Genomic DNA, 57,671 nt, shown 5'->3' with positions numbered 1-57,671 from the left:
GCGGCAACGCCGGTCGCGCGCCTCCCTGCCGTACTGCAACGCAGCGTCCGCCCGGCGGTCGCGCACGCATTGCGAAACCCGTCACGTTCAGGAGGGTGCCATGCCCCGCGCCATGGGGCGGCCTTGAAGCGGGCGCGGAAAGTGCGATATAGATACGCTTTCGTAGCGGCCCCCGCCAGAGATCGGGCCGTGCGCTTGGGGATAGGCAATGACTGAAAACACGACTGCGGGCGGGGAACTCGCAGGACTCCGGGTGATGGTCATCGATGATTCGAAGACCATCCGCAGGACTGCGGAAACGCTGCTCAAGCGCGAAGGTTGCGAGGTGGTCACCGCCACCGACGGCTTCGAAGCGCTTGCGAAGATCGCAGACCAGCAACCGCAGATCATCTTCGTCGACATCATGATGCCGCGCCTGGACGGCTACCAGACCTGTGCGCTGATCAAGGGCAACCAGCTGTTCAAGGCGACCCCGGTCATCATGCTGTCGTCCAAGGATGGCCTGTTCGACAAGGCGCGGGGACGCATCGTCGGCTCGGAGCAGTACCTGACGAAGCCTTTCACGCGTGAAGAACTGCTGGGTGCCATCCGCACATACGTCAACGCCTGACCAGGGGGGAAAGGCACAATGGCTCGTATCGTTCTGATCGAGGATTCACCGACCGACCGCGCGGTGTTCACCCAGTGGCTGCGCCGTGCCGGCCATGAGGTGCTGGAAGCGGACAACGCCGAGGATGGACTGCAGCTGGTCCGCGACCAGGTGCCGCAGCTGGTGCTGATGGACGTGGTCCTGCCCGGCATGAGCGGCTTCCAGGCCACCCGTGCGATGGCCCGTGATGCGGCGATCAAGCACATCCCGGTGATCATCGTCAGCACCAAGGCGATGGAAACCGACAAGGCATGGGGACTGCGCCAGGGCGCAGCCGATTACATCGTCAAGCCGCCGCGCGAGGATGAACTGATCGCGCGGATCAACGAACTGGTGGCCTGATGCGCTCGCCCTTCGACATCCTCGAAGCCTATGAACGGCGCAGCCTGGCCCATGCGGTGCAGCTGCCCGAGCGGCAGTTCGCGCAGGACCTCTGGCGTGGCGTGGGCTACCGCGTCGGCCAGCGCCGGCTGGTATCCGATTTCCGCGAAGTGGTGGAAATCGTGCCGATGCCGCCGGTGACCCCGGTGCCGTGCGCGCAGCCGTGGCTGCTGGGCGTGGGCAACCTGCGCGGCAACCTGTTCCCGGTGGTCGACCTGAAGTACTTCCTGGAAGGCACGCGTACCGTGCAGCAGGAAGGCCAGCGCGTGCTGATCATGCGCCAGTCGGGTGGCGACGTCGCGCTGACCATCGATGAACTGTTCGGCCAGCGCAGCTTCGAACTGGACCAGCAGATCGCGGCCGGCACGCTGGCCGAAGGACGTTACGGCCACTTCGTCGATCGCGCCTTCCACGCCGACGGCCACGACTGGGGCGTGTTCTCGCTCTCGCTGCTGTCGCGTACCCCTGAATTCCGGCAAGCCGCGGCCTGAGGCCGGGCATCGCCCCCTGCATTGAAGATCGAGGTTGAACGATGAGTACTGCTTCGGACGCCACCAAGACCGGCAAGCTGCGGCTGGGCGGCAGCAACCTCTGGTTGTTCCTGCTGCTGGCATCGATGATCCTGTTCGGCGTCAACACCGGCGTCGCCACCTGGCAGGGCAGTCGCCTGGCCGATGCCGGCTCCAAGGCGGCCGATCTGCAGGTGCTGTCACAGCAGCTGGCCAACCAGGGCCGTGATGCGGTGGGCGGCAACGCGCAGGCGTTCACCGCCTTCAAGGCGACCCGCAACGCGATCGAACAGAACGTGTCGACCCTGCAGGGGCGCTACGGCAAGGAGCCGGGCGTGTCGGGTGCGATCGCCACCCTGGCCGAAACCTGGGCGCCGCTGGGCAAGCAGGCCGGGCAGCTGGTCGCCAGTGAACCGGCGGTGCTGGCGCTGGCCGGCAATGCCAACAACTTCACCGGCGCGGTGCCGGGCCTGCAGGCCCAGCTGAACGAGCTGGTGCGTGCGATGTCCGCCTCGGGCGCGCCGTCGTCGCAGGTGTACAGCGCCCTGCAGCAGGTGGTGGTGGCCGGCTCCATGGCCCGTCGCGTGACCGAAATGCGCGCCGGTGGCAGCGCCGCAGCGACGTCCGGCGATGCACTGGCACGCGACATCACCGTGTTCTCGCAGGTGCTCGACGGCCTGCGCAACGGCAACGAGGAACTGGGCATCACCGCCGTGCGCGGTGCCGCCGCCGTCGCCGCACTGGAGCAGTCGCAGCAGAAGTGGGAAGCGATGAAGCAGGACGCTGACGCGATCCTGGCCAGCTCGCGCCAGCTGTTCGCGGCGCAGTCCGCCGCCACCGCGCTGGGCCAGGGTTCGGCCCACATGCTGGATGACAGCCGCAAGCTGTTCGACGCGTTCTCCTCGTTCGGCTCGGTGTCTGACACCCGCCTGTTCCCGAACTTCTGGATCGGTGTGGTCTCCGGTGCGCTGTCGCTGATCGCGATCATCGGCTTCGTCTCCACCAACGTGCGCAGCCGCTCGCGCGAGCAGGAACTGCGCTACCAGACACAGGTGGAATTCAACAGCCGCAACCAGCAGGCGATCATGCGGTTGCTGGACGAAATCTCCTCGCTGGGTGAGGGCGACCTGACCGTGAAGGCCTCGGTGACCGAGGACATGACCGGCGCCATCGCCGACGCGATCAACTACGCGGTGGACGAGCTGCGCCACCTGGTGACCACCATCAACGACACCTCGGCCAAGGTCGCGCTGTCCACCCAGGAAACCCAGGCCACCGCCATGCAGCTGGCAGAGGCGGCGGGCCACCAGGCCAACCAGATCACCTCGGCCTCGGACCGCATCGGTGAAATCGCGGCGAGCATCGAACAGGTGTCGCGCAACTCGGCCGAGTCGGCCGACGTGGCACAGCGCTCGGTGGTGATCGCTGCCGAAGGTGCCGGCGTGGTGCGCGAGACCATCCAGGGCATGGACCAGATCCGTGACCAGATCCAGGAAACCTCCAAGCGCATCAAGCGCCTGGGCGAGTCGTCGCAGGAAATCGGCTCGATCGTGGAACTGATCAACGACATTTCCGAGCAGACCAACATCCTGGCATTGAACGCAGCGGTGCAGGCGGCTTCGGCCGGTGAAGCGGGCCGCGGTTTCGCGGTCGTGGCCGACGAAGTGCAGCGCCTGGCAGAACGCACCTCGGGCGCAACCCGACGCATCGAGAACCTGGTGCAGGCGATCCAGGCCGATACCAACGAAGCGGTCACCTCGATGGAACAGACCACCGCCGAAGTGGTGTCCGGTGCACGCCTGGCCGAGGACGCCGGCACCGCACTGACCGAAATCGAGCGCGTGTCCAATGCACTGAACACCCTCATCAAGAACATCTCCATCGCCGCCCAGCAGCAGTCGGCTGCGGCCTCGGACATCACCCGCACCATGGGCGTGATCCGGCAGATCACCGGCCAGACCTCGCAGGGTGCCGGGCAGACCGCCGAATCGATCGGTCACCTCGCGCAGCTGGCGGCCGACCTGCGTCGTTCGGTCGCCGACTTCAAGCTGCCGGCGTGACGCGGGCAGGGCGGCGAGCAAGGAACCAGTCGATGAAGCATTTCCATTCCCCACGCCAGAACTCGCGCGGCTTCCGCGCGGCGGCGAACGGAGCGCGTCCATGAGCAGTCTGCGCGATGCGATGAGCCACGCAGCGCTGGGCTGGGTCAAGCCCGAGCTGGACGAGACCCTGCGCCAGGTGCGCAACGAGGTCGAGTACTACGCGGAAGACCCGGCCGATGCCAGCCGCATGCGCATCTGCGCCGGCTACCTGCACCAGGTGCAGGGCACCCTGCGCATGGTCGAGCTGTACGCCCCGGCGATGGTGGCCGAGGAGCTGGAGCAACTGGCCAATGCCATCGGCGCCGGTAGCGTGGCTGATCGGGATGAAGCCTGCGCGACCCTGATGCGCGGTAGCGTGCTGCTGCCCGATTACCTGGAGCGCCTGCAGAACGGTCACCGCGATATTCCGATCGTGCTGATGCCGCTGCTCAACGAGATCCGCGCCGCGCGAGGCGAAGAAGGCGTGCATGACAGCGTGCTGCTGGCGTTTGCGCCGGACAGTGTCAGCGCCACCGAGGCTGAGCTGGACCATGCCCGCGGCAGCCTGAGCGGGCGCAACCGCGAGCTGCTGGATACGGTCGGCAGCGCGGTGAAGGAAGAACTGCTGCGCATCAAGGATGCGCTGGACCTGCACCTGCGTACTGGCGGTGCGCCCGAACAGCTGGAGACCCAGGCCAACGAACTTGGCGCCGTGGCCGATACGCTGGGCATGATGGGCCTGGGCGTGGCCCGTGGCGTGGTCGTGCAGCAGCGCGACGCGCTGCGTGGCGTGGTCGAGGGTCGCCAGCAGATCGATGAGAACCTGCTGCTGGATATCGCCGGCGCACTGCTGTACGTGGATGCCTCGCTGGACGACCAGGTGGCCCATCTGGGCGCCGGTGGCAGTGGCGAGGACGATCCGAGCGCGGTCGAGAACCGGCGCACCGTGGAAGTGCTGGCGCATGAAGCCATCGCCAACTTCGCGGCGGCCCGTGAGCATTTCGTCGCTTTCATTGAAACCAGCTGGAACCATGCCGAGCTGCAGGACGTGCCGCGCCTGCTGGGCGATGTGTCCGGTGCGCTGCGCATGCTCGACCTGAACACCGCCGCCGATTACCTGCGCGGTGTGCAGCAGTACATCGAAGCCGAGCTGATCGGTCGCCAGCGCGTGCCCAGTGGCCGCCAGCTGGACACCCTGGCCGATGCCATGGCCAGCCTGGAGTACTACCTCGAGGCTCTGCGCGACCGCCGCCCGGGTCGCGAGGACATCCTCGACATCACCCGCAGCAGCCTTGAAGCGCTGCGCTATTGGCCGTTGCCGGACCGCAATGCGGTGGAGCCTGTTGCCGCCGCGCCGATTCCGTTCGCATCGCTGCTGGTGGACCGCGAGCCGATCGCGCTGCAGGCCGAGCCGCTGCAGCCGGAGCCCATCGAGATTCCGGTGCAGCCGGCCGCGCCCGCCGCCGGCACGGTGCCGGTACCGCTGCCGGACTTCACCTTCGATCCGCCACCGGCCGCGCCTGCACCGGAGGTGGTGGACAACCGCCTGATGTTCGGGGCGCTGGGGAGTGTCGCCTCCACACCGCTGTCGCTGCATGACGACGCGGATGCACCGCTGGTCTTCGCCGCGTCCAGCGCGCCTGCGCCCGAGGTACCGCAATGGGATCTCGCACCGTTCCATCCGGACTCCGAGCCGACCGCGAGTGCCGAAGACGAGCGCAGTCCGACCTTCGCCAGCTTCGACCCGGTCAGTTTCGAACGGGCCGAAACCAGCGTGGAACCGGCGCCGCAGTGGACACTGTCGGAGGCAACACCGCCGGCATTGGCCGATGTGGCTGTGATGGATGTCGAGGACGACGTCGACGCGTCGGTGCCCTTTGACACCGCTGACGTTGCCGCGCCCGTGTTCGACCCGGTGGCTGCCGAGCACGATGTGGTCGCCGCCGGTGACGACGTGGTGTTCCGTTTCGACGCCGATGCGCTGGACAATGCCGACGACGTGCTGTCGCTGCACGCAATGGAGACGCTGTCGCTGGACGACGACGCCGGATTGCACCCGGCGCTGGAGATCGTCGATCCCGCTGCACCCGTGCGGGTGGACGAAAGCCCTGTGGTTGCCGAAGCGGACGCGGTTCCGGCGGATGTGCAGGAGGACGTGCCCGCGCCGATGGCCGAGGTGCTGACGCCGGTCTCCGATGCACCGGCACCGGCGGTGTCGGTGATTGATATCGACACCATCGCGCCCATCGACTTCAGCGAAGCCGACGCGCAGTTCTTCGCCGAGCTGAGCGCCGCGGCGGCCGATTTCAATCCGCTGGCCATGGCGGCTCCGCCCGCTGCGGACATCCCGGTCGTGGCCGGCACCGAGACCGGCTTCGAGGCCGGCTTCGACGACGATGCCGAGAACATCGACGAGGACATCCGCGAGGTGTTCCTGGAAGAGTTCGACGACGAGCTGGCCAACCTGGGCACGCTGCTGCCGGCATGGCACATGCAGCTGGACAACATGGACCGGCTGCGGCCGATCCGCCGCATCTTCCACACCCTCAAAGGCAGTGGCCGCCTGGTGGGTGCACGCACCCTGGGCGAGTTCGCCTGGAAGATCGAAGGCATGCTCAATCGCGTGCTCGATGGCAGTCGCCCGGCGACTCCGGCGGTGCTGGCGATGGTCGACAACGCCCATGCCGCGCTGCCGCAGCTGAACGCCGCGCTGCGCCATGGCCAGCGCATCAGCGTGGACCTGCAGGCGATGCAGGCCATTGCCGATCGGGTCGGTGCCGGCGAGGAGACCTTCTACGTGCCGTTGCCGGCTGCGGCCGCACCGGCAGCGACACTGGCCGAGTCCGAAGGCGAAGACGAAATCAGCCGACTGCTGGAAGCCGAGGCCGCTGCGTCGGCGCAGGCCGATGCCACGGCGGTGGCGGAAGACGCCGGTACCCCGGCCAACATCGACAGCGTACTGCGCGAGATCCTCGAGGCCGAGGTCGAAGTCCACCAGGCGACCCTGCAGGAATGGCTGCGTTCGGCGCAGCAGGCACCGCAGCCGGTCAGCGACGCACTGCTGCGTGCGGTGCACACCATGAACGGCGCCTTCGCGATGACCGAAGTGCCGGAAATCACGGCGGTCACCGGCGGTGCCGAGTCCTACATCAAGCGCGCCCTGGCCGCCGACGTGGTGCCTGGCGACGAGGGCGTAGCCGCACTGGATGCGACCGCGCAGGCGATCACCGCGACCATGGAAGCGCTGCAGGCCGAACAGCCGCGGATTGTTCCGCAGGGCGCGTTGGTGCAGCGGCTGCAGGCATTGGCCGGCGAGCTGCCGGAAGCGCGCTGGCCGCTGTTCGCGCTGGAAGACGAGGACGAAGAGGGCGTCGAGCTGGCGCCTGATGCCGAGCAGGCATCCGCGGCCGAAGCGCCGCTGGCCGGGCTGGACACGCTGGACGAAACCAGCATGCAGTCCGCTTTCGATGCGGCGACCGATCTCATTGCCGAGCCGCAGTCGCATGCCGAAGATGCGCTGGAACCGGTTCCAGCTGCAACCGGGCTGGAGGCGCTGGACGTCGCAGCCGACAGCGGCCTGGACGTGGGTGAGCTGACCGCCAGCGACGATCTTTCGCGTTACTTCGACGCCGGCTGGCCGTCGGTTCCGGGCGAAGGTGAACCTGCCTCAGACGACACCGGCGCGATTGAATCGATCCAGCCGATTGAAAGTGCGCCTGATGTTGCCCAGGACGAATCAGATGCCGTGCCGGCGATCGCGACGGTCGACGACGCTGACCTGACCATGGCGGACGATCTGTCGCCGTACCTCGACGCCAGTGCGCTGCCGGTGGATGACCGCGACGCGGAAGAGTTGCCGGTGTCTGCGGAAGTTGACGCGATCGACCTGAATACGCCGTTGCCGTTTGATTCGGACAGTGACGATGACAACGTCATTGACGACGCTGCTGCACTGCCACTCGACAGCGAGCTGTCGAGCCTGCAGGATGAAATGGCTGTGCCGGGTTTTGCAGAACCAGTCACGCTGGCAGCCGCGCTCGAGGCCGGCCTGCACGTGATCGAGGAGGAGCAGACCCTGGACGACGACGGGCAATGGCCCGTGATCGGCCTCCAGGCCAGCGAACTCGCGCCGGGTGAGGCAGATGCCTTTGCCGAGGATGCGGACGTCGGCGGGGAGGCGGCGGTCGGTGAAGGAGAGAGCGCCGATCAGCCGTCCCCGGCGACGGTGATTGAGGAGATCACCGCGGAGGCGCCGCAGGGCGGCACTGCTGCGGTGCGCTTCTTCGAAATGGAAGACGCACCGGGCCAGGGTACGGTCGATGCCGATGCACAGGTTGCAGCGACCGACATCGTGCCGCGTGCGCCGCACCACGAGCAGGCACCTGTTGAGGCGGATGCCGAAGACGGCACCGATGCACTCGACTTCAGCGTGTACGACCGCGAACTGGTCGATATCTTCGTCGAGGAAGGCAAGGACCTGCTCGACCACTGCGATGGCCTGATCAGCGAACTGCGCGATGCGCCGCAGGACCGCGAGGTACTGGCCGGCCTGCAGCGTGATCTGCACACCCTGAAGGGTGGCGCACGCATGGCTGGCATCAACGCCATCGGCGACCTTGGCCACAGCATCGAATCGCTGCTGGAGGCGGTGGCCGCGGGCCGTACCGAGATCGAGCGCCGCGACGTGCAGTTGCTGGAGCGTGGGTTCGATCGCCTGCACCAGCTGCTCACCCGCACCGGCGCGCACCGCGTGGTGGAGCCGGCGCAGGATCTGGTCGAAGCCTTCGAGGTCCGCACCACCATCGATATCGCCGCAGCCGCTGCGGCCGCGCGTGCGGCCAGCGAGATCGAGACCGTGCCCGCACAGGCCGCGGGCCCACTGGCGGCCCCGATCGAAGCGCCGCTGTCGGCTCCGCTTCCGGCCGAGGGCGTGATCGATGAAGATCCGCTGGCGCGTCCGCAGCAGGAGCAGGTGCGCGTGCGTGCCGACCTGCTCGACCGCCTGGTCAACCATGCCGGTGAAGTGGCGATCTACCGCTCGCGGCTTGAACAGCAGCTGGGTGCCTTCCGTGGTGCCATGGGCGAACTGGAGCGCACCAATGCGCGACTGCGCGACCAGCTGCGGCGACTCGACCTGGAAACCGAGGCGCAGATCGTCGCCCGCTACCAGCGCGAGCAGGACCAGGCCGACCAGAAGTTCGATCCGCTGGAGCTGGACCGCTTCTCCACCCTGCAGCAGCTCAGCCGTGCGCTGAACGAGTCGGCGGCCGACCTGGGTGGCCTGCAGGGCGTGCTGGACGATCTGTCGCGCCAGTACGATTCGCTGCTGCAGCAACAGTCGCGCGTCAGCTCCGAGCTGCAGGATGGCCTGATGCGCGCGCGCATGGTGCCGTTCGATGGCCTGGTGCCGCGCCTGCGCCGCGTGGTCCGCCAGTCCGGCATGGATACCGGCAAGCAGGTCCACCTGACCCTGGAAGGAACCCACGGCGAACTGGACCGCAACGTCCTGGACCGCATGGTCGCGCCGCTGGAACACATGCTGCGCAACTCCGTGGCCCATGGCCTGGAAGCGCCGGAACAGCGCCGCGCCGCCGGCAAGCCGGAGGAGGGCGAGATCGCCATCCGCCTGCACCGCGAAGGTTCGGAAATCGTGCTGGAAGTGGCCGATGACGGTGCTGGCCTGGACCGCGAGGCGATCCGCCGCCGCGCCATCGACCGTGGCCTGCTGGCCGCCGATGCGCAGCCGAACGAGCAGGAGCTGGACAACCTGATCTTCGCGTCCGGCTTCACCACCGCCGACCAGGTCAGCCAGCTGGCCGGTCGTGGCGTGGGCATGGACGTGGTGCGCAACGAAGTGCGCCAGCTCGGTGGCTCGGTCGACATCCAGTCGGTGCGGGGCCAGGGCGTGCGCTTCACCCTTCGCTTGCCGCAGACGCTGGCCGTCACCCAGGCGGTGTTCGTGCAGATCGGCGAAACCACCTTCGCGGTGCCGGTGGCCTCGGTCAGTGGTATCGGCCGCCTGTCGCGCGAGCGTTTCGAAGCCGCCGACAGCAGCTACCGTTACAGCGGCGAAGACTATCCGCTGTACGACCTCGGCAGCCTGGTCGGGCAGGCCCCGGCGCGTGCCGATGGCCAGGACCAGGTGCCGCTGCTGCTGGTCCGTGCCGGTGATCTGCGTGCCGCCGTGGCGATCGACCAGGTGCTGGGCAACCGCGAAATCGTGGTCAAGCCGGTCGGCCTGCAGATCGCGTCGGTGCCGGGCATCTACGGCGCGACCATCACCGGCGATGGCCGCGTGGTGGTGATCCTGGACGTGGCGCCGCTGGTGCGCCGCTTCCTCGCCAACCCGACGCTGCCTGTGCTGGCCAACGCACCGCGCCAGGAGCGCCAGGTGCCGCTGGTGATGGTGGTCGACGACTCGCTGACGATGCGCAAGGTCACCGGCCGCATCCTCGAACGCCACAACTTCGAGGTCAGCGTCGCCCGCGACGGCGTGGAAGCGCTGGAACGCCTGGAAGAGCGCGTGCCGGACCTGATGCTGCTGGATATCGAGATGCCGCGCATGGATGGCTACGAGCTCGCCACCGCGATGCGTGCCGACCCGCGCTACAGGGACGTGCCGATCGTGATGATCACTTCGCGCAGCGGTGACAAGCACCGCCAGCGCGCCTTCGAGATCGGTGTCCAGCGTTACCTGGGCAAGCCGTACCAGGAACTGGACCTGATGCGTAACGTGTACGACCTGCTGGGGATCGCCCGTGTCCGTGAGTGAAACCCAAGCGGCTCCGGCCGTGGCCCTGCTGGCCCGTCCCGGCGCGGCGCGTGAGCGCCTGCGTGAGGCGTTGTCGCACGCCGATGTGCAGCTGGTGCTGGAAGATGATCCCAACACGCTGGAGGCGCGGGTCCTGCAGGAGGCGCGCCCACAGTTCGTGGTGATCGCGCTGGAAGCCGCCATCGAGGACGCCTTGGAGCGCCTGGAAGCGGTGCTGTCCGCACCGGGTCTGACCCTGGTCTTCGACGAGGCCGAACTGGCTGCACGTCGTGATGGCTGGGAGGCTCAGCGCTGGGGCCGTCATCTGGCCGCCAAGCTGCATGGCCACCAGCAGGTGTTGCCGCCGGGGGCCGAAGAAGAACCCAGCCTGCGGTTGGAGCCGGGCCACCCGGCACCGGCACCGGCGCCGCAGGAAGAAGCGCTGCAGCCGCACCTGGAGCAGGCATTGAGCTGGGCCGACGAGGTCCCCGCTGACACTCTGTACTCGCCGCCTGTACAGCTGCACGAACCGATCGCGCTGGAACAGGCGCTGGCGGCCTTGCAGCCGGTGGTGCCTGAGCGGCTGGAGGCCCCCGCACTGCCGTCGCTGGCAGAGACCGCGTCCGCAGCACCGCCGCTACCGCCGGTCTCCTTCGACCACACCGCCTGGTCGCTGGTCGAGGACGAGGCCGATGCCTCGGCAACCGCTCCGCACCACGCTGCGGTGGAGGCTCCGCTGCCTTCCTTCGATACCGGTCATCTGAGTCTGGTCGATCTGGATGCCGCAGCGCCCGTGGGCGCACGCGCCGGATCGCTGCTGGTGCTGGCCGGCATCGGTGGCCCGGATGCGCTGCGTCGCCTGCTCGGCGCGCTGCCGCCTTCGCTGAGCGTGCCCGTCCTGGTGCACATGCGCCTGGATGGCGGGCGCTACGGCAACCTGGTCAAGCAGATGGCACGCGTGTCGCCGTTGCCGGTGCAGCTGGCTGAAGCCGGCCAGCGTGCAACTCCGGGTGAAGTGCACGTGCTGGCCGATGACATCGGCGTGCAGGCAGCCAGTGACGGCCTGCATTTCGTCAGCGACGCGCAGGGCATTGCGATTGCCGCGCTGCCAGCTGACCACACCGCGCTGGTCCTGCTCAGCGGCGCTGACCTTGCGCATGTTGGTCCGGCGCTGGATCTGGCCGCCGCCGGTGCATGGGTGGCCGGTCAGGTGGGCGAGGGCTGCTACGACCCGGCTGCGGCCACGGCGGTGGTTGCTGCCGGCATGGTGGCCGGTGAACCGCAGGAACTGGCGCAGGCGATTGCCGCGCGCTGGGGTGAGCAGGACGACAACGGAGAAGCACCATGAGCTATGCCAGCAATGACGAAATCCGTGGCGTCCTGATCCAGGCCGGCAACGCGCGCGTGCTGCTGCCCAATGCCACCGTGGCCGAAATGATGTCGCGCGTGCCGGTGCAGCCGGTCTCCGATGCGCCGCGCTGGCTGGTCGGCAAGATCGGCTGGCATGGCTGGCAGGTGCCGCTGGTGTCGTTCGCACGTCTTTCGGGACTGGGCGAAGAAGCCGTGGGCGGCCACAACAAGGTGGTGGTGCTGAAGGCCCTCAGCGGCAACGCGCAACGCCCGTACTACGCCCTGCTGACGCAGAACTTCCCGCAGCTGATTTCGGTGCCGCGCGACGGCCTGCTGGCTGACGCCTCGGAAGAAACCCTGCCGGACATCGTGCACATGCGTGTGCTGCTGGGCGAGCAGAGCGCGCTGCTGCCGAACCTGGACGCGCTGGAAGCCGCCCTGGATTCGCTGGCGGCCTGATCGGACATCCGCCGGGCATTTTGAATTCCTGGTAGTGCCGGCCGCTGGCCGGCATCCACGGAATCATGCGGTTGCCGGCCAGCGGCCGGCACTACCCTGCTGGAAAGAGATTCCGGCCAACGGTAGGCAATACCCCTGCTGGAGAGAGATTCCGGCCAGCGGCCGGCACGACCCGGTCAGAAAATGACGTGACTCTGTCCGTTGGCTGCGCCCTGTGGGCCAAAGCGGCGCTCGTGGATCTGGCCGTGGCCGTCGGCGTCGATCAGCAGCACGGTGCTGGCGCGGGTGCCGTAGTCGTCGCCGCGGATGAAGGCGGGGCTCAGCCAGCGCTCGCGTTCCAGGCCGATGCCGGTGTCGGGCAGGTCGCTGTCGGCGGGGCGATGTTCGTCGGCCAGGGCGGCCCAGAGCGGGGTCAGGTCCGGGGTCAGATCCTTTTCGCTTTGCGAAAGGGATCTGACCCGGTCTTCCTGCAGCCAGGCTTCAAGGGCCGCCATCAGCCGCCGGGTCTTCGGCCAGGGCGCGTCCAGCGCACCGTTGGACATGCCATGCACGCCCGGGCCCAGGCTCTGCCGCTCGGCGGGGTGGTTGCCCAGGAACTCCAGGCTGTGGCCGTCGGCCAGCAACAGGTTGAACGGCGCGTAGGCGCCGGCCACCGTTGCCAACCGGTCGATATGCACGGCGGCCGGGTCGCGGCCGCGCAGGAAGTCGGCCACCAGCGCGCCCCGTGAAGGGCCGGTCTGGGCGGCCAGCGGATCACGCACATTGGTGACCACTGCCATCCGGCCTACGGCACCGACGCCCGCCCAGCCGCCGCCGGAGCGCAGGTCGCGCCCCCCGATGACGGAGGTCTCATCTTGCCAGGCGGCCAGCGCCGCCGTCGGGCGGGCGTGGAACTCATCACGGTTGCCGGTCATCACCAGCCGCCAGCGCGGGTGGTGCATCCAGCCAAGAGCGAGCAGGCACATGGCCTCATTGTGCACGGTTTGCGCAGTCTGGCGCCGCTTCCGGCCCGTTTTGGATGAATGCGCGGCCGATGTTTCACGCGCTGTCCACAGCCCTGAACTTCCGTTCAATCTCAAAAATTGAGACGGATCAGCAACTTGTGGATAAGCCTTGAACAATTCTCTAAAGGTTGTTGCAAGCCATTGATGTGGCTGGCGATTTCCCCGCTGAAAAGTTGTTGACAACCCTTCGGCCGCTGCTAAGGTGGGCATCAGAGGGAAATCCGGGTGTTTTGTGGGTTTTCGTGGTTCAATGTTTCACCGGGCGAAGGATAGGTGCACGCGTCGTGTTCCAGGGCGAGACGGCCATCACAGTTGACGATAAAGGGCGCATGGCGGTTCCCACCGCTTACCGCGACCTCGTCGCGCGCGCCAGCAACAACCGTCTCGTGCTGACCTACAACCCGTTCGAAGCCGGCTGCCTGTGGCTGTATGCAGAGTCGGAATGGGAGCGGGTCCGCGACGACGTGATGTCCAAGCCCAACACCCAGCGCGTCGTGCGCCTGTTGCAGCAGAAGCTGGTCGGCTCGGCCGCCCATCTTGAGCTGGACGGCAACGGTCGCATCAGCATCCCCGCCAGCCACCGCGGTGCGGTGGGCATTGAGAAGAAGGCGGTATTGCTCGGTATGGGCGACAAGTTCGAATTGTGGAGCGAGCAGGCGCATCGGGCCCTGATCCAGCAGACATTGTCTGACGAGGATCTGGGTGATGGGTTGCTCGACCTGAAGTTGTGAGCCGGGGTGCCCGGATGCGCCCAGAAGCGCAGGCCGGTCACCTTCCGGTGTCGCAGTCGCCGGCGGTGCACCTGCCGGTCCTGTACACCCAGGTCCTTGAAGGCCTGAGGGTGATCGAAAACGGACGTTATCTGGATGGCACGTTCGGTCGTGGCGGTCATGCACGTGGCGTGCTCACCCAGCTCGGTCCCGAGGGGCGCCTGCTGGTCATGGACAAGGATCCGGAAGCCATCGCCGTAGCCGAGCGCGATTTCGCGCCGGACCCGCGCGTGTCCATCTTCCGTGGCAGCTTCGCCCAGCTGCTGCAGTGGGATGCGACGGCTGAAGGCCTGGACGGCGTGCTGTTCGACCTGGGCGTGTCGTCGCCGCAGCTGGACGTGGCCGAGCGTGGCTTCAGCTTCGGCAAGGACGGCCCGCTGGACATGCGCATGGACCCGGACAGCGGTGAAAGCGCCGCGCAGTGGATCAACCGCGTCGAAGATCGCGAGATTGCCGACGTGCTGTGGACCTACGGCGAAGAGCGTCAGAGCCGCCGTATCGCCCGTGCCATCGTGGCCCGCCGCGAGAAACAGCCGTTCTCCCGCACCGCCGAACTGGCTGAGCTGATCGCCTCGGTGATGCCGCGCGGCAAGGACAAGATCCACCCGGCCACGCGCAGCTTCCAGGCCATCCGCATCCACATCAACCGCGAGCTGGCCGATCTGGAAGCCGGGCTCGATGCGGCCGTGGAACGGCTCAAGCCCGGCGGCCGCCTGGCGATCATCAGCTTCCACTCGCTGGAAGATCGAATCGTCAAGCAGTACATGAACCGCCTGGCCAAGGCGCCGCCGGCCAACCGCCGCCTGCCCGAGGCGGAGGTGTTCGTGCCGACCCTGGATCTGATCGGTGGCGCCATCAAGGCCACCGACGAAGAACTGGCGGCCAACCCGCGTGCCCGCAGCGCCGTGCTGCGCGTGGCCCAGAAGCGGGAGGCCGATGCATGAGCCGGCTGCTGCTGATCATCCTGTTGGCCTCGACCGTGGCCTCGGCGATCGGCGTCGTGTTCGTGCGTCACCGTCACCGGCAGACGTTCATCGAGCTGTCGCGCGCTGAGCGCAAGCGCGATGACATCAATCTGGAATTCGGCCGCCTGCAGCTGGAACAGGCCACCCTGGCCGAAGCCAACCGTGTGGATCGCATCGCCCGCGAGAAGCTCGGCATGAAGTTCCCCGAGGCCGCCGACATCGTGGTGGTGCGCCCATGAGCAAGACCGGCCGCAACCGCCCGCGCAACGCCTTCAACCTGCGCCAGCGCCTGCGTTGGGTTGCCCTGGCGCTCGGCCTGTGCTCGGTGTCGCTGGTCGGCCGCGCGGCCTACGTGCAGATCATCAACAGCGATTTCTACCAGCGCCAGGGCGAAGCCCGCTACCTGCGCGAGCTGCCGATCAAGACCTCGCGCGGCATGATCACCGACCGCAACGGCGAGCCGCTGGCGGTGTCGACCCCGGTCGCTTCGATCTGGGTCAACCCGCAGGACCTGCTGCGTTCGCCCGAGCGGATTCCTGAGCTGGCTCAGGCGGTCGGCATGTCGGTGGATGAGCTGAGCAGCCGCCTGTCGCAGAAGTCGGACAAGGAATTCATGTACCTGCGCCGCCGGATCAATCCGGACGAGGCAGAGAAGGTGGTCGCGCTGAAGATTCCGGGCGTGGCCGCGCAGCGCGAGTTCCGCCGCTTCTACCCGCAGGGTGAGGCGATGGCGCACGTGCTGGGCTTCACCAACATCGACGACCGCGGCCAGGAAGGCCTGGAGCTGGCGTTCGACGAATGGCTGCGCGGCAAGGCCGGTGCCAAGCGGGTGATCCGCAACCGCAAGGGCGAGACCGTCGAAAGCGATCTGCTGCGCGCCGCCGAACCGGGCAAGGACCTGACCCTCAGCATCGACCGCCGCATCCAGTACCTGGCGTTCAAGGAACTGCGCAACGCGCTGGTGGCCAACAAGGCGGCCGGCGGTTCGATGGTGATCATGGACGTGACCACCGGCGAGATCCTGGCCATGGTCAACCTGCCGACCTACAACCCGAATTCGCTGACCGGCGCGCTGCCCGATGCGCGCCGTAACCGTGCAGTGACCGACCTGGTCGAGCCGGGTTCGACGATGAAGCCGTTGACCATTGCCACTGCGCTGCAGGCCGGTGCGGTGACCAAGGACACCATCATCGATACCAACCCGGGTTACATGACCCTGGGCCGCTTCACCATCCGCGACGTGCCGCGCAACAACGGCGTGCTGAACGTGACCGGCGTGATCACCCGCAGTTCGAACGTGGGCGCGGCCAAGGTCGCGGCAAAGATGCCGGACCAGGTGTTCTACGACGGCGTGCGCCGCTTCGGCTACGGCTCGGTGCCGCACAGCGGTTTCCCGGGTGAATCCGGCGGCGTCGTGCTGCGCCCGGCGCGCTGGTCAGGCACCACCAAGACCACCATGTCCTACGGCTACGGCCTGAACGTCACCCCTCTGCAGATCGCTACTGCCTATTCGGCGTTGGCCAATGGTGGCAGGTTGATCGCGCCGACCTTCGTCAAGGGCCAGCGCAACGAAGGCCAGCAGATCATCGACGAGAACGTCGCCAAGCAGGTGGTGGCGATGATGGAAACCGTGGTCACCCAGGGCGGCGCCAAGCAGGCGGCGGTGCTGGGCTACCGCGTGGCCGGCAAGACCGGTACCGCGCGCAAGGCCGGCCCCGGCGGTTACGAGCGCGGCCATTACAACGCGCTGTTCGCTGGCGTGGTGCCGGCCACCAATCCGCGCTTCGCCACCGTCATCGTCATCAACGACCCGCAGGCCGGCAAGTTCTATGGCGGCCTGGTGTCGGCGCCGGTCTACCACAACGTGATGGAAGGCACCCTGCGCCTGATGGACGTGCCGCTGGACGACCTGCAGTCGTGGCTGGCCGCACAGCAGTCCGGCAAGGTCGGCCATTCGGCCTCGATCCTGCCCGCGCCGCCGGCCGAGGCCGCGCTGCCGGTGGATGCCGCCGCTGAATTCGACGCTGCGCTGCCCAGCGCGCAAGCCCAGACGCCGCCCGCTACGGGAGGCACGCAATGAGTCCTTCGATGTTGCTTTCGCAGTTGCTTCCGGATGTGGCCCTGGCGGGCCACGATCCCGTTTTGACCGGCCTGGTGCTGGACAGCCGCGCCGTGCGCCCCGGCAATGCCTTCGTCGCCATCGCCGGTTTCGGCGCGCATGGCCTGGGCTTTGTCGAGCAGGCCCGTGCGGCCGGCGCTGGCGCCATCCTGTTCGAACCGCCGGCACCGGTCGAACTGCCGGCACCGGCCGATGCGATTGCGGTGCCGGGCCTGCGCGCGCGCATGGGTGCGATGGCCGACCAGTTCCATGGCGCACCGTCGCGGGCGATGGCGATGGTGGGCGTGACCGGCACCAACGGCAAGACCTCCACCGTGCAGCTGCTGGCCCAGGCCTGGCACCTGCTCGGAACGCCCAGTGGCAGTATCGGCACGTTGGGCGCCGGACTTTACGGTGCAGTTGAGCCGACCGGCTTCACTACGCCGCTGGTGCTGCAGATGCATGCGTTGCTGGCGCAGCTGCGTGATGCCGGTGCGCGCGCGGTGGCGATGGAAGTCAGCTCGCATGCGCTGGACCAGGGCCGCGTGGATGCGGTGCACTACGACGTGGCGGTATTCACCAACCTCACCCGCGATCATCTGGACTACCACGGCGACATGGCCAGCTACGGCGCGGCCAAGGCACGGCTGTTCCATCGCCCGGGACTGAAGGCCGCGGTGATCAATCTTGACGACGCGTTCGGTCGCCAGCTGTTCGCCGGCCTCCCGGCGGGCGTGCAACCGATCGGCCTGAGCTCGCGCGGTGCCACCGATGCCAGCGTGCGCGCCGAGGCGCTGCAGCTGGACGGCCGTGGCATTGCCTTCGAACTGGTCATCGACGGCCAGCGCGCGGCGGTGCAGTCGCCGCTGCTGGGCCGCTTCAACGTGGACAACCTGCTGGCCGTGGCCGGCACCCTGCACGCGCAGGGTCAGCCGCTGCCGCGCATTGCCGAGGTGTTGTCGGCGCTGCAGCCGATCCGTGGCCGCATGAACCGCCTGGGCGGCGAAGACGGCCTGCCGACCGTGGTGGTCGATTACGCACATACCCCGGACGCACTGGAACAGGCGCTGGACAGCCTGCACGGCCACCTGCAGGGCACGCTGTTCTGCGTGTTCGGCTGCGGTGGCGAGCGTGATACCGGCAAGCGCCCGCAGATGGCTGCGATCGCCGAGCGCCTGGCCAACCAGGTCATCGTTACCGACGACAACCCGCGTGGCGAAGACGGCGACGTGATCGTGGCCGACATCCTGGCCGGCTTCCAGAACGCCGATGCCGTGACCGTGCAGCGCAGCCGCGCGCGTGCGATCGGCCTGGCGGTGAAGCGTGCCGGTGCCGGCGACATCATCCTGATCGCTGGCAAGGGCCACGAGCCGTACCAGGAGGTGAATGGCGTGCGCCATGACTTCGACGACACCGAAGTGGCCGCCGCTGCGTTGGCAGCCAAGGCCGGTGTGCTCAGCGCGCAGGCCGGGGAGGGCATCGCATGAAGCGCACTCTGCTTTCGCTGATCGCACACTGGGCCGGCGGCGAGATCCACGGCGACGACGTGGCCATCGATGCGGTCAGCAATGACACCCGCAGCCTCGGCCCGGGCAGCCTGTATGTGGCGCTGCGCGGCGAGCGTTTCGATGGCCATGACTTTGCCGCCGACGCGCAGGCGCGCGGTGCCAGCGCGCTGCTGGTCGAGCGCCTGCTGCCGATCGAACTGCCGCAGGTGCTGGTGGCCGACAGCGAACTGGCGCTGGCGAAGATCGCCACCGGCATGCAGCGCGACCGCGATACCGAGGTGTTCGCGATCACCGGCAGCAACGGCAAGACCAGCGTGAAGAGCCTGCTGCTGTCGATCCTGCAGCAGGTGGCCCGTCATGCGCACAAGGTGGTCTACGCCAACCCGGGCAACCGCAACAACGAGATCGGCCTGCCGCTGGCAGTGATCGATGCCCCGGAAGATGCCGACTACGCTGTCTACGAGATGGGCGCGGGCAAGCCGGGTGACATCGCCTACCTGACCGACATCGCCCGCCCGCGCTATGCGCTGGTCAACAACATCGCCCCGGCGCACCTGGAACGCATGGGCAGCCTGCTCGGCGTGGCAGTGACCAAGGGCGCGATCTATGCCGCGCTGCCGGCCGATGGCGTGGCGGTGATCAACGTCGACGATGCCTACGGCCGCTGGTTCGAACAGCACTTCGTCGGCACCCCGCCGCGCTGCCGCGTACTGCGCTATGGCCTGGAGCACACCGCGGACATCACCGCGCGCGACATCCGCGCCGGCGCGCAGGGCAGCCAGTTCACCCTGGTCGCACCGGGCGGCGAAGCCCGCGTGGTGCTGGGCCTGCCGGGTCGCCACAACGTCAGCAATGCGCTGGCCGCTGCCAGCCTGGCGCTGGCCGCCGGTGTCGATCTGGCGCTGATCGCGGCCGGCCTGGCCGAAGCACAGCCGGTACCGGGCCGCCAGATCGCCCATCAGCTGCGCAACGGCGCGGTGCTGGTGGACGACAGCTACAACGCCAACCCCGGTTCGCTGGCCGCGGCCATCGACGCCCTGGCCGCCGCGCCGGAAGAGGGTTGGCTGGTGCTGGGCGACATGCGCGAGCTGGGTCCGGACGCCGAAGCGCTGCACGCGCAGGCAGGGCTCCGCGCGCGCGCTGCTGGCCTCAAGCGCCTGTATGCGCTGGGCCCGCTCAGCGCCGCTGCCGCCACCGCCTTCGGTGAAGGCGGCCGTCATTTCGCCACCCATGACGCGCTGTCGCAGGCGCTGAAGGACGAGCTGCACGCCGGCGTGCGCTGCCTGGTCAAGGGTTCCCGTGGCAGCGCCATGGACACGATTGTCAAAGCGCTGCTGGCGCAAGGAGAGGAATCCCCGCATGTTGTATGAACTGGCTCGATGGTTGCAGCAGTTGGAGAGCCTGTTCGGGCTGTTCAACTACCAGACGTTCCGCGCCATCCTTGCCGCGCTGACGGCCCTGTTCCTGTCGCTGTGGCTCGGCCCGGCGATGATCCGCAAGCTTGCCCAGTTCAAGGGCGGCCAGCCGATCCGCAAGGACGGTCCGCAGACCCATTTCTCCAAGGCCGGTACGCCGACCATGGGCGGTTCGCTGATCCTGCTCACCATCACCCTGTCGGTGCTGATGTGGGCCGACCTGCGCAACCGCTACGTGTGGCTGGTGCTGGCGGTGATGCTGTGCTTCGGCGCCATCGGCTGGTATGACGACTGGATCAAGATCGTCCGCCGCGACCCGAACGGCCTGAAGTCGCGCTGGAAGTACCTGCTGCAGTCGATCTTCGGCCTGGCCGCGGGCCTGTTCCTGTTCTACACGGCCGACGTGCCGGCGGCGCTGACCTTCTACATCCCGATGTTCAAGTCGATCGCGCTGCCGCTGGCCGGCATCGGATTCGTGGCCATCGCCTACTTCTGGATCGTCGGCTTCTCCAACGCGGTGAACCTCACCGACGGCCTGGACGGCCTGGCGATCATGCCGACCGTGCTGGTGGCCTGCGCACTGGGCGTGTTCGCCTACGCCTCGGGCAACGTGGTGTTTGCCAACTACCTGCAGATCCCGCAGATCCCGGGCGCCGGCGAGCTGGTCATCATCTGCGCGGCCATCGCCGGTGCGGGCCTGGGGTTCCTGTGGTTCAACACCTATCCGGCCATGGTGTTCATGGGCGACATCGGCGCGCTGGCGCTGGGTGCGGTGCTGGGTACGATCGCAGTGATCACCCGCCAGGAGCTGGTGCTGGTGATCATGGGCGGCGTGTTCGTCATCGAAACGCTGTCGGTGATGATCCAGGTCGCCTCGTTCAAGCTGACCGGCAAGCGCGTGTTCCGCATGGCACCGATCCACCATCACTTCGAACTGAAGGGCTGGCCGGAGCCGCGCGTGATCGTGCGCTTCTGGATCATCTCGGTCGTGCTCGTGCTGATCGGCCTGGCCACGTTGAAGGTGCGCTGAGATGAACGACCTGTCCCGCCAGGCAACACGCCTTGAGGCCATCGAAGGCAGCTACGACAAGTGGCTGCTGGGCGCGATCATCGCGCTCACGGGCATCGGCGTGGTGATGGTGGCGTCCAGCTCGATCGCTCTGATGAGCAGCCCGTTCTACTACCTCAACCGCCACCTGATCTTCCTGGCGGTGGGTATCGTGCTGGCGGTCGTAGCCGCCCGCACTGAACTGAAGTCCATCGAGCAGTACAACCAGATGCTGCTGCTGGGCTGCTTCGTGCTGCTGCTGGCGGTGTTCGCACCGGGCCTGGGCAGCACGGTCAACGGCGCACGCCGCTGGATCAATCTGGGCATCTCCAAGTTCCAGACGGTGGAAGCGGTGAAGGTGCTCTATATCGTCTGGCTGTCCAGCTACCTGGTGCGCTTCCGCGACGAGGTCAACGCGACCTGGCCGGCGATGCTCAAGCCACTGGGCGTGGCCGGTGCGCTGGTGCTGTTGCTGCTGCTGCAGCCGGACTTCGGTTCCTCGACCCTGCTGCTGGCGATCACCGCCGGCATGCTGGTGCTGGGCGGTGTGAACATGCCGCGCATGTCGATGCCGGTGATCATCGGCCTGGTCGGCATGAGCGCGCTGGCGATCATCGAGCCGTACCGCATGCGCCGCATTACCTCCTTCCTCGACCCGTGGGCCGACCAGCAGGGCGACGGCTACCAGCTGTCCAACGCGCTGATGGCCGTGGGCCGCGGCGAGTGGACCGGCGTTGGCCTGGGCAACTCGGTGCAGAAGCTGTACTACCTGCCGGAAGCACATACCGACTTCATCTTCTCGGTCACCGCGGAGGAGTTCGGCTTCCTCGGCACCTGCGTGATCGTGGCCCTGTACGCGCTGCTGGTCGGCCGCACGTTCTGGCTGGGCATGCGCTGCGTGGAAATGAAGCGCCACTTCTCCGGCTACATCGCCTTCGGCATCGGCCTGTGGATCAGCATGCAGACCTTCGTTTCGATCGGCGTGAATCTGGGTATCCTGCCGACCAAGGGTCTGACCCTGCCGCTGATCTCCTCCGGCGGTTCGTCGGTGCTGATGACCTGCGTGGCGATGGGCCTGCTGTTGCGCGTCTCCTATGAGCTCAAGCGCGCCGAGCGTCGCCAGGCCGTGCGCATCGGCGGTGGCGACGAGGCCGTGGCCGATGCACCCGTGGACGCGCCGGCCGCACCGGCTGCGGCCAGCGTGCCGATGAGCGCCGAGCCGACGGCTGCCGCTGCAGCGAACGCCGCACGCGGTACCAGCCGCCTGCAGTCGCGCATCGAACCGACCTTCGGGAGGCTGTCATGAGCGCAGCCACCGATAACGTGCGCCCGGTGATGATCCTGGCCGGTGGCACCGGCGGTCACATCTTCCCCGGCCTGGCCGTGGCCCGCGTGCTGCGCGCGCGCGGCGTACCGGTCACCTGGATGGGCGCCGATGGTGCGATGGAAACCCGCCTGGTGCCGCAGCACGACATTCCGATCGACACGCTGGCCATCACCGGCCTGCGCGGCAAAGGCAAGCTGGCCCTGCTGGGCGCGCCGTGGCGGCTGATGCGCGCGCTGCGTGCCGCCGGCATGATCATCCGCAAGCGCCAGCCGCGTGCGGTGGTCGCCTTCGGTGGTTTCGCGTCCGGCCCGGGGGGCATGGCCACACGCCTGCACGGCCTGCCGCTGCTGGTGCACGAACAGAATCGCGCTCCCGGCATGACCAATCGCATCCTGTCGCGCTATGCGCGCCGGCTGCTGACCGGCTTCCCGGGCACCTTCGCCAAGGGCGAAGAGTTCGTCGGCAACCCGGTACGTGCGGAGATCGCCGCCATCGCACCGCCGGAACAGCGTTTCGCTGACCGCCAGGGTCCGCTGCGCGTGCTGGTGGTCGGTGGCAGCCAGGGCGCGCGTGCGCTCAACACCGGCGTGCCGCAGGCGATTGCTGCGCTGGGCACGAGTGTGCCGGTGCAGGTTCGCCACCAGAGCGGCGAAAAGCTGCATGCCGAAGCGGTCGAGGCATATGCCAAGGCCGGCGTGCAGGCTGAAATCACGCCGTTCATCGCCGACATGGCCGAGGCCTTTGCCTGGGCCGATCTGGTGGTGTGCCGTGCGGGCGCTTCGACGCTGGCCGAGCTGTGTGCGGTGGGTGTCGGCAGCGTGCTGGTGCCTTTCCCCGCTGCCGTCGACGATCACCAGACCCGCAATGCGGAGTACCTGGTCGAACGCGGCGCGGCGGTTTTGCTGAAGCAGGACGGAACGCTGGCCGACGGCATTGCCGCACTGCTGCGCGATCTGTCCGAAAATCCCGCCCGCCGCATGCAGATGGCGCAAGCCGCGCGTGCCCTGGCCAAGGTCGATGCCGCCGAGCGCATCGCCGATATCATTCTTGAGGAAGCTGTATGAAGAAGGCATGCCACCGCGCCTGCCCTGCGCGAGGCCGCGCATGATCCGTCGCCTGCACGACACCAACGACCTGGTGCGCGCGTTCCCGCGCGTGCATTTCGTCGGCATCGGCGGCACCGGCATGAGCGGTATCGCCGAAGTGATGCTGACGCTGGGCTATGAGGTGTCCGGCTCGGACAACGCCGACAACGTGGCGACCCGTCGCCTGGCCAGCCTGGGTGCGCGCATCATGCGCGGCCACTCCGCAGCCAACGTGCTGGGCACCGACTGCGTGGTGGTCTCCAGCGCCATCCGCGAAGACAACCCGGAACTGATGGAAGCGCGCAGCCAGCGTATTCCGATCATGCCGCGTGCGGCGATGCTGGCCGAGCTGATGCGCTTCCGCCGCGGCATCGCTGTGGCCGGTACCCATGGCAAGACCACCACCACCAGCCTCACCGCTGCAGTGCTGAGCGAAGGCGGGCTCGACCCGACGTTCGTGATCGGTGGCCAGCTGCTGGCTGCCGGCGCCAACGCCAAGCTGGGCGGTGGACAGTGGCTGGTGGCCGAGGCCGACGAAAGCGATGGCAGCTTCCTGCGCCTGAACCCGCTGATGTCGATCATCACCAACATTGACGCCGATCACCTGGAGAACTACGGCAACGACTTTGCCCGCGTGCAGGCGGCGTTCGCCGAGTTCCTGCAGCGCCTGCCGTTCTACGGCCTGGCGGTGCTGTGCATCGACGATCCAGAAGTCGCGGCTCTGGCTGCCAAGACCCCGCGCCACGTGATGAGCTACGGCATGAGCCCGCAGGCCGACGTGCGCGCCGAGAACGTGGTGCAGGAAGGCTCGCGCATGCGCTTCACCCTGCGCCTGCCGCAGGGCACCAGCCAGGAAGTGGTGCTGGCGCTGCCGGGCAAGCACAACGTACTCAACGCGCTGGCCGCCGCTGCGGTGGGCTGGCAGCTGGGCGTGGCACCGGACGCGATCGCGCGCGCACTGGAAGGCTTCGCCGGTGTCGGCCGTCGCTTCAACGATCTGGGCGAAGTGACCACCGCCAGCGGCGCCAAGGTCCGCATCATCGACGACTACGGTCATCACCCGAGCGAGCTGGAAGCGGTGTTTGCCGCCGCCCGTGGTGGCTGGGCCGACAAGCGCCTGGTGGTGGCCTTCCAGCCGCACCGCTACAGCCGTACCCGCGACCAGTTCGACAAGTTCGCCGCGGTGCTGTCCAGCGTCGATGCACTGGTGCTGAGCGAGGTCTACCCGGCCGGCGAGGAACCGATTGCTGGTGCCGATTCGCATGCGTTGGCCCGCGCCATCCGTGCGCGTGGCCGCAGCGAGCCGGTGGTGGTGGGCAAGGCCGCCGAGCTGGCCAGCGTGCTGCCGGACGTGCTGCAGGACGGTGACCTGCTGCTGATGATGGGTGCCGGCGACATCGGTGCCGTGGCCACCCATATTGCGGTGGAAGGCTTCAAGGGGGAGGGCGAGGCGTGAGCGCGCTGACCTTCCCGCCGCTGCGCGTGACCGACCCGGCCGTGTTCGGCCGCGTCGCCGTGCTGCTCGGCGGCAGCTCCAGCGAACGCGAGGTGTCGCTGGACTCCGGCCGCAACGTACTGGAAGCGCTGCAGTCGCGCGGCGTCGATGCGTTCGCGGTGGATGGCATTCCGGCGCTGGCCAAGGCGCTCGCCGCCGGTGGCATCGATCGCGTGTTCAACATCCTGCATGGCCACAACGGTGGCGGTGAGGACGGCATCGTGCAGGGCCTGATGGACGCCTTCGGCGTGCCGTACACCGGCTCGAACGTGCTGGGCTCGGCGCTGAGCATGGACAAGATCCGCACCAAGCAGGTGTGGCTGTCGCTGGGCCTGCCCACCCCGCAGTACCGGAAGGTGGACGCGACCACGGTGCATGCACTGGCAGCCGAACTGGGCCTGCCGGTAGTGGTGAAGCCGGCCAATGAAGGCTCCAGCGTGGGTATCAGCCGGGTCACCGATGACGCGGGCCTCGATGAAGCCGTGGCGCTGGCCGCGCGCTACGACGGCCAGCTGCTGATGGAACAGATGGTGGTGGGCGACGAGCTGACCGTGGCCATCCTCGGCGATGTCGCACTGCCGTCGATCCGCATCGTGCCCAAGGGCCAGTGGTACGACTACAACGCCAAGTACATCGCCGAGGACACCCAGTACCTGTGCCCAGGCCTGGATGGTGACGACGAAGAGGAAATCCGCCGCATCGCGCTGGCCGCGTTCCGTGCCGCCGGCTGCCGTGGCTGGGGCCGCGTGGACGTGATGCGTGACCGCAGCAGCGGTCGCTTCTTCCTGCTGGAAGTGAATACCGCGCCGGGCATGACCAGCCATTCGCTGGTGCCCAAGGCCGCAGGCCAGGCCGGCATCAGCTTCGAAGAGCTGGTGTGGCGCGTGCTGGAACAGACCCTGGAGGCCTCGCACGCATGAACGCGGTGCTGCGCATCTTCGTCTGGCTGTTGGCGCTGTCGGTGGTTGCACTGCCGGTGGTGGCCGTGGTCAATGGCTGGGTCGGCGCCGAGCGCTGGCCGCTGGCGAAGCTGCGCGTGCATGGTGAGTTCAAGCGGGTGCCGGCCGAGCAGTTGCAGCAGGTGCTGCTGCCGTACGCGCATGCGGGCTTCTTCGCGGTCAAGCTGCAGGACGCGCAGGACGCCCTGGAGCAGCTGCCGTGGGTGGAAAGCGCGCAGGTGCGCAAGCAGTGGCCGGACGTGCTGGAAGTGACCCTGGTCGAGCACAAGCCGTTCGCGCGCTGGGGCAACGACCGCCTGGTTTCCGAGCAGGGCAAGTTGTTCCCCACGCCGAAGAAGCTGGCCGATCTGGCGCTGCCCGAACTGGACGGCCCCGACAGCCAGACCGAAGAAGTGATGAAGCTGTACAGCGACTCGCGTGCATTGTTCGCACCGGCCGGCGTCGACGTGCGCCGGGTGACGATGGATGCGCGCGGCAGCTGGTCGCTGGTGCTGAGCAACGGTACCGAAGTGGTGGTCGGCCGCGACGACGCGCGCTCGCGCATGCAGCGCTTCGTCAAGGTGCTGCCGCAGCTCAACCGTCAGGACGCGCCGATCGAGCGCGCCGATCTCCGTTACACCAATGGTTTCACGCTGAGCTGGGGTACCCCGGCCACGCCGGCGAAAACGCCGGCGACCCCAGCCAGCAGGACGCAGGAAAGGACATGAATCGCAAGGGTGACAAATCGCTGATCGTTGGGCTGGACATCGGCACCTCCAAGGTGGTGGCGCTGGTGGGCGAGTACTCGCCGGGCAACCCGATCGAAGTGATCGGCATCGGCTCGCACGAGTCGCGCGGGCTCAAGCGTGGCGTGGTGGTGGACATCGAATCGACCGTGCAGTCGATCCAGCGCGCGGTGGAAGAAGCCGAGCTGATGGCCGGCTGCGAGATCCGCTCGGTGTATGCCTCGATCTCCGGCAACCACGTGCAGTGCAAGAATTCGCCCGGCATCGTGCCGATCCGCGACGGCGAAGTGACCTGGGGCGACCTGGATCGCGTGCTCGATGCGGCCAAGGCCGTGGCGATTCCGGCCGACCAGAAGATCCTGCACGCGATCCCGCGCGAGTACGTCCTGGACGATTCGCAGGAAGGCATCCGCAACCCGGTCGGCATGACCGGCGTGCGCCTGGAAGTGCATGCCCACCTGGTGGTGTGCGCGCAGTCGGCTGCGGCCAACATCAGCAAGTGCGTCCAGCGCTGCGGCCTGCAGGTGGACGACCTGGTGCTGTCCTCGCTGGCCTCCAGCGTGGCGGTGCTGACCGCTGACGAGCGCGAGCTGGGCGTGGTGCTGGTCGACATGGGCGCCGGCACCACCGATATCGCGGTGTTCGTGCAGGGCGCGATCTGCCACACGGCTTCGCTGCCGATCGCCGGCGACCACGTCACCAATGACATCGCGCACATGCTGCGCACGCCGACCCCGGAAGCCGAGCAGATCAAGGTGCGCTATGCCTGCGCCCTGGCCCAGCTGGCCACCGCCGAGGAAAGCATCCAGGTGCCGTCGGTGGGCGACCGCCCGCCGCGCCGCATGCCGCGCCATTCGCTGGCGCAGGCCGTGCAGGGCCGCTACGAGGAAATCTTCGAGATGGTGCAGGCCGAACTGCGCCGCTCCGGCTTCGAGGAACTGGTACGCGCCGGCATGGTGCTGACCGGTGGCGCTTCGAAGATGGAAGGCGTGGTCGAACTGGCCGAGGAAATGCTGCAGATGCCGGTTCGCGTGGGCATCCCGCAGCACGTCACCGGCCTGGGCGAAGTGGTGGGCAACCCGGTGCATGCCACCGGCGTGGGCCTGCTGCTGATGGGCAGCCAGATCGAGCACCCGCGGCGGCCGTCGCTGCCGACCGGGCGCGCTGGAAGCATGTTCAAGAAACTCAAGACCTGGTTCCGCGGCGAGTTCTGACGCGGAACCCGTAACACCGGGCATCGCCCGGGCGCAGCACCCGCAGTACCCGTAGCACAACGCAACACCGGCAACACACAACCCACACAGCCGCAACGTCGGCATGCAGCAGGACGGCAGGACGCCCGAATGCCCATGCCAGCCAAAGCGGATACAACGAGGACACGGACATGGCGCATTTTGAACTGATCGAAAAGATGGCACCCAATGCGGTGATCAAGGTGGTTGGCGTGGGCGGCGGCGGCGGCAATGCCGTGGCGCACATGGTCAACTCGGCGGTGGACGGCGTGGAATTCATCACCGCCAACACCGACTCGCAGGCCATCAAGAATTGCGGTGCCAAGCTGCAGCTGCAGCTGGGTACCAACGTGACCAAGGGCCTGGGCGCAGGCGCGAACCCGGAAGTCGGCCGTCAGGCCGCGCTGGAAGACCGTGAGCGCATCATGGACGCCCTGCAGGGTGCGGACATGGTGTTCATCACCGCCGGCATGGGCGGTGGTACCGGCACCGGCGCTGCGCCGGTGGTGGCACAGCTGGCCAAGGAAATGGGCATCCTGACCGTGGCCGTGGTCACCAAGCCGTTCCCGTTCGAAGGCCGTCGCCGCATGCAGGTGGCGCTGAAGGGCATCGAGGAACTGAGCCAGCACTGCGACTCGCTGATCACCATCCCGAACGAGAAGCTGATCACCGTGCTGGGTCGCAACGCGACCATGATCCAGGCCTTCCGTGCCGCCAACGACGTGCTGCAGGGCGCCGTGCAGGGCATCGCCGACCTGATCGTGCGTCCGGGCCTGATCAACGTCGACTTCGCCGACGTGCGCACCGTCATGTCCGAAATGGGCCTGGCGATGATGGGTACCGGCACCGCCCGTGGCGATGACCGCGCCCAGGCCGCCGCCGAAGCCGCGATCCAGAACCCGCTGCTGGACGATGTGAACCTGGCCGGTGCCAACGGCATCCTGGTCAACATCACCGCCGGCGCCGACTTCACCATGGCCGAGTTCGACGAAATCGGCCGCACCATCGATGGCTTCGCTTCCGAAGACGCCACCGTGGTGGTCGGTACCGTGCTGGATCCGGACATGCAGGACGAAGTGCGCGTGACCGTGGTCGCTACCGGCCTGAACCGCGTGTCGGCCAGCAAGACCCAGCGTCCGGGCGAGCGTGCGCCGATCAAGCTGGTCCGCAATGCCACCACCGGCCAGCCGGAATTCGGTGACTTCGACAACGGCGGCGACGCCGTGTCCAAGGCCGTGGGCGGCATGGGTCTGGGCCTGCGTCGCGCCAGCAGCGATACCGCGGCAGCCTCCGCTCCCTCGGCCCCGGCCGCTTCGGCCCCGGCGGCGGCGGAACTGCCGAACGACTACCTGGACATCCCGGCGTTCCTGCGCCGCCAGGCGGACTAAGCGGGGCACCCGGGGCTTGTCCTCCCCGGGTTGCGCCACCATGTCCTGAAAACGCGGGCGCCGGGCCAGGATGGGTCCGGCTGCCCTGCTTCACGCGCGTCCCCACGGCGTGCCGGTGCGTCCTGCCTGCAGCCTTCACTGGCGTTTCAGCCAGGGTAGGGGAGGGCGCGTGTTAATCTAATGTGTCACTTCCGGCCCATCCCCCATGATCCAGCAACGCACCCTCAAGAACACGATCCGCGCCACCGGCGTTGGCCTGCACAGCGGTGACAAGGTCTACATGACCCTGCGCCCGGCACCGGTCAACCATGGGATCGTGTTCCGTCGCGTGGACCTGGACCCGGTGGTGGAAGTGCCGGCCAAGGCCGAACTGGTCACCGAAGTGACCCTGTGCACCGGCCTGACCTGCAACGACGCCAAGATCCAGACCGTCGAACACCTGATGTCGGCGCTGGCCGGCCTGGGTGTGGACAACATCATCGTCGAACTGTCCTCGGCCGAGCTGCCGATCATGGACGGTTCGGCCGGCCCGTTCGTGTTCCTGCTGCAGTCGGCAGGCATCGTGGAACAGGATGCGCCCAAGCGCTTCATCCGCGTGCTGAAGACCGTGGAAGTGACCGAGGGCGACAAGGTGGCCCGCTTCAGCCCGTACGAGGGCTACAAGCTGGGCTTCACCATCCAGTTCGATCACCCGATGATCCCGGCCAAGCAGTCGCGCCAGGAAATCGAGTTCTCGACGCTGGCCTACACCAAGGAAATCTCCCGCGCGCGCACCTTCGGTTTCATGCGCGACCTGGAATACATGCGCGAGCGCAACCTGGGCCTGGGCGGTTCGATGGACAACGCCATCGTGCTGGACGAGTTCCGCGTGCTCAACGAAGACGGCCTGCGCTACGCCGACGAATTCGTGCGCCACAAGATCCTCGACGCGATCGGCGACCTCTATCTGGCCGGTGGCCAGGTGCTGGGTGCCTACGAAGGCTTCAAGTCCGGTCACGCCCTCAACAACAAGCTGGTGCGGGCGCTGATGGCCGACGCCACCGCCTGGGAATGGGTCAGCTTCGACTCGCCGGCCACCCCGGACCCGGTGGAATATGCCACTCCGGCCTACGCCTGATTCCTGTAGATCGTTGAATTGAAAGACAAAAGCGCCGCCTTCCAGGGCGGCGTTGTCGTTTCAGGCGTGTCCGGCGCATTCAGCATGCTTGACGCGCGTCAAGGCCGGTTCGAGGTCACGGTTTTGTGAACCTGTTGGATCGGAAGCCTGAATTTAACGTAGTTTTAACAACAATCTAACGACAGGCCCCCGGATGGCAGCTAGGATGCGACCCGGCCCCCGAAATGTTTCACGCCGTGGTGACACGCGCGACGGGGAGCGGAGCCGGATGCTCCGTTGTCGTCAGGACCGCTTCTTCGGCTTCGAAGGAACGTCCTGCAGGCAAGCCAAGGCGTCGCGTAGCCCTTTGTGCGTGGCGGCTGAAACTGCGTGGGGTCCATTCCGGTTGTCGAGCGCTGGGGAGCGCGTGGGAGTGGGAGACGCAGTCTTGATGGTCACCCTGGTGGCCTTCAGCCCGATGGAACGGGCCGCGTCGAGCAACTGGGCTTCGGCAAGCCGCAACTTGGCATGCCAGACCGGGGACTCGACGAGAAAAACGAGGTGTTCCCCGTCCACATTGGCCAGCCGGCAACGGCTGCGCAGAGGTGGCGGCAACTGGGGGCGCAACTGACGGTCCAGCGCGTCAAGCCACAAGGCACGCCGCAGCGGGTTCCCGCTTTTGTCCGCCATCACCGCATCCAGCGCCGGCTTCGGCACTGACGCGGGGCGAACGCTGGATTTCGGCTCAGACATGAAAACTCACTGATGGCATTCAAAAAGATCGTAATCAAAACGCGTGAAGGACAGGCCAAAGCGTCGCCGATCGCGCGTTTGCGGTTCTATTTCGAGGACCGCCCCCGCGCCCTGCTGGGCAGCGTGCTCGGGGTAGGCTGCATTATCGGCCTTGCCGGCGGCATTGGCGCCAGCGCGCTGAATGATTCCCGCCTGCAGGCCAAGGTCGAGCGCCAGGATGCAGAGCTGGCCAAGATCAAGCGCGATGCGCAGACCCAGGTCAACGCGCTGGCGGCCCGCCTCGGCGAGCTGCAGGCCCAGGCCACCCGCCTCAACGCCCTCGGCGAACGGCTGACCCAGATGGGCAAGCTGGAAGACGGCGAGTTCGACTTCAACGAGACCCCCGGTCTCGGTGACGGCGACGCCGGCGGCCCGACCAGCGACATCCCGGTCAAGGACGTCAACGCCGACTTACAGGTGCTGGAGCAGCGCTTCGCTGCTTCAGGCCGCCAGCTGTCGGTGATGGAATCGCTGATGTTCGACCACCAGCTGCAGCAGAACGCCGTGCCGTCGCGCATGCCGATCCGCAACAGCTACGTGACCTCCGGTTTCGGCACCCGTGCCGACCCGTTCGGCCGCGGTGCCGCCACCCACAAGGGCATGGACTTCCACGCCAGGGTCGGTGACCCGGTGATGGCCGTGGCCGAAGGCGTGGTCAGCTTCTCCGGCGTGAAGGGCGGCTACGGCAACGTGGTCGACGTCGACCACGGTAACGGCTACGTCACCCGCTACGCGCACAATTCGCGCCTGGTGGTGAAGGTCGGCGACCTGGTCCGTGCCGGGCAGGAAGTGGCCAAGGCCGGTTCCACCGGTCGTTCGACCGGCGCCCACGTGCACTTCGAAGTGTGGGAAAACGGCAACGTGGTCAACCCGCGCAAGTTCCTCGGCGACGGCGGCAACACGCCGGTCGGCCGCGTCAGCCGCGGCTGATGCCCCATTGGGGTGCCGGCTGCCGTCGGCACTACCGCCCCCGGAGTACGGGGGCAGCGCCGTAGGCGCGGGGGTGTGGAGGCGAGGTAAGTGGGGCCCACGGTTCGCGCAGCGAAGCGTGGGAGCGCCAGCGCGCATGCGCTGACGCGTACCCGGCCAGCGGCCGGCACTACCGGGAGTGTTCGGATGCCATTGCCGCCAAAGGGTTGAAACCCCTTGCGGCCGTCCCAAGCTACAATGGGTGTTGCCATCGACAGGGCGCCAGGCGCCCTGTTTCGTTTGCGGCGGACGGATCCCAAGGGGGAGGCCGGGCGTCGTGTCCATCCAACCCGGTTCCTTCAATGATCAACAGCCTGCTTACCCGCGTATTTGGCAGTCGTAACGAACGACAGCTGCGCCAGCTCAACCGCATCGTCGCCAAGATCAATGCGCTGGAGCCGGAGATCGAGAAGCTTTCCGACGAGCAGCTTCAGGCCAAGACGCCGGAGTTCAAGCAGCGCATCGCCGACGGTGAAGCCTTGGACAAGGTGCTGCCGGAAGCGTTCGCGGTCTGCCGCGAAGCCGGTCGCCGCGTGCTGGGCATGCGCCACTACGACGTGCAGCTGATCGGCGGCATGGTGCTTCACCTGGGCAAGATCGCAGAAATGCGCACCGGTGAAGGCAAGACCCTGGTGGCGACCCTGCCGGTGTACCTCAACGCGCTGGAAGGCAAGGGCGTGCACGTGGTCACCGTGAACGACTACCTGGCCCGCCGCGACGCCGCGCAGATGGGCAAGCTGTACAACTGGCTGGGCCTGAGCGTGGGCGTGGTGTACCCGGGCATGCCGCACAGCGACAAGCGCGAAGCCTACGCCTCGGACATCACCTACGGCACCAACAACGAATTCGGCTTCGACTACCTGCGCGACAACATGGCGCTGTCCAAGGCCGACCGCTACCAGCGCGGCCTGCACTACGCCATCGTCGACGAAGTCGACTCCATCCTGATCGACGAAGCGCGTACCCCGCTGATCATCTCCGGCCCGGCCGACGATTCCCCGGAGCTGTACATCCGCGTCAACCGCGTCGTGCCGAACCTGGTCAAGCAGGAAGCGGAAGACGGCGAAGGCGACTTCTGGGTCGATGAGAAGGGCAAGCAGGTGCACCTGTCCGAAGCGGGCATGGAGCACGCCGAGCAGCTGCTGGTCGAGGCCGGCATCCTCGACGGCGAGACCGAAGGCCTGTACGCGCCGCAGAACCTGACCGTGGTCCACCACCTGAACGCCGCGCTGCGCGCGCACGCGATCTACCAGCGTGACGTGGATTACATCGTGCGCGATGGCGAAGTGGTCATCGTCGATGAGTTCACCGGCCGCACCCTGTCCGGCCGCCGCTGGTCCGATGGCCTGCACCAGGCGGTGGAAGCGAAGGAAGGCGTGCCGGTCCAGCGCGAGAACCAGACGCTGGCGAGCATCACCTTCCAGAACCTGTTCCGCATGTACAAGAAGCTGTCCGGCATGACCGGTACGGCTGATACCGAAGCCTTCGAGTTCCAGAGCATCTACGGCCTCGAAGTGGTGGTGATCCCGACCAACCGCCCGACCATCCGCAAGGACAGCCCGGACCAGGTATTCCTGAACCGCAAGGGCAAGTTCAATGCGGTGCTGGCCGACATCGAAGAGTGCGCCAAGCGCGGCCAGCCGGTGCTGGTGGGTACCACCTCGATCGAAACCTCGGAAATGCTGTCCGAGCACCTGCGCAAGGCGGGCGTGAAGCACGAAGTGCTCAACGCCAAGCAGCATGACCGCGAAGCGACCATCGTCGCCAATGCCGGCCGTCCGGCGGCCGTGACCATCGCCACCAACATGGCCGGCCGCGGTACCGACATCGTGCTGGGCGGTTCGCTGGAAGCGGAGATCCACGAGCTGGGCGAAGGCGCGACCGACGAACAGAAGGCCGCGGTCAAGGCCGATTGGCAGAAGCGCCACGAGGCCGTCAAGGCTGCCGGCGGCCTGCACATCGTCGGTACCGAGCGCCATGAATCGCGCCGTATCGACAACCAGCTGCGCGGCCGTTCGGGCCGCCAGGGTGACCCGGGTTCGTCCCGCTTCTACCTGTCGCTGGAAGACAACCTGATGCGCATCTTCGCCTCCGACTGGGTGCAGAAGGCCATGCGCATGATGGGCATGAAGGAAGACGACGTCATCGAGGACCGCCTGGTCAGCCGCCAGATCGAGAAGGCGCAGCGCAAGGTCGAGGCCCACAACTTCGACATCCGCAAGAACCTGCTGGACTTCGATGACGTCAACAACGACCAGCGCAAGGTGATCTACGCCCAGCGCGACGAGCTGCTGGACGCCGAGTCGGTGAAGGACAACGTCGACGGCATCCGCGACGACGTGATCTTCGACGTGGTGGCCCGCTTCGTGCCGCCGAACTCGATCGACGAGCAGTGGGACCTGCGTGGCCTGGAAGCAACCCTGGAGTCGGACTTCGGCCTGCAGATGTCGCTGACCGATCTGGTCAAGTCGCACGAAGAGCTGGACGCCGAAGCCATCGCCGCCAAGGTGCAGGAGCGCGTCAACCAGCACTTCGCCGAGAAGGAAGCCGGTGTCGGTGAGGAAACCATGCGTGCGCTGGAGAAGCACGTGATGCTGACCGTGCTGGACCAGAGCTGGAAGGAGCACCTGGCGCGCATGGACTACCTGCGCCAGGGCATCTACCTGCGTGGTTACGCGCAGAAGCAGCCGAAGCAGGAGTACAAGAAGGAAGCCTTCGAGCTGTTCTCGGACATGCTGGAGAACGTCAAGCGCGAAGTGGTGACCCTGCTGTCGCGCGTGCGCATCCGCAGCGACGAGGAAGTGCAGGCGCTGGAAGCAGCCGAACGCCAGCAGGCCGAAGCGCGCCTGAGCCAGTCGCAGTTCCAGCACCAGGACGTGGGCGGCTACAGTGCCGACGAGGAAGCCGCGCAGGTGCAGGCTGCCCAGCAGGGCATTGCACAGGCGCAGCGCGATGAGCCGAAGATCGGCCGCAACGATCCATGCCCGTGCGGCAGTGGCAAGAAGTACAAGCACTGCCACGGCCAGCTGAGCTGACCCCGAAGAGCCCCGCGAAAGCGGGGCTCTTTTTTCATGGCGGCTGTTTCGTGGGGCTGATCCGGCCCGATCCGAGATTGCGCGGGCCGCCCTGTTCTGGGCATGCTTCCCCCATGGCTCCCCCCACCCGATCGATCCACGTCGTGGCCGCCGTCATCACCGACGCCCGTGGCCGCGTGCTGCTCAACCGTCGTACCGAGAACCGCGACATGGCCGGCCTGTGGGAGTTCCCCGGCGGCAAGCGCGAATCCGGCGAGACCTCCGAGCAGGCGTTGGTTCGCGAGCTGCGCGAGGAACTGGGCATCGAAGCCGATGTCGGCGAATGGCTGATGGATGTGCCGCAGCGCTACCCGGACAAGCACCTGACCCTGGAAGTGCGCCACGTGCGCAGCTGGAAGGGGACGCCACGTGGCCGCGAGGGCCAGGCCATTACCTGGGTGGCGCCGGATAAACTTGGTCGCTATTCGATGCCACCGGCCGATCTGCCGGTGGTGGCCGCGCTGCGCCAACCCGACAGCTACCTGATCACCCCGGCGCCGGCCGATGACGCCGACGGCGTGCAGCACTGGCATGAGCAGCTGCAGCGTGTGGTGGCGGCGGGCCAGCAGCGCATCCAGCTGCGGTTGCCGACGGCACATCCGGAGCGCCAGGCGATGGTCGAACAGGCCGTGCGCGCACATCGTCGCAGCGGGGTGCAGTGGCTGCTCAACCGCGATATCGAACGCGCGCGCGTACTGGGCGTTGGGGTGCACCTGGGCAGCGAGCAGCTGCTGGAGCTGTCGCAGCGTCCGCTGCCCGAAGGCCAGCTGGTGGCCGCGTCCTGCCATGACCTGCAGCAGCTGCAGGCCGCACAGCGGTTGGGCTGCGACTTCGCCGTGCTGGGCCCGGTGCAGGCCACGGCCAGCCATCCCGATGCCGTGCCGCTGGGCTGGAACGCGTTCGCCGAGCTGCGCGCGCAGGTGTCACTGCCGATCTATGCGCTGGGCGGCATGGGCCGCGGTCACATCGCCGAAGCGCGTCGCCATGGTGGGCAGGGCATCGCCGCCATCCGCGCGCTGTGGCCGGAGTGAGCCGGCATGCGGGGTCAGATCCCTGCGCAGCAGGGCTCTGACCCCGCCCGATCACAACGTGATCCAGAAACACCCGTACTGGCGCCGCAACCCCAGCACCGTCGACGCGCGCGACGCGCTGCCGGGCAACGTCTGCTCCAGGCGCAGGCCGATGGGTTGCCGCGCCACAGAGGCCACAGGGTCGGATCCCAACACGGCAGGGCTCTGATCCTCATCCTGCGATTGCTGCAGCGCCTGTGACGGATACACCGGCACCACGTCCACCAGGGGCCGCCGCGCCAAGGATTCCAGCTGGCCGAGGATGCGCTGCGCGCCCGCATCGGAAACCGCGCCCCACAGATACAGTGAGGACAGCCGATTCACATCGTTGCTGACGATGCCGATGCGCAGCGCGTCCACCAGTTCACTCAGCCGCCGCGGGCAGCGTGCCCCCAAGGTGTCGCGCTGCAGGGTATTGCCGGCGGGCGCAGGCGGTGGCAACCGCGACCGCGCGCCCAGGCTGTCGCAGGGCCGGTCGGTGTAGACGCTTTGGCCCTGGGCATCGGTGCAGCGGTTCAGGCGCGTGGACTGTGCGTGGGCGACGCTCGACAGCACGCACAGCGGCAGCAGCAACAGCAACAGCAGGAAGGAAAGCCGGATCATCCTCGCAGGGTAGCGCCGATCACGCTTGCGCGCCGTGCTTTCAGCCCTGCAGCAGCTTCAGCACCGAAGTGGTCGGCTTGGCCAGGTTCAAGGTGTAGAAGTGCAGGCCGGGTGCGCCGCCTTCGATCAGGCGCTGGCACAGCTTGGCCACCACTTCAGTGCCGAATGCACGCACCGACTCTGCATCATCGCCATAAGCCTGCATCTTGCGGCTGATCCAGCGCGGGATCTCCGCACCGCACTGTTCGGAGAAGCGGCGCAGCTGGCTGAAGTTGGCGATCGGCATGATGCCGGGCGTGATCGGTACCTGCACGCCCAGCCGCCGCACTTCGTCGACGAAATGGAAGTAGGCATCAGGGTTGAAGAAGTACTGGGTGATCGCCGCATCGGCACCGGCGTCGATCTTGGCCTTGAAATGCTTCAGGTCGGCCAGTGCGTCGGAAGCCTGCGGGTGCGTTTCGGGGTACGCGCCCACTTCGATATGGAACGCATCGCCGTGCTCGGCGCGGATGAAGTCGATCAGTTCGGCGGCATAGCGCATGTCACCGGGGAAACCCATGCCCGACGGCAGATCGCCGCGCAGCGCGACCAGGCGGCGGCAGCCGATGGCGCGATACAGCTTGAGCAGCTCGCGGATTTCCTGACGGGTGCCGCCGACGCAGGACAGATGCGGTGCGGCATCGAAGCCATGGTGCTGGTTGAGATGGCGCACGGTCTCGGAGGTATAGCTCAGGGTCGAGCCACCGGCGCCGAAGGTACACGACACGTACTCGGGACCGTAGTCCTTCAGCCTGGCCGCGGCGCGGTCCAGCTGGCTGCGCTGTTCGTCGGTCTTGGGCGGATAGAACTCGAAGCTGATGGCGGTCATGGCACGGGCGGCAGCGGCGGGTGCGGATTAGTATATCGCTTCATCAAGATGGATGTTGTCAATTTATGCGGACGTACATCGTCAGCCGCCTGCGACCGTTCGCCCCGGCGATCGGCCGCTGCTCCGAAATCGCCCTCCGGGTGCCGTGGCCGGCGGCACGCTGAGCCCATTCCGGGACCACCCACCTGACGAAGGAGCAGACGATGAAGATCTTCCTGGCACTCTGGTATGCAATGAAGGCCCTGGCCCGGCTGGCGATGATCGGCATGGCGATGGCCGTGCTCGGCTCCGGCTCGGCGCACGCCGCCAGCGCCCCGGCGGCGGGCAAGGTGCAGGTCGAGGTGGTCGGCAAGGGCCGTCCGCTGCTGATGATCCCCGGCCTGAACAGCAGCGCCGAGGTCTGGCGCGAGACCTGCCTGGCGCTGAAGGACGTGCAGTGCCATCTGGTGCAGCTGCCGGGCTTTGCCGGCGCTGCGCCAGCCGACCCGCGCCCGGCCGAATTCCTGCCGGCCATGCGCGGGCAGCTGCTTGCCTACCTGCATGACCAACAGCTGGGCCCGGTGGTGGTGATCGGCCACAGTCTTGGCGGCCTGCTGGGGCTGCAGGTGGCGCAGGCCGAGCCGAAGGCAGTCAGTGCGCTGGCGGTGGTCGACGCATTGCCGTTCCTGCCGGCGGCGCGTGACCCGAACGCCACCGCAGACAGCGTGCGGCCAATGGCTGACCAGCTGCGCAAGGGCATGCTCGCCGCCGATGCCGCGCAGTGGCAGGCGCAGCTGAAGGCCGGCCTGCCGGGCATGACCCGCGATCCGCAGCGGCAGGCCGAGCTGGGGCGCTGGGGCGAAGCCAGCGACCGCCAGACCACCGCTGACGCCATGCATGCGGTGATGACCACCGACCTGCGTGACAGCATCGCCTCGATCACCGCACCGACGCTGGTGCTGGGCAGCTGGGCCGGCTACCAGCCGATGGGCGGCACCGAGGACAGCACGCGCGCGGTGTTCCAGGCGCAGTACGCGAAACTGCGGGGCGTGCAGATCGCGATGAGCGCGCAGGGTTTCCACTTCCTGATGTGGGATGATCCGCGCTGGCTGCGCGGTCAGGTGCAGGCCTTCCTCGACCACCACCACTGAGTTTCAACACGCCTGGAAATGGACATGCCGGATTCCTCCTCGACGGTACGCTTCTGGCTGCTCAATGCGCTGGTGTGGGCGCTCTATGGCGTTGCCGGAATCGGCCTGCGCCAGACCTATTTCAGCGATGCCGGAAGCGCGGGCGTGTTGATCACGCTGGGCCTGGCGTTGGCCCTGTTCGGGTGCAGCGGTGCCATCCGTGCGCTGGCGCTGCGCGCCGACTGGTGGGCGCGCGGTACGGCCGGGCTGTTGCTGCGGCTGGCGCTGTCGGTGGCATTGGGCGCGGCAGTGGCGCAGCTGCTGGTGAACATCGCGCTGCACTCGGCGCTGGCCTGGAACTGGGTGAGCCTGGGGCGGCAGACGGCCGACTTCAGCCCCAAGGCGCTGCTGCTCTACTGGTACACCACTGCGGTGATGCTGGCCCTGTGGGCAGCGCTTTGGGCAAGCCTGCACAGCCTGCGCCGGATACGCGGGGCGGAACTGGCCCGCCTGCGCGCCGAAGCCGAGCGCAGTGCGCTGGAACGCGATGCGCTGCGTGCGCGGCTCAACCCGCACTTCATGTTCAATGCGCTGAACAACCTGCGTGCGCTGATCCTGGAAGATCCTGAGCGTGCGCGCGACATGGTCACCCGCCTGTCGCGCACGCTGCGCCAGGCGCTGGCGCACAACCGCAGCGAGCAGGTCACGCTGGCCGAGGAACTGGCGGTGGTCGACGACTATCTGGCCATCGAGGCCATCCACTTCGAGCAGCGCCTGCAGGTGCGGCAGCAGATCGATGCCGATGCCATGCAGGCGCAGCTGCCTGCGATGGCTTTGCAGCTGCTGGTGGAGAACGCGATCAAGCACGGCATCGCCAGCCGCCCCGGCGGCGGCGAGGTGCAGATCCGTGCCACGCTGGACAATGACGTGCTGCGCCTGCAGGTGGACAATCCGCTGGGCAGCGCCAACGAGCCCACCCCTGGGCATGGCGTCGGCCTGGCCTACCTGCGTGCGCAGCTCGGTACGCAAGGTCGTTTCACCCTGCAGCCGGTCGGCGACCGCATGCAGGCCCTGCTGGAGATTCCGCAATGAGTGGCGTGCTGCGCGTATTGATCGTTGATGATGCGCGGCTGGCGCGGCAGGAGCTGCGCACGCTGTTGTCGGCGCTGCCGTGGGTGCAGTGCGTGGGCGAAGCCGACGATGTGCCTGCCGCACGCGAGGCGATCGCCACACTGGCGCCGGACCTGGTGCTGCTGGATGTGCAGATGCCGTCCGGCAGTGGCTTCGATGTGCTGGACGGGCTGGAGGCGGTGCCGGCGGTGGTGTTCGTTACCGCCTATGACACCTACGCGGTGCGCGCGTTCCAGGCCAACGCGCTGGACTATCTGGTGAAGCCGGTCGAGGCACCGCGCTTGCTGGAAGCGTTGCAGCGGGCGCGCCAGCGCGAGGTGGTGGCGGGCGAAACGCCGGAGCCGCGCAGCACGCTGGGCGCTCAGGACCAGGTGTTCGTGCGCGAGGGCGAACGCTGCTGGTTCGTCGCGGTCTCGGAGATCCGCCGGCTGGTGGTGGATGGCAACTACACGCGGCTGTGGTTCCGCGACCAGAACGCGTTGCTGACCCGCAGCCTGAGTGCGCTGGAGGCACGCCTGCCGCCGGATCTGTTCTTCCGTGCCAACCGCAACACGCTGGTCAACCTGCGCCGTATCCGAGGCGTGACGCCCAGCATCGCTGATGGTTATGACCTGGCACTGGACGACGGCAGCGAGGTGGAGGTGTCGCGCCGGCAGGCGCGTGAACTGCGCGAGCGGATGGCGTTGTAGTTGCCGCTACAGCTCGGCACTGACCGGGCTGGTGATGAAGCCCCACAGCAGGCGCGCCATCACCGCCGGTGAACGTGCCTGCGCGCGGGTGTAGGCGAGCAGTGCATCCAGCCGCGAGCGGTCGTAGAGGTGCCCGGCCAGCAGCACCGCGTGCACACGACGGGTGTTGGCGGTGTCCTGCAGCGGGTTGCCGTCGAGCAATACCAGGTCGGCGGCTTTGCCGACCTCGACACTGCCATGCGATGCCTGCAGCTCCAGATGACGCGCCGCGTGCAGCGTTGCCGCGCGCAGCACGTCGGCCTGGCTCAGGCCTGCCTGGCGCAGCCACTGCAGTTCCTCGTGATAGCGGAAGCCACCCAGCCCGGTATCGGTGCCGACCAGCACGGTGACGCCGGCACGATGCGCGGCACCGGTGAGGGCCAGTCCATGCTCGAAGTACGCCTTCAACGCGTCTTCGCCGCGCAGGCCAGGATAGCGTTCGGTGGTGGCCGTCAGATCATCGCGCCATGCCCAGCGCGAAAGTGGATCGAGATAGGCCAGACGTGGATCGTTGATGAAGGCGGGGTCGCGCGCACGCGCATCCTCTTCGCGGGTGACATGGGTGGGTACGAACGCGGCACCGCTGGCCTGCATCACACCGAACGCCTCGTTGCAGAGCGCGGGCTGGTAGCCGCCGACCATGCGTTCGGCCAGCGCGGTTGGATCCTCACTGTCGAGCGTGCCACCGCGCCACGCCGCCGCGTTGTCGAAGCAGTGGCGTACGAACAGATGGGCATGCTCGAAGCTGCGCTGGCCCGCCCGCACCGCGGCGTCCAGAGGCACGGCCTTGGGCAGGTGGCCGATCAACGGACGGCGCAGCTGCTGCGCCTCGGTGGCCAGCCGCTGGTAGGTGTCCGCACGCAGCTGGTTGTAGACCTTCAACGCGTCGACACCGCGCGCGCTGTACGTGCGTGCACGCTCGGCGGCGGCCTCCGGCGCGAGTGATGGATCCTCGAAGTAGAAACTGGCGATCTGCACGAAGCGCGGTGCAACCTGCTGCCCGGCAATGGCCTGTGCGGTCCAGCGGCGCTTGTCGGCCACGCAGGCGATCAGCGGATCGGTGGCCTGCGGGCAGTCCATCATGTCGCGGGTGCCGGTGATGCCGTTGGCCAGCATCAGCGGGAACTGCAGCTGCGGCGACAACTGCAGTGCATGGGTGTGCATGTCCCAGAAACCGGGCAGCAGCCAGCGGCCACCGGCATCGAGCACCGGCAACGCGGTGTCCCGTGGAGCTTCGCCAATGGAAGTGATCGTGCCGTTGCGCACTGTCACTGTGGTGGGTTCGCTGACCTGGCCGCGCGCGACGTCCACCACCCGCGCGTTGACGATCATGCGGCTGTTGCCCGGCTCGGGCAACGGCGGTGCCGACAGCGGCCAGAGCAGGGCGGCGGTGAACAGCAATGGCGGCGCCAGCAGGAGGACGGCCAGGGCGATCGGCCATCGCCGACGGCGGGCGGAACGGGGCAAGGCGTGTGCTGCATCCATGAGCCGGCGATCCTTGCATTGGGTCGCCCGCAGAGTGCTGCAAGCCGGACGCGGGCGCCAGTGACCATCGGCATCCGGCCCTGCCTGCCTCCGGGGCGGTTACCCTGTGCGGTGGAACTCCTGACCACGCCCTGCTATGTCCATCGTCCTCACCGATTTCGCCCGTCCCCGCCTGTTCCCGCGCGTGCCGCGCGGCAACACCATCCAGGACTGTACTGCCGAGCAGTTCGAGGCACACCTCAATGCGCACGCGCCGTTGAAGGTGCTCGATGGCTACGCCCCGTTCTGCAAGCTGTTCGTCTACGAGAACTGGACCAGCACGCGTTGCCTGACGGTGCCGGTCACCGACGCCAACCGCCACCAGCTGCGCAGCGGCTATGAGGCGCGCAACCGTGAGGAACTGCCGGTGCTGGTGCGCTGGTTCGAGGGCGTGGAATCACCGCGCGCGAACTACCTGGTGGTAATCCTGTACAGCGCCGGGCAGCTGGCGAAGGAGGGTTCACCGATCGAAGCCGACTGGGGCATCGTCGGTTGCATCTATACCTCCGAGCCCGAGGAAGTGCCGATGGCACCAATCACCATGATGCGCAATGCACTGGGCGTGGAGGAGGGCGGTTCCGGTGTGCCGCTGGATCGCGAGGCTTACCAGCGCTCCGTCGCGTTCTGGGAGAACAACGCCAACTGGCGGCCGTGAGCCCACGCTGCGGCCGGACAGTCGGCATGTGAACAGGGAGGATTGCAGCGGGGCGCTACCATGGCAGTGAATCAACGCAGGGAGCACAGGGATGGATGTTCGCAGTTGGATGCCGTTTGCATGGGTCGCCGCAGGTCTGCTGGCCGCAAGTGAAGGCTCGGCAGCAAAGTACGATGCAGGCGCCGCCTGTGGTGCCCTGTCCGACGTGACGCCGATCCGTGATGCCGGCGTGGGTTCACTGCAGGCGCAGGCAACGTTGGGGCGCTGCACGTTCCATGTGGAAGCGGATGACGCTGCAGCGCTTTCGCGTCAGCAGTCGTTGCTGCAGAGCGTGTCTGCGATCGCCTGTGGTGCGCCAGCCACCACCCGGCCTTCGCAAGGGGCTGCAGGCTTCGACCTGCAGATGCCTGCACGTTGCCCACTCTCTTCCAGCACGCCGTTGATTGCCCGGGAAGGAGGCTGGCACCAGCGGCGACTTTCGTCGGTCCCGACGTATCCTGCGGCCGCCATGCGCGAGGCCCAGCAGGGAGGTGTCGAGCTGATGCTGCTGCTGGATGCGCAGGGCAAGACCCAGGCGATCATCCTGTCCCGATCCAGCGGCTACCCGCTGCTCGATGCGGCGGCGCTCAAGCACGCGCGTGACTGGCGCTACGAGCGTGAAGCGGCAGGCAAGGCACCAAGCATGAGCCTGATACGCGGCACGGTCACGTTCAAGCTCAACTAAGGCGTCTGCAGGGCGGGCTCGGGCTTCCACTCCCACCAGGTGTAGTGGTATTCGCGCTCGGTCGCGCTCCATTGCTGCGCGCAGCAGGTGCACGTCAGCCGGTAGCATTCGCCCCAGCCGTCCTCCGCTTCGCCCCGTGCACGCAGCTGCACGTGACCTTGTTCCAGCAGCGGCTCGGGACTGAAGAACACATAGGATGGGTAGAGCGCGCACAGGCAGCCTTCGCGTGCCTGCCAGTAGCGCAGCCGTTGCAGGGCCGCCTTGAGGTGCGCCTGGTTGCTGATCAGCATGCCGCCAAGGGCGATGCCTTGGCAGCTGCGTTCGATCGTATCCACATGCGCGACCAGCGCGTCCAACGATGAGGCGCTGAACAGCCGAGCGACCGTACGCGCGGCATCGGTGATGCGCGTTGCATCGCGCGACAACAGGTCCTGCAGCAGCACGTCGGCCTGTGCTTCGTCGAGCCGGGGTATCGGTGCTGCAGACCACGGCCAGCGCATCAGCGTGACTTGCCGATGGCGGCGTAGTGGCCGGCCGTCAATCGCAGCAGGTCGGTCGGCGCCAGTTCCACCTCGAGGCCGCGGCGACCGGCGCTGACATGCAGCGCGGGCAATGCCTGCGCGCTGGCGTCCAGGAAGGTGCGCAGGCGCTTCTTCTGCCCGAGTGGGCTGATGCCACCGACCAGGTAACCGGTCGCGCGCTGCGCGGCATCGGCCGCGGCCATTTCGCACTTCTTGCAGCCGGCTGCTTCGGCCAGCGCCTTCAGGTCCAGCTGGCCGGCCACCGGCACGATCGCCACCAGCAGCTCGTGGGTTTCGGTGCTGGCCAGCAGGGTCTTGAACACCTGGGCCGGGTCGAGGCCGAGCTTGTCGACGGCTTCGCCCCCATACGATTCGGCGTGGGCGTCGTGCACGTAGCTGCGCACGGTGTGGGCGATCTTCTCGCGCTTGAGCAGGTTGATGGCCGGGGTCATGGGGGCATCGTAGCGCGGGGCAGGGGTGTTGCCTTGACCGAGGCTACTGCACCATCAGACCTATTCGGTCCTGCGGCCAAAAGGATTTAGCTTCGTCAAATCAGCGAAGTATCTGCTATGACTGCGCTGAAGGTCTGTCATGTCCTTAGCTTCCAGTATGACGACCTCGTGTCCGTCGTCGTGCCCAATTAGGCTGATCTCAATTGCGAGCTTTTCGCGTGATGCAGAAGGTCTGTCCACAAACTCACTTAGCCTGAGGACTGATCTGGAGCGCCGATTGTAGTGAACAAGGTAATACATATTTAGATTCCCTTAAGCAGCTTGCTAGCAAGTAGCTTGCTAACGTGGCTCATGGCGCTTTCATATCTCTTCTTGGCGCTAGATTTATCGTCGCGAAGCTTCTTCCAAGTGTCTTTGGAGACGCCAGAACGCTTCGCTTGCACCACGCTAACGTGCGTCAGTGCATACTGCTCGTTGCGATCCTCGGCCACTCTGAATGCTTCTGAGAGATCAATGAGGTGGCGCTGCAATTCCGGAGGCCCCCCTCCGTATTTGACTTCCTGACCATGGAGATCGGCGACCTTCTCTGAGATGCTTGCCCAGAAATTCTGAATGAGCGTTCTGATTTGAATTTCGACAACGCGGCCATCATGTCGAACAAGTGCGTGTATAGCTCTGTAACCGTTACTTGGGCGTGTAGTGCGATCAATGAATTTAATGTCAGGAAACCACTGTCTGAGAGAGTCGGCAATCTCCCTCTGCTCCATTGTCGTAGTGGCGACGACGCGGCAACCCGCAATATCTTGAATTTGAGCAAGTCTGCTGCTGCTTCGTCTCAATTTTTCAATGATCGAAATTGTTGATTTGAAGCGCCCGGTGACCGAAAGAAGCAGCTTATCTTTCAGGATTCGAACTACGTGGTTGTATGCGGGTACGAATTCTGAACGATATGCTTCTAGCTCGGTGAGCGTATTGGCATCGTCATTACCATTCTTCAGCTGCTCGCCGAGTCGTGTAACACTGCTGTTGCTCAACAATGTTGTGTCCCTCAAACCGACGGGGCGGTAAGGCCCCGTCGGATAGATAAAAACGATCAGTAGCGGTAGTGGTCCGGCTTGAACGGGCCTTCCACCGGCACGCCGATGTAGTCGGCCTGTTCCTGGCTCAGGGTGGTCAGCTTCACGCCGATCTTTTCCAGGTGCAGGCGGGCCACTTCTTCGTCCAGCTTCTTCGGCAGCAGGTAGACCTTCTTCTCGTAGCTGTCCTTGTTCGCCCACAGGTCGATCTGTGCCAGGGTCTGGTTGGCGAAGCTGTTGGACATCACGAAGCTCGGGTGGCCGGTGGCGCAGCCCAGGTTCACCAGGCGGCCTTCGGCCAGCAGGAAGATCGCGTTGCCGTTCGGGAAGATGTACTTGTCCACCTGCGGCTTGATGTTGACGTGCTTGATGCCGGCGAACGACACCAGCGCATCGACCTGGATCTCGTTGTCGAAGTGGCCGATGTTGCAGACGATGGCCTGGTCCTTCATCGCGCTCAGGTGCTCGATGCGGATGATGTCCTTGTTGCCGGTGGTGGTAACGTACAGGTCGGCACGGCCCAGGGTCGATTCGATGGTGTTGACTTCATAGCCTTCCATCGCCGCCTGCAGGGCGCAGATCGGGTCGATCTCGGTGACGATGACGCGCGCGCCGTAGGCACGCAGCGAGGCCGCGCAGCCCTTGCCGACGTCGCCGTAGCCGCAGACCACGGCCACCTTGCCGGCCAGCATCACGTCCATCGCGCGCTTCAGGCCATCGGCCAGCGACTCGCGGCAGCCGTACAGGTTGTCGAACTTGCTCTTGGTGACCGAGTCGTTGACGTTGATCGCCGGGATCAGCAGGGTGCCGGCCTGGGCCAGCTGGTACAGGCGGTGCACGCCGGTGGTGGTCTCTTCGGAGACGCCCTTCCAGTCCTTGACCACGCGGCCCCAGTAACCCGGGCGCTCCTTGGCGACGCGCTTGAGCAGGTTCTTGATGACCTGTTCTTCGTGCGAGGCAGAGGCGGTGTTGACCCAGTCGCTGCCGTTTTCCAGCTCGTAGCCCTTGTGGATCAGCAGGGTCACGTCACCGCCGTCGTCGACCACCAGCTCCGGGCCGGTCAGGGTGCCGTCGGCCAGGGTGAAGGTCAGCGCGTCCAGGGTGCAGTCCCAGTACTCTTCCAGGGTCTCGCCCTTCCAGGCGAACACCGGGGTGCCGGTGGCGGCAATGGCGGCAGCGGCGTGGTCCTGGGTCGAGAAGATGTTGCACGAGGCCCAGCGCACGTCGGCACCGATGTCCTTCAGGGTCTCGATCAGCACCGCGGTCTGGATGGTCATGTGCAGCGAGCCGGTCACGCGCACGCCCTTCAGCGGCAGCTCGGCCTGGTACTTGCGGCGGATCGACATCAGGCCCGGCATTTCGTGCTCGGCGATGTCCAGTTCCTTGCGGCCCCAGTCGGCCAGCGTGATGTCGCGGATCTTGTAATCACCTTCGGTGGAGAAGGTCTTGGCAACAGCGTTCATTCGTGTGCTCCGGTTGTGGGCGAGCGGGTGCTCGCATCTAGCCGGGCGCCGTTGTTACAAAGCCACCTTACCGAGCCTGGCCGGGCCTCATGGGATCCGGTCGCAGCGCCCCTCGGCAGGGGAGAACCCCCATTATATCGCGGCCCCGGCGTGACATCCGGATGACCCAACCATCGGCAGGTGGGATCACGTGCACGGCCTGTTAAGGTCGGTGTTTTCACGCATCACACAGGTGGAACGATGAGCATGCACGCGCGCCGCACACGGCGCTGGACCGGCCTGGTCCTGTCGATGGGACTGCTGGCGGTGGCTCCGCTGGCCTGGGCCGCGTCCCCGCAGCCCGCCCAGGTACAGGCCCAGGGCGTCAACGGCTACGAACTGCCGTCGGCGGCGCTGCAGGCGGTGGTGGACGCGCCGCGCGCGCCCTCGCTGTACCTGTCGCCACGCCGCGATGTCGCCGCGATGATGCAGATGCCGTCGCTGCCGTCGATCCAGGTGGTGGCGCAGCCGGAACTGAAGCTGGCCGGCCTGCGCATCAACCCGCGCACCTTCTCCGACAGCCGCTTCAGCTTCGGCGAGAAGCTGTGGCTGATGAACGTGGCCGACGGCAAGGAACGGCAGATCAGCGGCCTGCCGGCCACGCTGTCGATCGCCAGCGTGATGTGGTCGCCGGACCAGAAGTGGCTGGCCTTCAACCAGGTCGACGCCGCCAGCGGCGCCAATGAACTGTGGCTGGTGGATGTGGCCGGCGGCAGCGCCCGTCGTCTGGTCGCCGGCCTGAACACGGTGATCGGCAGTGGCTACCAGTGGCTGCCGGACAGCCGCGGCCTGGTGGTGTTCACCCGTCCGGCCAACCTTGGTGCGGCCCCGGCCGCCGACGGCATTCCGACCGGCCCGGCCGTGCAGCAGACCAGCCAGGGCGGCGGCGTGGTGTCGATCCGTACCTACCAGGACCTGCTGAAGAACGAGGCCGACGCGCGCCAGTTCGATTACTACGCCACCACCCAGCCGATGGAAGTCAGCCTGGATGGCAACACCCGCGCGATCGGCGCAGCTGGCATCTTCATGGGCTTTGCGGTGTCGCCGGATGGCCGCTTCGTGCTGCGCCAGCCGGTGCAGCGGCCGTATTCCTACGTGGTGCCGGTGAGCAGTTTCCCGCGCCGCATTGAAGTGATCGACCGTGCCAGCGGCAAGCTGGTGCACACCGTGGCCGTGCGTCCGCTGGTGGAAGGTTTGCCGACCGGCAACGACGCTGAAGTGACCGGCGTGCGCGATATCAGCTGGCGTGGTGATGCCGATGCCACGCTGGTCTGGGCCGAAGCCCAGGACGGCGGCGACCCGAACAGGGAGGCCAAGGTGCGCGATGCGGTGCTGATGCAGGCTGCGCCGTTCGACAAGCCGCCGGTCACGTTGGCCCAGCTCGGCAGCCGTCTGGTGGGCATCAACTGGGGCCGTGGCGACCTGGCCCTGCTGACCGAGTCGTGGTGGAAGACGCGCAAGACCAGGACCTGGCTGATCGCCCCGGACAATGCCGGAGCCGAGCCGCGCCTGCTGTGGGATCGCGACGGGCAGGACCGCTATTCCGATCCGGGCCGGCCGCTGTTGTCCAGCGACGACCGCGGGCGCTCGCTGCTGCAGACCAGCGCCGATGGCAGCAGCCTGTATCTGGCCGGTGCCGGTGCATCGCCGGAAGGCGATCGTCCGTTCGTGGACCGCTTCGACGTTGCCACGGGCAAGGCCACCCGCCTGTTCCACTCGCAGGCGCCGAGCTATGCGCTGCCGGTGGCGTTGCTGGACAACCAGGCCAGCTCGCTGCTGCTGAGCCGCGAGAGCCCGGATGAGCCGGCCAACTTCTACGTGCAGTCGCTGGCCGATGCCGGTGCTGCACCGCGTGCGCTGACTCACTTCGCGCATCCGCTGCCGCAGTTGAAGGGCGTGCAGAAGGAGCAGATCCGCTACAAGCGCAAGGATGGCGTCGACCTGACCGCGACCCTGCTGCTGCCGCCGGGCTACGACCCGAAGCGCGACGGCCCGCGGCCGCTGCTGATGTGGGCCTACCCGGGCGAGTTCAAGAGTGCGGCTGCGGCCAGCCAGGTGACCGATTCGCCGTACCGCTTCAATTCGGTCAGCTACTGGGGCCCGCAGGCGTTCCTGGCCAAGGGGTATGTGGTGCTGGCCAGCCCGTCGATGCCGATCATCGGCGAGGGCGACAAGGAGCCGAACGACACCTACATCGAACAGTTGGTGGCCAACGCGCAGGCAGCCGTGGATGAAGTGGTGCGCCGTGGCGTGACCGATCGCGATCACATCGCCATTGGTGGCCATTCCTACGGTGCGTTCATGACCGCCAACCTGCTGGCGCATACGCGCCTGTTCAAGGCGGGCATCGCGCGCAGCGGCGCCTACAACCGCACGCTTACGCCGTTCGGCTTCCAGGCCGAGGAGCGCAACTACTGGCAGGCGCAGGACGTCTACCAGAAGATGGCGCCGTTCAACTACGCCGACAGGATCAAGGATCCGATCCTCTTCATCCACGGCGTGGACGACAACAACTCCGGCACGTTCCCGATGCAGAGCGAGCGCATGTTCGCCGCAGTGAAGGGCCTGGGTGGTACCGCGCGCCTGGTGATGCTGCCGAACGAATCGCATGCCTACCGTGCACGCGAGTCGATCATGACCATGCTGGCCGAAAGCGAGCGCTGGCTGGAACAGACCATCGGCCCGGCCGAGCAGGGCAAGGCGAAGAAGAAGCGCTGACGTGACCCGGTAGTGCCGGCCGCTGGCCGGCAACCTCAGGTCGCGTAGGTCCATGAGGTTGCCGGCCAGCGGCCGGCACTACCAGATGAAACCATTTTTGCAACGCAGCACGATGCCCGTTCTGGGATAGGCTTGGGGTCTGGATCCGATGACCGAGGCCTGTGCGTCGCCGATGAACGAGTACCGCAGCAGCATCGAGTTTGCTTCCCCCGATCTTCCGCTTCGCGATGATGTGCGCCGGCTCGGCGCGCTGGTTGGCGACCTGCTGGTTGAACAGGTCTCCGCCGCCTTCCTCGACGATGTGGAAGACGTGCGCACCCGCGCCATCGCCCGCCGCGAGAACCAGGCGCCGTTGTCGGAGCTGGCCGATGGCCTGGCCGGGCGCACGCCGCAGCAGGCCGAAACCATGGTGCGGGCCTTCAGCACCTACTTCCAGGTGGTCAACATCGCCGAGCGCGTGCATCGCATCCGCCGTCGCCGTGACTACCAGCGCGCCGGTACCGCAGGGGCGCAGCCCGATGGCCTGCAGGATGCACTGCAGCACCTGAAGGCGCAGGGTGTGGGCCTGGACGAGCTGGCGCAGTGGCTGCCACGCATCGACATTGAACCGGTGTTCACCGCACACCCGACCGAAGCGGTACGCCGCGCGCTGCTGGAAAAAGAGCAGTTGATGGTGGCCAGCCTGGTCGACAACCTCGACGGCCAGCGCACCCCGGGTGAGGCCGCCGCCGATGCCGCGCGCTTCCGCATGGCGCTCACCGCGTCGTGGCAGACCACCGATTCCTCACCGGTGCGGCCCACCGTGGATGACGAGCGCGAGCACGTCGGCTTCTATCTGGTGCAGGTGCTGTACCGGGTGATTCCGGTGCTGTACGAATCGCTGCAGCAGGCGTTGCGCGATACCTATGGCGAAGAACTGCCGCTGCCGCGCCTGCTGCGTTTCGGTACCTGGGTGGGCGGCGACATGGACGGCAACCCGAACGTGGATGCCCATACCATCCGCAATACGCTGGATGCGCAGCGGCAGGCGGTACTGGGCCGTTACCAGAAGGAACTGCTGCAGCTGGCCAGCCTGCTCAGCCAGTCCACCGAGCGGGTGGGCGTAAGCGATGCACTGCAGGCGCGCGTGGCGCAGTACCACCAGTTGCTGCCGCAGGTGCAGTCGCGCCCGCGCCATGCCGACATGCCCTACCGCCTGCTCAATGACCGCATGCGTGCACGCCTGCAGGCCACGCTGGATGACGGCGAAGGCGCCTACGCCGGCCCTGATGAACTGATCGAGGACCTGCAGTTGATCCTCGACAGCCTGCGCGCCAACCGCGGCGAACATGCCGGTGGCTTCGCCGTACAGCGCCTGCTGTGGCGGGTGAAGACCTTCGGCTTCCACCTGGCACGGTTGGACGTGCGCCAGGAATCGAGCGTGCATGCGCGCGCGCTGGCCACCGTGCTGGGCGGCGACGCAGCGTGGGACAGTCTCGATACCGTGGGGCGTGCGCGTCTGCTGGCGCCGCATGCCAGTGGTGACGCGCCGTTGCCGAAGGGCGACGACGAAGGCAACCAGCGTCTGGATGCGGTATTTGCGGCGTTGGCCGATGCGCGTGTGCGCCATGGTGGCGATGCGCTGGGCAGCTACATCATCTCGATGGCACACGACCGCAGTGACGTGCTGGCCGTGCTTGCGCTGGCACGCCGTGGCGGCCTGGTGGAAGCGGGCGGGGCGGTGCCGCTGGATATTGCGCCATTGTTCGAAACCGTGGACGACCTCAAGCGTGGCACCGCGACCCTGCGCGACCTGCTGGCCGACCCGGTGTACCGTGCGCATCTGCGTGCACGCGATGACGTGCAGATGGTGATGCTGGGGTACTCGGACAGCAGCAAGGACGGAGGCATCGCTGCCTCACGCTGGGGCCTGCAACGTGCACAGGTGGAACTGATGGAAGTGGCGGCCGAGGCGGGCATCCGCCTGACCTTCTTCCATGGCCGTGGCGGTTCGATCAGCCGTGGTGGTGGCAAGACCACGCATGCGGTCGACGCCTCGCCGCGCGGGAGCATCGATGGCCGCCTGCGGGTGACCGAGCAGGGCGAGGTGATCCACCGCAAGTACGGCATCCGTGCATTGGCCCTGCGCTCGCTGGAACAGGCCACGGGTGCGGTGCTGCGCGCCAGCCTGCGCCCGCGTGCAGCGGAGCCGCGCGAGGATGACTGGCGGCCGGTGATGGATGTGGTCGCCGGCTCCAGCAGCGAGGTCTACCGCACCTTCGTCGGCCAGTCTGGCTTCATGGACTACTTCCGCACGGCCACGCCGATCGACGTGATCGAGCGGATGACGCTGGGTTCGCGTCCGTCGCGCCGGCTCGGTCAGGACGCAGCACTGGGCAACCTGCGTGCGATTCCGTGGGTGTTCGCCTGGAGCCAGGCGCGTGCCGTCATTCCCGGCTGGTATGGCGTGGGCAGCGGACTGCAGGCGGCGGTCGATGCTGGTCACGAGCAGACCCTGCGCGAGATGGCACGTGACTGGCCGTTCTTCCGTACCTTCCTGGACGACATCGCGATGGTGCTGTCCAAGGGGGATATCACCATTGCCGAGCAGTTCTCGCTGTTGTCGGGCGACCTGCACGGGCGCTTCTTCCCGCAGGTACAGCGCGAACTGGAACTGACCCGGCACTGGCTGCTGGCGCTGATGGACCAGCAGACGCTGCTCGACCACGATGCGCGGCTGTCGCTGTCGATCCGTCTGCGCAATCCCTATGTCGATCCGATCAGCGTGCTGCAGGTGGATCTGCTGCAGCGTTGGCGCGAAAGCGGGCGCGAGGATGACGAGCTGCTGCGCGCGCTGGTGGCCTGCGTGAACGGTGTTTCGCAGGGTGTGCAGAACACCGGGTGAAATGCATCCGCCGGGCGTGGCCCGGCGAATTCGAAATGGTAGTGCCGGCCGCTGGCCGGCAACCTCATGATGTCTGGCAGCACGCGCGAGGTTGCCGGCCAGCGGCCGGCGCTACCTCACTCTTCCGGCGACGGCGGGTTCGACGCCAGCAGTTCCAGATGGCGCTGCTCCATTTCCTGGCGCAGTTGGCGGCGGATCAATGCGGCTGCCTGGCGGCGCTTCTCGTCCGACGTGACCGGCTGCAACGACGGCACCGGCGTCGGCCGGCCTTCCTCGTCCACGGCCACCATGGTGAAGAAACAGCTGTTGGCGTGGCGCACGCTGCGCTTGAGGATGTCCTCGGCCACCACCTTGATGCCGATCTCCATCGACGAGGTGCCGGTGTAATTCACCGAGGCCAGGAAGGTGACCAGCTCGCCCACCGCGATGGGCTGGCGGAACATCACCTGGTCCACCGACAGGGTGACCACGTAGCTGCCGGCGTAACGGCTGGCGCAGGCGTAGGCGACCTGGTCGAGCAGGCGCAGGATGGCGCCGCCGTGGACCTTGCCGGAGAAATTGGCCATCTCCGGCGACATCAGCACGGTCATGGACAGCTGGTGGGTTTTGAGTTCGGTCGACATGGGGCGATTGTATCGGCAACCGGTAGTGCCGGCCGCTGGCCGGCAACCACGCGATTGTTTCCGGAGGCCATGAAAAAGCCGGCCAGCGGCCGGCTCTACCAGAAGCAGAAGGGCCGCGTGAGCGGCCCTTCGTGTTTCTTACTTCAGCTTCGCATCGGCGCGCAGGGCGGCAGCGCGGTCGGTCTTCTCCCAGGAGAAGGCCGTGGCGTTGACGGTCTCGCCTTCGCCGTTGAGGTAGCTGAACTCCTTCGGCTTGCGGCCGAAGTGGCCATAGGCCGCAGTCTGCTGGTACATCGGGTGCACCAGGTCCAGCATCTTGATGATGCCGTACGGGCGCAGGTCGAAGTGCTTGCGGATCAGCTTCTCGATCTTGTCGTCGCTGATCTTGCCGGTGCCGAAGGTGGTGACCGAGATCGAGGTCGGCTCAGCCACGCCGATGGCGTAGGAGACCTGCACTTCGCAACGGTCGGCCAGGCCGGCGGCAACCACGTTCTTGGCCACGTAGCGGGCCGCGTAGGCTGCCGAACGGTCGACCTTGGACGGGTCCTTGCCGGAGAAGGCGCCACCACCGTGACGGGCCCAGCCGCCGTAGGTATCGACGATGATCTTGCGGCCAGTCAGGCCGCAGTCGCCCACCGGGCCGCCGATCTCGAACTTGCCGGTCGGGTTGATGTGGAACTTGGTGCCCTTGTGCAGCCACTTGGCCGGCAGCACCGGCTTGATGATCTCTTCGCGGACGGCCTCGATGAGGTCCTTCTGCTTGATGCCCGGGGCGTGCTGGGTCGACAGGACCACGGCGTCGATGGCCGAGACCACGCCGTTTTCATAGCGCAGGGTGACCTGGCTCTTGGCGTCCGGGCGCAGCCACGACAGCGGCGAGTTCTTCTTCTTGCGGATCTTGGCCTGCTGCTCGACCAGGCGGTGCGACAGGTGGATCGCGGCCGGCATGTAGCTGTCGGTCTCGTTGGTGGCATAGCCGAACATCAGGCCCTGGTCGCCAGCGCCCATTTCTTCCGGCTTCTTGCGATCCACGCCCTGGGCGATGTGCGGCGACTGCTTGCCGATCAGGTTCAGCACGCCACAGGTGGCGCCGTCGAAGCCGACGTCGGAGCTGTCATAGCCGATGTCCGTGATGACCTTGCGGGTCAGCGCTTCCAGGTCGATCCAGGCGCTGGTGGTGATCTCACCGGCCACAATGGCAACACCGGTCTTGACCATGGTCTCGCAGGCCACGCGGGCGCGCTGGTCCTGGGTCAGGATCGCGTCCAGCACCGCATCGGAGATCTGGTCGGCAACCTTGTCCGGATGGCCTTCGGAGACCGACTCGGAGGTGAAGAGATAGCTGGACATCAGGCGTAATATCCCTTGATTCGGATGGAAAGATGGGCGCGAATGATACACGGGGTGCGCCGCCTGTGCATTGTGAACCTGTACCGGTTGCCGGTGGTTAAGCCCGCGTAGCCCCGGCAGGGGCCGTCCGGCCGGGATTGGGGCTCAGCCTCGAGGTCCAGTGTTCCACCAGCGTGACAACGCAGCGGGCGGCTACCGGCCCCGACTGCGCGGGCCACAACGCCCGGCAGCGGCTGTGCGGCCGTCATCGTTCTGCCCAAAAACCGCCATCTGGCTGCCGCCTGCCGGGCGCAGGCTGTCGGCCAATCCGGCCGCCGGGCATGAGTGGATCCGCCATGCAGGAACTTGAACAGCGTCTCCAGCAACGCTTCCCCGATTGGTTCCATGGCCGCCGGGGCCAACTGGCGCGACCACTGCTGCGCAGCGTCGGTCGCTGGTCGCGGCTGGACCAGATCGAAGCCTTCCTGCAGCGCAGCTCAGGCCTGCGTGGCTTCGGCTTCGTCGCCGCCGGCCTGGAGTTCATCGACGGCCAGTACCAGGTGGATCCGGCCGCGCTGGCCAGGATCCCGGCCACCGGCCGCCTGCTGATCGTCGCCAACCATCCCTCCGGGGCACTGGATGCCCTCGCTCTGCTGGACGCGGTCGGCCGCATCCGCCGTGACGTGCGGATCGTGGCCAACGACCTGTTGGGGGCAATCGCGCCACTGCAGGACCTGCTGCTGCCGGTACGCATCCTCGGTGGCAAGGCCCAGCGTGGCAGCCTGCATGCCGTCGAAGAGGCGCTGGCCGCCGAGCAGTGCGTGATCGTGTTCCCGGCCGGCGAGGTCTCGCGGCTGTCGCTGCGCGGCATCCGTGATGGTCGCTGGCAGCGCGGTTTCGTCCGCTTTGCCCGTGCCGCTGGCGCGCCGGTGCTGCCGGTGCGTGTGGAGGCGCGCAACTCGGCGCTGTTCTACGGCGCCTCGACCCTGTTCAAGCCGGCGGGCACCGCGCTGCTGGCGCGCGAGATGTTCACCCGTCGTGGCCGTCCGCTGCGGCTGCGCATCGGTGAGCCGATGCAGCTGGGCAAGGGCGGCGACCCGGGCGCACAGCTGCTGGCGGTGCGCCGCGCGCTGTATGCGCTGGGCCGTAATGGGGCCGCGGGCGATGCAGCTGCTGTAGCAGGCGCCGAGCCGCTGGCGTCCCCGGTGCCGCCTTCACAGGTGGCCGCAGGCATCGCCGCGGCGACCCAGCTGGGCCAGACCGCCGACGGCAAGCAGATCCTGCTGGCGACCTGTACCGCCGATTCGCCGCTGCTGCTGGAGCTGGGGCGTCTGCGCGAGCTGACCTTCCGCCAGGTAGGCGAGGGCACCGGGCGCAGCCGCGATCTGGACGATTACGATCCGCGGTACGAACACATCGTGATCTGGGACGCGGCCGCGCAGCGCATCGCCGGCGCCTACCGGATCATGCGTGGTGCCCACGCGCTGGCCCGGCACGGCCTGTCCGGGCTCTACAGCGCGTCGCTGTTCCGCTATTCCGACGACGCCATCACCCACATCGCCGAAGGCCTGGAACTGGGCCGCAGCTTCGTGGTGCCTGATTACTGGGGCAGCCGCAGCCTGGACTACCTGTGGCAGGGCATCGGTGCCTACCTGCAGTGCCGGCCCGGCATCCGCTACCTGTTCGGCGCCGTGTCGATCAGCGCAGCGCTGCCACGCGATGCACGCGAGCAGCTGGTGGCGTACTACCAGCGCTACTACAGCGGTACCGCCGGCCTGGCCGAATCGAACCGCCCGTTCCAGTACTTCGCCGCGCCGCCAAGTTTCGGCGAGCTGGATGCAGGTGCCGCGTTCGATGTGCTCAAGGCCAACCTGGCCGCACTCGGCACCGGCGTGCCGACGCTGTATCGCCAGTACACCGATCTGTGCGAACCCGGTGGCGCCCGTTTCCTTGCCTTCGGTGTCGACCCGGACTTCAGTGATTCGATCGACGGCCTGATTGAAGTGGACCTGTGCGCGATCAGGCCGAACAAGCGCAAACGCTACCTGCGCGACGCGGGGGCGCCGGCATGAGCGCGCTGGCGAACCTGTCGCCGCACCGGCGCGCAGTGTTCGTCTCCGACGTGCACCTGGGGTCACGTCATTGCCATGCCACCGAGCTGGCGCGGTTCCTCTCGCAGCTGCGCTGCGAACGGTTGTACCTGGTGGGCGACATCATCGACCTGTGGTGGATGGCGCATCGCCGCGCCAACTGGCGCCAGTCGCATAGCGAAGTCATCCAGGCCCTGCACGCGCTGCGCCGTGCCGGGACCGAGATCGTCTACATCCCCGGCAACCATGACGCGTCACTGCGCCACGTGTGCGGGCTGATGCTCCCAGCGATGCAGGTGCGCCGCCGCGCCATCCATGTGACCGCCGATGGCCGTCGCCTGCTCGTTGCGCATGGGGACGAGTACGACGGCGTGACCCACTTCGGTGGCCTGCAGGAAAAGTTCGGTGACTGGCTGTACTACCGCATCCTGACCGGCAACCAGGCGTTGAATGCGGTGCGGCGGCTGCTGGGGATGCGCTACTGGTCGCTGTCGGAGTTCCTGAAGAAGCGCAGCGGTGCGGCCGAACGCTACATCGAACGCTTCGTGCAGGCCGGGCTGGACGACGTGCGGCGGCGCGGACTGGATGGCATCGTCTGTGGCCACATCCACCGCGCCGCGCTGATCGAGCGCGATGGCCTGGTCTATGCCAACGACGGCGACTGGGTGGAGAGCCTGACCGCGCTGGCCGAAGACCATGATGGCGCGCTGCGCCTGCTTGACCACAATGGCCAGACCCTGGTGGAACTGCCGGGCGCGCGCATCAAGCAAGCGGCTTGACCCACTCTTGTAGAGTCGAGCCATGCTCGACTGCTCTTCTCAGACTGCCCCGCGTACAGCAGTCGAGCATGGCTTGTATGTTCCTCCCGGCTCCTACGCGGTATGTAGGAGCCAGGGTGGAGGGACCGTCAAGCATGCATCTGCGGATACTAGCC

Annotated in this window: 44 protein-coding genes, 1 pseudogene and 1 riboswitch; of the genes and pseudogenes, 34 read left to right on the top strand and 11 right to left on the bottom strand. The window is 67.1% G+C overall.

Features of this window, described 5'->3' with window-relative positions; all coding sequences use genetic code 11:
• The first annotated feature begins 208 nt into the window (after positions 1 to 208).
• The 7 genes from pilG (at position 209) to ACMZ91_RS18700 (ending at position 12,180) form a co-directional block, all read left to right on the top strand.
• Entirely contained in the window at positions 209 to 610 is a 402-nt protein-coding gene (gene pilG, locus ACMZ91_RS18730; RefSeq protein WP_005418455.1) for a twitching motility response regulator PilG, read from the top strand.
• An 18-nt stretch (positions 611 to 628) separates the two neighbouring features.
• A complete protein-coding gene (locus ACMZ91_RS18725) occupies positions 629 to 991 on the top strand; it encodes a response regulator (RefSeq protein WP_005410717.1) in 363 nt (120 codons plus the stop codon).
• The gene (locus tag ACMZ91_RS18720) at positions 991 to 1,521 is read left to right on the top strand and encodes a chemotaxis protein CheW (RefSeq protein WP_049400398.1); all 531 of its coding nucleotides are present in this window, start codon (positions 991 to 993) and stop codon (positions 1,519 to 1,521) included. Before ACMZ91_RS18725 ends, ACMZ91_RS18720 begins: the two co-directional genes overlap by 1 nt.
• Positions 1,522 to 1,562: 41 nt before the next feature.
• Entirely contained in the window at positions 1,563 to 3,599 is a 2,037-nt protein-coding gene (locus ACMZ91_RS18715; protein ID WP_414577047.1) for a methyl-accepting chemotaxis protein, read from the top strand.
• 100 nt (positions 3,600 to 3,699) lie between these two features.
• On the top strand, positions 3,700 to 10,392 hold the full coding sequence (locus ACMZ91_RS18710) for an Hpt domain-containing protein (protein ID WP_414577049.1): 6,693 nt from the start codon (positions 3,700 to 3,702) through the stop codon (positions 10,390 to 10,392).
• A complete protein-coding gene (locus ACMZ91_RS18705; protein ID WP_414577050.1) occupies positions 10,379 to 11,719 on the top strand; it encodes a chemotaxis protein CheB in 1,341 nt (446 codons plus the stop codon). Before ACMZ91_RS18710 ends, ACMZ91_RS18705 begins: the two co-directional genes overlap by 14 nt.
• The gene (locus ACMZ91_RS18700) at positions 11,716 to 12,180 is read left to right on the top strand and encodes a chemotaxis protein CheW (protein WP_049400402.1); all 465 of its coding nucleotides are present in this window, start codon (positions 11,716 to 11,718) and stop codon (positions 12,178 to 12,180) included. The genes ACMZ91_RS18705 and ACMZ91_RS18700 overlap by 4 nt, the downstream gene beginning before the upstream one ends.
• Before the next feature lie 176 nt (positions 12,181 to 12,356).
• On the opposite strand, the gene ACMZ91_RS18695 is transcribed toward ACMZ91_RS18700, so the two are convergent.
• A complete protein-coding gene (locus ACMZ91_RS18695; protein WP_049461626.1) occupies positions 12,357 to 13,145 on the bottom strand; it encodes an NRDE family protein in 789 nt (262 codons plus the stop codon).
• Positions 13,146 to 13,468: 323 nt separating this feature from the next.
• Between ACMZ91_RS18695 and mraZ the strand changes: the two genes are divergently transcribed.
• The 15 genes and pseudogenes from mraZ to lpxC all read left to right on the top strand — a co-directional run bounded on the left by mraZ (position 13,469) and on the right by lpxC (position 30,316).
• Positions 13,469 to 13,915, top strand: coding sequence for a division/cell wall cluster transcriptional repressor MraZ (gene mraZ, locus ACMZ91_RS18690; protein ID WP_004143635.1), 447 nt, complete (start codon positions 13,469 to 13,471; stop codon positions 13,913 to 13,915).
• Positions 13,916 to 13,929: 14 nt separating this feature from the next.
• Complete coding sequence (gene rsmH / locus ACMZ91_RS18685; protein ID WP_012510046.1) at positions 13,930 to 14,898, top strand: 16S rRNA (cytosine(1402)-N(4))-methyltransferase RsmH; 969 nt, start codon at positions 13,930 to 13,932, stop codon at positions 14,896 to 14,898.
• Positions 14,895 to 15,158, top strand: coding sequence for a cell division protein FtsL (gene ftsL, locus ACMZ91_RS18680; RefSeq protein WP_005412242.1), 264 nt, complete (start codon positions 14,895 to 14,897; stop codon positions 15,156 to 15,158). The genes rsmH and ftsL overlap by 4 nt, the downstream gene beginning before the upstream one ends.
• Positions 15,155 to 16,999 (top strand): peptidoglycan D,D-transpeptidase FtsI family protein, encoded by a 1,845-nt coding sequence (locus tag ACMZ91_RS18675; RefSeq protein WP_049461624.1) that lies wholly within the window; start codon positions 15,155 to 15,157, stop codon positions 16,997 to 16,999. The genes ftsL and ACMZ91_RS18675 overlap by 4 nt, the downstream gene beginning before the upstream one ends.
• Positions 16,996 to 18,504 (top strand): UDP-N-acetylmuramoyl-L-alanyl-D-glutamate--2,6-diaminopimelate ligase, encoded by a 1,509-nt coding sequence (locus ACMZ91_RS18670; RefSeq protein WP_049461623.1) that lies wholly within the window; start codon positions 16,996 to 16,998, stop codon positions 18,502 to 18,504. Before ACMZ91_RS18675 ends, ACMZ91_RS18670 begins: the two co-directional genes overlap by 4 nt.
• Positions 18,501 to 19,895: a UDP-N-acetylmuramoyl-tripeptide--D-alanyl-D-alanine ligase gene (locus tag ACMZ91_RS18665; RefSeq protein ID WP_049461622.1), complete on the top strand. Its 1,395-nt coding sequence runs from the start codon at positions 18,501 to 18,503 to the stop codon at positions 19,893 to 19,895. Before ACMZ91_RS18670 ends, ACMZ91_RS18665 begins: the two co-directional genes overlap by 4 nt.
• Entirely contained in the window at positions 19,885 to 20,970 is a 1,086-nt protein-coding gene (gene mraY, locus ACMZ91_RS18660; protein ID WP_010481929.1) for a phospho-N-acetylmuramoyl-pentapeptide-transferase, read from the top strand. Before ACMZ91_RS18665 ends, mraY begins: the two co-directional genes overlap by 11 nt.
• A 1-nt stretch (position 20,971) precedes the next feature.
• Positions 20,972 to 22,294 carry a putative lipid II flippase FtsW gene (gene ftsW / locus ACMZ91_RS18655; RefSeq protein ID WP_049399807.1) on the top strand — a complete coding sequence of 441 codons (1,323 nt, stop codon included), beginning with the start codon at positions 20,972 to 20,974 and terminating at the stop codon, positions 22,292 to 22,294.
• Positions 22,291 to 23,379: an undecaprenyldiphospho-muramoylpentapeptide beta-N-acetylglucosaminyltransferase gene (gene murG, locus ACMZ91_RS18650; protein ID WP_049461621.1), complete on the top strand. Its 1,089-nt coding sequence runs from the start codon at positions 22,291 to 22,293 to the stop codon at positions 23,377 to 23,379. The genes ftsW and murG overlap by 4 nt, the downstream gene beginning before the upstream one ends.
• Positions 23,380 to 23,419: 40 nt before the next feature.
• On the top strand, positions 23,420 to 24,856 hold the full coding sequence (gene murC / locus ACMZ91_RS18645; protein WP_012510048.1) for a UDP-N-acetylmuramate--L-alanine ligase: 1,437 nt from the start codon (positions 23,420 to 23,422) through the stop codon (positions 24,854 to 24,856).
• Positions 24,853 to 25,815 (top strand): D-alanine--D-alanine ligase, encoded by a 963-nt coding sequence (locus tag ACMZ91_RS18640; RefSeq protein ID WP_049399805.1) that lies wholly within the window; start codon positions 24,853 to 24,855, stop codon positions 25,813 to 25,815. Before murC ends, ACMZ91_RS18640 begins: the two co-directional genes overlap by 4 nt.
• Positions 25,812 to 26,489: pseudogene (locus tag ACMZ91_RS18635) on the top strand (cell division protein FtsQ/DivIB); the annotation flags it as partial. The gene ACMZ91_RS18640 and the pseudogene ACMZ91_RS18635, both read left to right, overlap by 4 nt.
• Before the next feature lie 68 nt (positions 26,490 to 26,557).
• On the top strand, positions 26,558 to 27,793 hold the full coding sequence (gene ftsA, locus ACMZ91_RS18630; protein WP_005408083.1) for a cell division protein FtsA: 1,236 nt from the start codon (positions 26,558 to 26,560) through the stop codon (positions 27,791 to 27,793).
• A 170-nt stretch (positions 27,794 to 27,963) separates the two neighbouring features.
• A complete protein-coding gene (ftsZ, locus tag ACMZ91_RS18625; RefSeq protein ID WP_043397963.1) occupies positions 27,964 to 29,199 on the top strand; it encodes a cell division protein FtsZ in 1,236 nt (411 codons plus the stop codon).
• Positions 29,200 to 29,404: 205 nt separating this feature from the next.
• Positions 29,405 to 30,316, top strand: a complete 912-nt coding sequence (lpxC, locus tag ACMZ91_RS18620) for a UDP-3-O-acyl-N-acetylglucosamine deacetylase (protein ID WP_005408085.1) — start codon at positions 29,405 to 29,407, stop codon at positions 30,314 to 30,316.
• A 282-nt stretch (positions 30,317 to 30,598) separates the two neighbouring features.
• Here the strand turns inward: lpxC and ACMZ91_RS18615 are convergent, their stop codons facing one another.
• The gene (locus tag ACMZ91_RS18615) at positions 30,599 to 31,048 is read right to left on the bottom strand and encodes a DciA family protein (RefSeq protein ID WP_005408086.1); all 450 of its coding nucleotides are present in this window, start codon (positions 31,046 to 31,048) and stop codon (positions 30,599 to 30,601) included.
• A gap of 12 nt (positions 31,049 to 31,060) precedes the next feature.
• On the opposite strand from ACMZ91_RS18615, the gene ACMZ91_RS18610 reads away from it, so the two are divergent.
• The 3 genes from ACMZ91_RS18610 to ACMZ91_RS18600 all read left to right on the top strand — a co-directional run bounded on the left by ACMZ91_RS18610 (position 31,061) and on the right by ACMZ91_RS18600 (position 36,161).
• Positions 31,061 to 32,017, top strand: coding sequence for a M23 family metallopeptidase (locus ACMZ91_RS18610; protein ID WP_049461620.1), 957 nt, complete (start codon positions 31,061 to 31,063; stop codon positions 32,015 to 32,017).
• A gap of 341 nt (positions 32,018 to 32,358) precedes the next feature.
• On the top strand, positions 32,359 to 35,091 hold the full coding sequence (gene secA, locus ACMZ91_RS18605) for a preprotein translocase subunit SecA (protein WP_032129708.1): 2,733 nt from the start codon (positions 32,359 to 32,361) through the stop codon (positions 35,089 to 35,091).
• 113 nt (positions 35,092 to 35,204) lie between these two features.
• Complete coding sequence (locus ACMZ91_RS18600; protein WP_049461619.1) at positions 35,205 to 36,161, top strand: Nudix family hydrolase; 957 nt, start codon at positions 35,205 to 35,207, stop codon at positions 36,159 to 36,161.
• Between the two features lie 51 nt (positions 36,162 to 36,212).
• Here the strand turns inward: ACMZ91_RS18600 and ACMZ91_RS18595 are convergent, their stop codons facing one another.
• The gene (locus ACMZ91_RS18595) at positions 36,213 to 36,803 is read right to left on the bottom strand and encodes a DUF4124 domain-containing protein (protein ID WP_049461618.1); all 591 of its coding nucleotides are present in this window, start codon (positions 36,801 to 36,803) and stop codon (positions 36,213 to 36,215) included.
• A 40-nt stretch (positions 36,804 to 36,843) separates the two neighbouring features.
• On the bottom strand, positions 36,844 to 37,671 hold the full coding sequence (gene metF, locus ACMZ91_RS18590; protein ID WP_049399801.1) for a methylenetetrahydrofolate reductase [NAD(P)H]: 828 nt from the start codon (positions 37,669 to 37,671) through the stop codon (positions 36,844 to 36,846).
• A gap of 203 nt (positions 37,672 to 37,874) precedes the next feature.
• Here metF and ACMZ91_RS18585 point away from each other — a divergent pair, with 203 nt between their 5' ends.
• The 3 genes from ACMZ91_RS18585 to ACMZ91_RS18575 are packed head-to-tail and all read left to right on the top strand — an operon-like array spanning position 37,875 to position 40,600.
• Positions 37,875 to 38,801, top strand: a complete 927-nt coding sequence (locus tag ACMZ91_RS18585) for an alpha/beta fold hydrolase (RefSeq protein WP_049461617.1) — start codon at positions 37,875 to 37,877, stop codon at positions 38,799 to 38,801.
• Between the two features lie 24 nt (positions 38,802 to 38,825).
• Positions 38,826 to 39,872: a sensor histidine kinase gene (locus ACMZ91_RS18580; RefSeq protein WP_049461616.1), complete on the top strand. Its 1,047-nt coding sequence runs from the start codon at positions 38,826 to 38,828 to the stop codon at positions 39,870 to 39,872.
• The gene (locus tag ACMZ91_RS18575) at positions 39,869 to 40,600 is read left to right on the top strand and encodes a LytR/AlgR family response regulator transcription factor (protein ID WP_049461615.1); all 732 of its coding nucleotides are present in this window, start codon (positions 39,869 to 39,871) and stop codon (positions 40,598 to 40,600) included. Before ACMZ91_RS18580 ends, ACMZ91_RS18575 begins: the two co-directional genes overlap by 4 nt.
• A gap of 6 nt (positions 40,601 to 40,606) precedes the next feature.
• On the opposite strand, the gene ACMZ91_RS18570 is transcribed toward ACMZ91_RS18575, so the two are convergent.
• Positions 40,607 to 42,124: an amidohydrolase family protein gene (locus ACMZ91_RS18570; RefSeq protein WP_049461614.1), complete on the bottom strand. Its 1,518-nt coding sequence runs from the start codon at positions 42,122 to 42,124 to the stop codon at positions 40,607 to 40,609.
• A 136-nt stretch (positions 42,125 to 42,260) separates the two neighbouring features.
• Here ACMZ91_RS18570 and ACMZ91_RS18565 point away from each other — a divergent pair, with 136 nt between their 5' ends.
• Positions 42,261 to 42,818 (top strand): DUF3228 family protein, encoded by a 558-nt coding sequence (locus ACMZ91_RS18565; protein WP_049461613.1) that lies wholly within the window; start codon positions 42,261 to 42,263, stop codon positions 42,816 to 42,818.
• 91 nt (positions 42,819 to 42,909) lie between these two features.
• A complete protein-coding gene (locus tag ACMZ91_RS18560; protein ID WP_080356504.1) occupies positions 42,910 to 43,542 on the top strand; it encodes an energy transducer TonB in 633 nt (210 codons plus the stop codon).
• Here ACMZ91_RS18560 and ACMZ91_RS18555 read toward each other — a convergent pair.
• The 4 genes from ACMZ91_RS18555 to ahcY form a co-directional block, all read right to left on the bottom strand.
• Positions 43,539 to 44,042 (bottom strand): hypothetical protein, encoded by a 504-nt coding sequence (locus ACMZ91_RS18555; RefSeq protein WP_049461611.1) that lies wholly within the window; start codon positions 44,040 to 44,042, stop codon positions 43,539 to 43,541. The genes ACMZ91_RS18560 and ACMZ91_RS18555 overlap by 4 nt on opposite strands.
• The gene (gene ybaK / locus ACMZ91_RS18550; RefSeq protein ID WP_049425053.1) at positions 44,042 to 44,515 is read right to left on the bottom strand and encodes a Cys-tRNA(Pro) deacylase; all 474 of its coding nucleotides are present in this window, start codon (positions 44,513 to 44,515) and stop codon (positions 44,042 to 44,044) included. The genes ACMZ91_RS18555 and ybaK overlap by 1 nt, the downstream gene beginning before the upstream one ends.
• Positions 44,516 to 44,817: 302 nt before the next feature.
• Positions 44,818 to 45,549 carry a GTP pyrophosphokinase gene (locus ACMZ91_RS18545; protein WP_161802495.1) on the bottom strand — a complete coding sequence of 244 codons (732 nt, stop codon included), beginning with the start codon at positions 45,547 to 45,549 and terminating at the stop codon, positions 44,818 to 44,820.
• 59 nt (positions 45,550 to 45,608) lie between these two features.
• Positions 45,609 to 47,054 (bottom strand): adenosylhomocysteinase, encoded by a 1,446-nt coding sequence (gene ahcY, locus ACMZ91_RS18540; protein ID WP_014036003.1) that lies wholly within the window; start codon positions 47,052 to 47,054, stop codon positions 45,609 to 45,611.
• Between the two features lie 36 nt (positions 47,055 to 47,090).
• A riboswitch (S-adenosyl-L-homocysteine riboswitch) is annotated at positions 47,091 to 47,174 on the bottom strand.
• Between the two features lie 120 nt (positions 47,175 to 47,294).
• Here ahcY and ACMZ91_RS18535 point away from each other — a divergent pair.
• Both ACMZ91_RS18535 and ppc read left to right on the top strand, forming a co-directional pair.
• Positions 47,295 to 49,811: a S9 family peptidase gene (locus tag ACMZ91_RS18535; protein WP_049461608.1), complete on the top strand. Its 2,517-nt coding sequence runs from the start codon at positions 47,295 to 47,297 to the stop codon at positions 49,809 to 49,811.
• A 172-nt stretch (positions 49,812 to 49,983) separates the two neighbouring features.
• Positions 49,984 to 52,695, top strand: coding sequence for a phosphoenolpyruvate carboxylase (ppc, locus tag ACMZ91_RS18530; RefSeq protein ID WP_049461628.1), 2,712 nt, complete (start codon positions 49,984 to 49,986; stop codon positions 52,693 to 52,695).
• A gap of 116 nt (positions 52,696 to 52,811) precedes the next feature.
• On the opposite strand, the gene ACMZ91_RS18525 is transcribed toward ppc, so the two are convergent.
• Together ACMZ91_RS18525 and metK are read right to left on the bottom strand one after the other, a co-directional pair.
• Entirely contained in the window at positions 52,812 to 53,318 is a 507-nt protein-coding gene (locus tag ACMZ91_RS18525) for an acyl-CoA thioesterase (protein WP_049399791.1), read from the bottom strand.
• A gap of 138 nt (positions 53,319 to 53,456) precedes the next feature.
• Entirely contained in the window at positions 53,457 to 54,668 is a 1,212-nt protein-coding gene (gene metK / locus ACMZ91_RS18520; protein ID WP_010481882.1) for a methionine adenosyltransferase, read from the bottom strand.
• Between the two features lie 335 nt (positions 54,669 to 55,003).
• On the opposite strand from metK, the gene olsF reads away from it, so the two are divergent.
• Together olsF and ACMZ91_RS18510 are read left to right on the top strand one after the other, a co-directional pair.
• Positions 55,004 to 56,719 (top strand): bifunctional ornithine lipid synthase OlsF, encoded by a 1,716-nt coding sequence (olsF, locus tag ACMZ91_RS18515; protein ID WP_414578580.1) that lies wholly within the window; start codon positions 55,004 to 55,006, stop codon positions 56,717 to 56,719.
• Complete coding sequence (locus ACMZ91_RS18510) at positions 56,716 to 57,516, top strand: UDP-2,3-diacylglucosamine diphosphatase (protein WP_032129692.1); 801 nt, start codon at positions 56,716 to 56,718, stop codon at positions 57,514 to 57,516. The genes olsF and ACMZ91_RS18510 overlap by 4 nt, the downstream gene beginning before the upstream one ends.
• The last annotated feature ends 155 nt before the right edge of the window (positions 57,517 to 57,671 follow it).

Source organism: Stenotrophomonas sp. FR024 (assembly GCF_047500745.2).
Taxonomy (GTDB): domain Bacteria; phylum Pseudomonadota; class Gammaproteobacteria; order Xanthomonadales; family Xanthomonadaceae; genus Stenotrophomonas; species Stenotrophomonas maltophilia_A.
Note: the sequence above shows the minus strand (reverse complement) of the source record. Positions and strands in the feature narration are given on the sequence as shown.

Bases quoted from the DNA above. Each gene is read 5' to 3' on its own strand.
- murG (WP_049461621.1), top strand. From the start codon at position 22,291: ATGAGCGCAGCCACCGATAACGTGCGCCCGGTGATGATCCTGGCCGGT.
- ACMZ91_RS18560 (WP_080356504.1), top strand. From the start codon at position 42,910: ATGGATGTTCGCAGTTGGATGCCGTTTGCATGGGTCGCCGCAGGTCTG.
- secA (WP_032129708.1), top strand. From the start codon at position 32,359: ATGATCAACAGCCTGCTTACCCGCGTATTTGGCAGTCGTAACGAACGA.
- ftsZ (WP_043397963.1), top strand. From the start codon at position 27,964: ATGGCGCATTTTGAACTGATCGAAAAGATGGCACCCAATGCGGTGATC.
- pilG (WP_005418455.1), top strand. From the start codon at position 209: ATGACTGAAAACACGACTGCGGGCGGGGAACTCGCAGGACTCCGGGTG.
- ACMZ91_RS18615 (WP_005408086.1), bottom strand. From the start codon at position 31,048: ATGTCTGAGCCGAAATCCAGCGTTCGCCCCGCGTCAGTGCCGAAGCCG.
- olsF (WP_414578580.1), top strand. From the start codon at position 55,004: ATGCAGGAACTTGAACAGCGTCTCCAGCAACGCTTCCCCGATTGGTTC.
- ACMZ91_RS18710 (WP_414577049.1), top strand. From the start codon at position 3,700: ATGAGCAGTCTGCGCGATGCGATGAGCCACGCAGCGCTGGGCTGGGTC.
- ftsL (WP_005412242.1), top strand. From the start codon at position 14,895: ATGAGCCGGCTGCTGCTGATCATCCTGTTGGCCTCGACCGTGGCCTCG.
- ACMZ91_RS18510 (WP_032129692.1), top strand. From the start codon at position 56,716: ATGAGCGCGCTGGCGAACCTGTCGCCGCACCGGCGCGCAGTGTTCGTC.
- ACMZ91_RS18665 (WP_049461622.1), top strand. From the start codon at position 18,501: ATGAAGCGCACTCTGCTTTCGCTGATCGCACACTGGGCCGGCGGCGAG.
- ACMZ91_RS18725 (WP_005410717.1), top strand. From the start codon at position 629: ATGGCTCGTATCGTTCTGATCGAGGATTCACCGACCGACCGCGCGGTG.
- ACMZ91_RS18675 (WP_049461624.1), top strand. From the start codon at position 15,155: ATGAGCAAGACCGGCCGCAACCGCCCGCGCAACGCCTTCAACCTGCGC.
- metF (WP_049399801.1), bottom strand. From the start codon at position 37,671: ATGACCGCCATCAGCTTCGAGTTCTATCCGCCCAAGACCGACGAACAG.
- ahcY (WP_014036003.1), bottom strand. From the start codon at position 47,054: ATGAACGCTGTTGCCAAGACCTTCTCCACCGAAGGTGATTACAAGATC.
- ACMZ91_RS18525 (WP_049399791.1), bottom strand. From the start codon at position 53,318: ATGTCGACCGAACTCAAAACCCACCAGCTGTCCATGACCGTGCTGATG.
- ppc (WP_049461628.1), top strand. From the start codon at position 49,984: ATGAACGAGTACCGCAGCAGCATCGAGTTTGCTTCCCCCGATCTTCCG.
- ACMZ91_RS18555 (WP_049461611.1), bottom strand. From the start codon at position 44,042: ATGCGCTGGCCGTGGTCTGCAGCACCGATACCCCGGCTCGACGAAGCA.
- ACMZ91_RS18585 (WP_049461617.1), top strand. From the start codon at position 37,875: ATGAAGATCTTCCTGGCACTCTGGTATGCAATGAAGGCCCTGGCCCGG.
- ybaK (WP_049425053.1), bottom strand. From the start codon at position 44,515: ATGACCCCGGCCATCAACCTGCTCAAGCGCGAGAAGATCGCCCACACC.
- ACMZ91_RS18715 (WP_414577047.1), top strand. From the start codon at position 1,563: ATGAGTACTGCTTCGGACGCCACCAAGACCGGCAAGCTGCGGCTGGGC.
- ftsW (WP_049399807.1), top strand. From the start codon at position 20,972: ATGAACGACCTGTCCCGCCAGGCAACACGCCTTGAGGCCATCGAAGGC.
- ACMZ91_RS18700 (WP_049400402.1), top strand. From the start codon at position 11,716: ATGAGCTATGCCAGCAATGACGAAATCCGTGGCGTCCTGATCCAGGCC.
- ftsA (WP_005408083.1), top strand. From the start codon at position 26,558: ATGAATCGCAAGGGTGACAAATCGCTGATCGTTGGGCTGGACATCGGC.
- ACMZ91_RS18600 (WP_049461619.1), top strand. From the start codon at position 35,205: ATGGCTCCCCCCACCCGATCGATCCACGTCGTGGCCGCCGTCATCACC.
- ACMZ91_RS18575 (WP_049461615.1), top strand. From the start codon at position 39,869: ATGAGTGGCGTGCTGCGCGTATTGATCGTTGATGATGCGCGGCTGGCG.
- ACMZ91_RS18535 (WP_049461608.1), top strand. From the start codon at position 47,295: ATGAGCATGCACGCGCGCCGCACACGGCGCTGGACCGGCCTGGTCCTG.
- lpxC (WP_005408085.1), top strand. From the start codon at position 29,405: ATGATCCAGCAACGCACCCTCAAGAACACGATCCGCGCCACCGGCGTT.
- metK (WP_010481882.1), bottom strand. From the start codon at position 54,668: ATGTCCAGCTATCTCTTCACCTCCGAGTCGGTCTCCGAAGGCCATCCG.
- ACMZ91_RS18595 (WP_049461618.1), bottom strand. From the start codon at position 36,803: ATGATCCGGCTTTCCTTCCTGCTGTTGCTGTTGCTGCTGCCGCTGTGC.
- ACMZ91_RS18570 (WP_049461614.1), bottom strand. From the start codon at position 42,124: ATGGATGCAGCACACGCCTTGCCCCGTTCCGCCCGCCGTCGGCGATGG.
- ACMZ91_RS18580 (WP_049461616.1), top strand. From the start codon at position 38,826: ATGCCGGATTCCTCCTCGACGGTACGCTTCTGGCTGCTCAATGCGCTG.
- ACMZ91_RS18670 (WP_049461623.1), top strand. From the start codon at position 16,996: ATGAGTCCTTCGATGTTGCTTTCGCAGTTGCTTCCGGATGTGGCCCTG.
- ACMZ91_RS18610 (WP_049461620.1), top strand. From the start codon at position 31,061: ATGGCATTCAAAAAGATCGTAATCAAAACGCGTGAAGGACAGGCCAAA.
- ACMZ91_RS18565 (WP_049461613.1), top strand. From the start codon at position 42,261: ATGTCCATCGTCCTCACCGATTTCGCCCGTCCCCGCCTGTTCCCGCGC.
- ACMZ91_RS18720 (WP_049400398.1), top strand. From the start codon at position 991: ATGCGCTCGCCCTTCGACATCCTCGAAGCCTATGAACGGCGCAGCCTG.
- rsmH (WP_012510046.1), top strand. From the start codon at position 13,930: ATGCGCCCAGAAGCGCAGGCCGGTCACCTTCCGGTGTCGCAGTCGCCG.
- murC (WP_012510048.1), top strand. From the start codon at position 23,420: ATGATCCGTCGCCTGCACGACACCAACGACCTGGTGCGCGCGTTCCCG.
- ACMZ91_RS18695 (WP_049461626.1), bottom strand. From the start codon at position 13,145: ATGTGCCTGCTCGCTCTTGGCTGGATGCACCACCCGCGCTGGCGGCTG.
- mraY (WP_010481929.1), top strand. From the start codon at position 19,885: ATGTTGTATGAACTGGCTCGATGGTTGCAGCAGTTGGAGAGCCTGTTC.